Here is a 57,079-nt window from a genome sequence, read left to right as displayed (position 1 = left end):
CCGCGGGCAGGGAGAGGACGTGGCGGCGCAGGATCTCTTGGAGCACCGCCGCGCCCTCCATCAGCGCGAAACCCGCTCCGATGCACCGGCGCACCCCACCGCCGAACGGCAGCCAGGTATTCGGCGCCACGCTGCCGTCGAGGAAGCGATCGGGCCGGAACACCGCGTCAGGGAAGGCCTCTGGCCGCTTGTGCGCGAGCAGGATCGAGGTCGCGACGACGGTCTCGGCGGGCAGGTCGTGGCCGCCGATCATCATGTCGCGGGTGAGCTTTCGCACGACCCCTCCGATGACCCAGTGGTAGCGCAGTGCTTCCTTCATCACCGCCTCGAGGTAAACGGTGTCGCCGTCGAGCGCGGCACGGCGGGCGAGGTCCTGCTGGGCGGGGTTGGCGGCCAGTTCGCGTAGCGCCCATGACAGTGCGGCCGAGGTCGTCTCGTGCCCGGCGGCGAGCAGGGTGACCAACTGATCGCGGAGTTCGTCCGGTGTGAGCGGGGTGTCGTTGCCGCTGCCCGGTGCCATCAGTCGCGACAGCACATCAGCGCCCGTGGCGTCGCTGCCGGTGCGGCGCTGCTCGATCTCGGCGTAGAGGTGGACGTCCAGACTGGCCCGGTCGTGGTGGAACCGCTTCCAGGGTCCGCGGTTCTGTAGGGCCGGGTAGCGGGAACCGAGCAGGGTGAGCGGGGCGATGTCGGTGATGCGGCGCATGGGTGGACCGAGTAGGTCGCGGCGGCGCGGATCGGCGACACCGAGCACCACCTCGCCGATGACATCGAGAGTGATCCCGGTCATCGCGTCCAGGCTGCGGATCGTCGACCCAGCCCGCCAGGTCTCCACGTGGGCGGCGGCGATCTGCTCGATCATCTTGCGATAGCCGGTCAGCGCGGGCCCGGTGAAGGCGGGCATCAGCAGGCGGCGGGCACGAGCGTGCTCGGCCTCGTCGGTGATGAGCACCGAATGTTCGCCGAGCAGCGGACGCAGGATGCCGTTGCTCTCGCCGGCGTGTAGGTCGGTGGGGGAGGCCGCGAAGATCTCGCGGACGTGCTCGGGGCGGGTGAACACGACCAGATGTCGGGCGTACGGCGGCACCATGCGCAGGGTGAAGGTATCGCCGTAACGGCGAGCGGTGGCGGTCATGAACCGTTCCCGCGCTTGCACATACCGCATCGTCTGCGCGATCGCGGGTAGTCGGGGGCCGGGCGGGTACATGGCAACGGTCCTCTCCTCGACACCTCACTCCACAGTAACCTCGGTTGCTCGGGCCTGGCGTCGATCTGGAAGTCCACGTCTCCGCTACACAACAGCCGATTGCGAAGTAGGGGAATGCGATCCGCAGGGTGGCCCGCTTCGAGGAGCCGGGTGGGGTCGAGTTCGGGCTATCGGGCGAGCGGTTCTATTGCCGCCCAGGGGGAACCGACATCGATCGAAATGATCGTGGTGTCATATCTCGCCATCGCTTGAACGCCCGGATGAAGTTCGCCGAATCCGTGTACCCGAGACGATTCGCGATCTGGGCTGTGGTCAGCGTCGAGTTCCGCAGCATTTCCTCGGCCAACGCCTGGCGCAGCTCATCGACCAATGCGCGAAACGACGTATTTTCCTCGACAAGACGCCGCGCCAGCGTCCGTGGACTCACGTTCAGCGCACCGGCCACCTCGGCGAGAGGCGGAATCCGTCCGGGTTCGCTCGTCAGGGCATCGCGCACCGCGCCGGCGAAACCGGTCCGGGCACGGCGCTTGCCGAGCAGATCGCGACACGCGGCTTCATAGCCGCGCCGGACCAGGTCATTGGCCTGCGGCAGGGGAGTGTCGAGCCAGGCCGAGTCGCCGACCAACTCGTTGCGATCGGCATCGAAAGACGGTTCTGTTCCGAACGCGTCGACGTAGCGGCTGGTGTCCGATGGCGCGGAGTGCCGGAAGCGCACCGAGGATGCCGGCACGTCGGTGCTCGTCAGGTCGCGCAGGATCGAAGTGATCGCCGCCGAAATCCGTTCCACCAGAATCGAAGCGACGTCCGGTGGTAGGGCGCTGCTGTCGATGGCGATGCCGACCTCGTCGGTGTCCACATATTCGGTGATGGTGATCGTGGTGAACACCCAGGCGAGTTCGACGAACTCCGCCGCCAGCTCGATGACATCGCGCAACGACCGGCTGGTGAGCAGTGCCATGCCCCACGAGCCGTGCATCCCTGCGTGATAGTTCGTCCCCACCTCGACCCAGAATCCGGGCTCGCCGCACCGCAACCCGTCGAGATTGCGTATCACTTCGAATTCTTGACGGGCGGTGATCTCAGCGAACGGATCATCGAGCACACCTGAATCGATGCCGGAACCGGCGAGGCACTCGTCCGCGGACCACCCACGACGAGCGGCGAGTTGGACCATCAGCTGGACACTCGCCGCACTGATCGGCAGGTGCTGATCGAACTCGAAAACCGCCACGTGGCGAACCTACCCACGGGTGGCAGAAAATGACAACCACATGGCGACGATAGCGCTGTCGCCGGTCCCACCGCCTTCGTAACGTGGTGAACTCGCGTATATCACGGCAGGAGCCTTCCAGTACATGAGTCCCGACTACGACGTCCTTGTCATCGGCAGCGGATTCGGTGGCAGTGTCTCGGCACTGAGGTTGACCGAGAAGGGATACCGAGTCGCGGTACTCGAGGCAGGCCGCCGATTCGCCGACGAGGATTTTCCGCGGACGTCGTGGAATATCCGCAAATTTCTGTGGGCACCCAAGCTCGGGTGCAAAGGGATCCAACGTGTCCATGTGCTCCCCGATGTCGTCGTCCTGGCGGGATCCGGTGTCGGCGGTGGTTCGCTCGTCTACGCGAACACCCTCTATGAACCCAAGTCGAACAACTTCTACGACGACCCCCAGTGGGCGCACATCACCGACTGGCGCGCCGAGCTCGCGCCCTACTACGACCAGGCCGAGCGGATGCTCGGCGTCCGACCGAATCCCACGCTCACACCCGCCGACGAGCTGATGCGAGAGGTCGCCGACGACATGGGCGTCGCAGACACCTTCACCATGGCACCGCTCGGCGTGTTCTTCGGTCGCGGCGAGGCGAAAGAACCATCGGTGACGGTCGCGGATCCGTACTTCGGCGGCGCCGGGCCCGCTCGAACCGGCTGCATCGAATGCGGGGGCTGCCTCACCGGGTGCCGCTACGGCGCCAAGAACACCCTCGTCAAGAACTATCTCTACCTAGCCGAGCAGGCCGGGGCCGCGGTATACGCGGAACGGACGGTGACCCGGGTAAAGCCCATGCCCCATGGCGGCTACGAAGTGACCGCCGTGGAAACAGGCGCGTGGTTTTCCGATCGCACTGCCGTCACATTCACCGCGGATCAGGTGATCTTCGCCGCGGGTACCTGGGGCACACAACAATTGCTGCACCGACTCAAGGCCGATGGCACGCTGCCGGGCATCTCCGATCGCCTGGGTACACTGACCCGTACCAATTCCGAAGCGCTCGTCGGTGTGACGACCAAAATGCGCAATCGCAAGAAATACGACTTCACTCGAGGCGTCACGATCACCTCGTCCATCCACCCGGACGAGCACACGCACATCGAACCGAATCGCTACGCCAAAGGCTCCAACGCCATGGGATTGATGGCGACAGTGATGACCGACGGAGGTGGCAGGTTCCCCCGCTGGCTGACCTGGATCGGACAGGTAGTGCGGCACCCTGGCCAACTGGCCTCGCTCTATCTCGGGATCCGCCACATGTCGGAACGCTCGATCATCGCGCTGGTCATGCAGACCCACGACAATTCTCTGACGCTCTATACCAAGAAGCGTTTCGGCCGGATCCGGGTAACGTCGCGACAGGGCCACGGCGAACCGAACCCGACCTGGATTCCGGTCGCCAACGAGGTGATGCGACGCGCGGCCCAAAAGATCGACGGGTTTCCGATGGGCACAGTCGGTGAGATATTCGACGTTCCACTCACCGCCCATTTTCTCGGCGGCTGCGCCATCGGCGAATCCCCCGAAGCCGGCGTCATCGACCCCTATCACCGCCTCTACGGCCATCCCGGTCTGCATGTGGTGGACGGCGCGGCGGTATCGGCGAACATCGGCGTCAATCCTTCATTGACCATTACCGCCCAGGCCGAACGCGCGATGTCGTTGTGGCCCAACAAAGGCGACACCGACAGCCGCCCGCACCTCGGCTCGCCCTACCAGCGGCTAGCCGCGGTGGCCCCCGCCGCCGCGACCGTGCCGACGCATTCGCCCGCCGCGCTGCGATTGCCCATCACCGTGGTCGGCGACCGATCCTCTTGCCGCAAGGAGCAGAACTGATGTCCATGTCCCTCGATGTGAACGCCCGTGCCGCACTACACACTGTGTATGCCGCGTTCCGCGCCGCCACTGCGCCGCAGCTGTCCGACCTCGTAGGTGATCACGATGGACAATTCGCCGGACCGCTCTGGTTGCGTGGTTGTGGACCGTTGACCGTGGCGATCACAGGAATGCGAGGCTGGTGCGGAAAGTCCTTCGTAGAACCGGCCGACTCCGATACCGACCTCTACGGGGTGAACCTGGTGCGTCGCCGTGGCACCATCGAGCCATCGATCCCGATTACCGCGCGGGTCGGTGCCTCACGCGTCGACGGCGAGCCGGCGTTGATCGTCAGCTATCCGGCGAGCGCACGATTTCCCTGGAACCGCGTCACCGACGAGCTCCGCCCGCTCAGCTTCGGAGTGCTTCTGGGTCTGACCTTCGGAATCCCGGGAGCCCCGTCCAGCGGCGCGCCGTTCGTCCTCCACCGTCGCGGATCCGCTGATTCATGACAGTTTCCGGGAGCGAAAGACATGTTGGACAGGGTGACCATTCACTTCGAGACCGCGCTGCGATGAGCCAGCACCTGACTAATATTGCTGAGCAACGCCTCAAACGCTCGGTTCGGAACAGTGCTCCATTCGGATCTGTTCCCGCTCATCCACCTAGCGACCCGGTTGAGATGGCCCACATCTGCCGCGGGCTCGTCACAGGCATGATCGAGGGCGGGGATGCTGTGGAAATGACGCAGCTAATTCGCGGGGCGGCTTTGGAGTGGGCGCGAGAAGGCGTACCAATCGACAATGTCCTGGCCGCTGTGCGCGAAGAAATTGAATCCGGGGCCAGCGTAATCATCAGCGGCTCACCGATCGGCGACAGCTCGAACCTGACGAGCGGGGTCGAGTGGATGCTCGAGGTGCTTGCGATGACCACTTCGGCTATCGCCGTCGCATATCTCGATCAAGGGGCTACAGAAGGTATCGAAAACCATTCTGCTGAAAATGCTCTGGCGTCGGCGATGCTGAGTGCTCGCTATCGCGCTACCAATCCACCGCGAGGAAACTGGGCAAGGGATCGAGGTGGCACGTCGGCTGAGTCTGGTTCGAGCTGAACTCGCCCGTCAATGTGACGACACTACGATGCCGGTACTGAATGTTGGCGGTAGAACGATTCTTCTCCCAGTTGTCTGTCGAGATCTTCTGAGGGGCAGCCCCGAGCCTGCTCGGTATTTCTGTTGCGCGGCTACGGCAGTTTCGGCACGATAAGTCGCCTGCGCACTGGACAGACCGGTCCAGCGCGATCCTGTGTCGGCCGAGGTGGAATCTGATCATGCCGACTTCCGCGGCAAACGACGAGTACACCGCGGGGGCGGTGCGTTTGCTGCGGTTCAACCGCCCGCTCAGCGCACTGTTCACCGCGAGGATCGTGTCCTACACCGGCGACTCGCTGAGCCTGGTCGCGCTCATGTTGCACGTCGCGAACACCACCGGTCAGGCCATCGCCGTCGCGCTGTTGCTGCTGGTCGGTGACTTCGTGCCGTCACTGTTGAGCCCGATCGCCGGCGCCGTCAGCGACCGCTTCGACCGGCGCCGGGTGATGATCATCTGCGAACTGGTTCAGGGAGCACTCGTCCTGCTCATCGCTCTGTCGCTGCCACCACTGCCACTGCTGCTCGTACTGGTCGCCGCGCGAGCCATCGCGGCGAACATCTTCATGCCCGCCTCGCGCTCCGTGGTTCCAGCGCTGGTTGCCGACAAAGAACTCCCGGTAGCCAATTCGGTGATCGGCTTCGGCGCAAACGCCGCCGAAGCCTTCGGCCCGCTGCTCGCGGCCGCCATGCTGCCGTTCCTCGGCGTCCGCGGTGTGCTCTTCGTCGACGCCGCATCGTTTCTGCTGTCGGCGGCAGTATTGCTCGCGATCGGCCCGATGCCACCGGAGCGCACCGAAGGCGTCCAGGAATCGCTGCTCACCCAGGCGAAGACGGGGCTCGGATATATTGCGCGCACCCCTGCACTCCGAATCATCTGCCTCGGCTTCTGCGCGGTCGTCGCTTGTAACGGTGTCGACGACGTCGCCCTGGTCCTGCTGGCGAAAGACACACTGCACTCCGCTGATTCAGCGGTCGGTCTGCTGCTCGGCGCGGTAGGCATCGGCCTGCTGATCGGTTACGCGCTGGTCGGACGCGTCGGCACCCGGCCGTCACTGACCGTACTGCTGATCGGCGGCTTCTTCGTCAGCAGCGCGGGCAATCTGCTCACCGGTCTCGCCTGGTCGGTGGCCGCGGCCTTCTCCGTGCAAGCCGTGCGCGGAATCGGTATCGCGGCAATGGATATCGCGTCGAGCACGCTGCTGCAACGCATCGTGCCGCCGGGAATGCTCGGTCGAGTCTTCGGAAACCTCTACGGCGCCATCGGTATCGCCGCCGCAGCATCCTACGTCGGTGGCGGCCTGCTCCTGGACACCACCGATGCGCCCACCACACTCATCGCGGCGGGCAGCGGCGGTATCGCAGTGACAGTGGCAGTCGCACTCACCCTGCCCCGTGCGCTACGCCGAAGCCTGGCAGACACTCAGAAGTGACCTGAACATCTGAATCCACAGGCCAACTACGCTGTGCCGCAACCGGGTTCACCCCGCCGTACTCCGCTCGCCCGACGCACCGAGGAAACCGAACCATGCTCAGCACGACTTACGAGGACACCCCCGTCATCCGCACCGACTATTCCAACCCCGCCCGATGGGACGAGATGTGCCGGGTCGCCACCACACCGAACGAGGAAGACTGCGCCGCCTACGTCGAGTTCCTCGAAGACCGCGCCTACCGGGATCTCACACTCGACCAGGTCCTTGACCTCGTTCCGGACAGCTTCGGGCACCGAATGCTCATCGTGGCCGACGCGACCACGATGAGCCTTACCGAATTTCCCCTGCTGTGTGTCGATCTGGAAACCGAGACCTATGGACGCGCACTCCGGGTGATCGCCGCGGAGTTGCACTCGATCGAGAACAACATCTCGATAGTCAACATGGACTTCATCGAATTCATCGACGCCGCCCACAGCGACGGAATATTCCGAGGATTCTGAGTCCGCAACCCGGTGGCGGCAGCTGTCATCAGGCACAGCTCGGCAGATCGCGCAAAGCTGCCGTCGGCGGACCGTGCATCTGCCTACAGGGGCGAGATCGACTCGCGCTCTGTCTGATTCACGCTCGCTTCGATGACGCTGCCGGGTTGTAGCGTCGGGGGAAGGTTCGATGCTTCGGTGTAGGTGTAGGCCACACGCCGGGCTTGATGGACGAGTTCAGACAAACGCGGGTGCGTCGCGGTGGTGGGGTAGGCCAGTCCGAAGCCGATGGTCGGTGCGTCGGGCACTGTGACGGCGACGACGTGGTCGCCGATACGTGTCGTCACGTCGCGGCTGGCCAGTATCGACCGACCCTCGAGGCGGATCAGGTCGACGATCTCGTCGAGCGGTATCGGTGGGCAGTCGGCCATGTGGCCTGGCAGTTGTCCGACTTCTTCGACGCAAAGCGCGGAATGGCTTGCCAGCGGGTGGTTTTCCGGGAGCAGGATGACTGTTGGTTGCTCGACGAGTTCGTCGACGGCCATGCTCGCGGGAGCCTGAGACAGGCAGAGTAGCGCGACGTCGGCTGCCCCGGACAGGACTGCGCCGCCGGGATCTCGTTCGAGGATCACCCGGAGCGGAAGTGGGTCGGGCTGTCGGGCGGCACGTTCGAGGATGTCGTGTAGGAGTCCGGAGCCGGTGGCCGGGCGGACTGCGATCACCAACTCCCGCCGCCGTGCGGCGGCGCCGGTTCGATCGATCAGGGCCTGTAGTTCCGCCAGGATGGTCCTCGCGTCGGCGACGAACTCGGCACCTGCCGCGGTGAGCGCAACCGAGCGGCTGGTGCGTGCGAACAATGCGGCGCCCAGTCGACGTTCCAGGCGCGCGATCGCCCGGGACAGCGGGGGCTGCGCAATTCCCAGCCGGGCGGCGGCACGGGTGAAGTTGAGTTCCTCGGACAGGGTGACGGCGTACTCGAGGTCCCTGATCTCCAGATTCATACCTTCAGGGTATAGCTGGTAGGTGGAACGGGGCATAGCTCCCGGCCGGGACAGGCGATGAACTGTTCGGTATGAACCCCCTCGTGTCGAACTCCGCTGTTGTCACCCCGTCTCCCCATCGTCTTGTCTCGGAGGTCTTCGCGCGTTACGTGCGCGCCGCCGACAATCGGGACCCGGAGGCCATGAGGTCAGTCTTCTGGGAGAGCGCGACAGTGTCCGTCTTCTACCGGGGCGAGGGCGATCCGCAACTGCTCGCCGAACTTGCGGGCTCGGCGACGATCGCGACTGCCGTGACCACGGCCATGGCACCTCACCCACCACGGAATCGGAGCCACCACACCACAGTGAATCCGCTTGTCTCCGTCGCCGGTGACACGGCACGATTCGATGCCCAGTTCATCGTCTACAACGCCCGTGGTGCGGCACGCCCCGCTTCGGGCTGGCCTACAGACGCGGTCGGAGCGCAGGGGGTCATCACCCCGATCGAGTGCGGGTATCTGCAGGTGGATCTGCGATTCCACGATCGTGAATGGCGGATCTCGCACCTGCGGATCGAACACGATCTGCCCTACGCCTTTCCCGCCCAGTGAACCCGATACCCGCTGTGCTGTCGTGGGAATCGGCGGCGTGTCCGGGAACGCGTGGCTTACCGCCGCCGACCGTGCGTTGTTCACCCGCGCACAGATTCGGCCCGGGGAAACGGTTCTCGTCCATGGCGCGGGTGGCGGGGTAGCCACCGCCACCATCGTTGCGAGCGGGCGGCGGCTTGGTCAGCCTCGGTCCACGGTGAGCAGCAGCCGCGGGCACGGGACCGTCGTTGCCATTCGAGTACGCCTCATGCTAGCGTCCAGACAAGTGTCCAGGTAAGTGTCCAATACTTCCTTCTCGCCTGTGGTGTCGAAGATTCGGCGGGTCGGGTGCTCGGCATGGACACCCCGAAGACCTAGCTGAGGAGATCGACATGGCGATTGTGCAATCGCTGCCGCGGGCGTCCGATGGTCGACGTCGTCTCGGGTTGAGCAGTCCGGTGCACGGGGGAGCCGTCGGCGACATCGTGGTGAGCACGCCGGAGGAGGTCGAGCAAGCGGTTGCCCGTGCCCGGGTCGCCCAGGTGGCGTGGGCGGCACGTCCGGTGCGTGAACGCGCTGCCGTTATCCGTGCGGCGGTCAGTGTCTTGATCGCCCGGCAGGACGAAGTCGTCGATACCATTCGGGCCGAATCCGGCAAGCCGCGGGTCGAAGCCTTGGCGATCGAAATCCTGGCCTCGTGCGACTTTCTGAACTTTTGGAGCCGCCGAGCCAAGAGGGATCTTGCCGATCATCGTGAGCGCTTGCACGGCTATATCCGTCCGTTCAAGAAGCTCACCGTGCACTACCGCCCGCTGGGCGTCATCGGCGTGATCACGCCGTGGAACGCGCCGTTCGTGCTGTCGATGAATCCGGTGGCGCAGGCGCTGTTGGCAGGCAACGCCGTACTTCTCAAGCCCTCGGAAGTCACACCGCATTCGGGCGGCTGGGTGGTGAAGATCCTGCACGAAGCCGGTGTTCCGGCGGATGTGCTGCAGCTGATTCATGGCGACGGCGAGACGGGCGCTGCCCTCGTTGACGCCGAGGTGGACAAGATCTCGTTCACGGGCAGTGTCGCTACCGGCCGGAAGGTCGCCGAAGCCTGTGCGCGGCGGCTGGTTCCCTGCACATTGGAACTGGGCGGCAAGGACGCCATGATCGTCTGCGACGACGCCGATATCGAACGGGCCGCGGAGGGTGCGGTCTACCTGTCGATGTTCAACAGCGGCCAGGTGTGTCTGAGTGTGGAGCGCATCTATGTCGTGGAAAGCGTTGCCGACGAGTTCATTCGGCTGGTCACGCAGAAGGCGCAGTCGCTGACCTACGGCGCCGGTGACAGCACTGATATGGGTCCGATGTGCTGGGATCGCCAGGTGGCGATCGTCACCGGACACCTGGAAGACGCGAAACGCCGCGGCGCCGTGCTGCTGGTCGGGGGTGAAGCCGACACCGGCGAGGGATTGTTCGTCGCACCCACGGTCGCGGTCGACGTCACCCATGACATGGAATTGATGCGGGAGGAGACTTTCGGCCCCGTCGCGGCGATCATGCGGGTCGCGGACGAGGAGGAAGCGATCCGGCTGGCCAACGATTGTCAGTATGGGCTCAGCGGCAGTGTCTTCACCAAGGACACGGCGAAAGCGTTGCGTATCGCCAAGCGTCTCGACACCGGATCGGTTGTCCACAATGACGCCGCCGTGATCTACGGAGTGCCGGAGGCGCCCTTCGGCGGCCGGAAAAGCAGCGGCCTCGGGCAGACGAACGGCCGCCATGGCCTGCGCGGATTCACCCACGCTCAGCCGATTCTGCTCGACCGGTGGCAGTTGAAGCGGGAACGGATCTGGTATCCGTACACCGAGGAGTCGGTCGCGGCGATCGCAGGCACGCTGAAGTACGGGTTCGGCAGCGCGATCGCGCGACGCCTGATGTCTTGACGGCAATTCGGGATGGCAGCAGACATTCTGTTGGACCACACCGCGATTCGATGCGGTGTGCATGTGGTCGATTGAGCGGAGAACGGGATGAATGGCGAGCGATCGTTGCGGGGGGCGTGGGGCGGTCGTGGTCGGCGGAAGTCGGGGGATCGGCTTCGCTGTTGCCGCGCTACTGGCCAAGAACGGTGCGGGAGTAGTGATCAATGGGCGGGACGAGGCGGCCGTCGCCAGGGCGGTCGAGGCGATCACGCTGTCCGGAAATTCGGCTGTGGGGGTGGCGGGATCCGCGGCCGATGCGGCCGTCGCGACCCGAGCGATCGACGTCTGTGTCGAAAAGTATGGCGCCATAGACATTCTCGTCAACTGTGCGGGAGTCGCCGAACCCCCCGCGTCGTCGATTCTGGATGCGAAGCCCTGGGATTGGCGGGCCCAGCTGGATTCGCATCTCACCACGGTGTTCAACACCTGCCGCGCCGCCGCGCCTCGGATGGTCGAGAAGGGTCGGGGTGCGATCATCAATACCAGCTCGTTCGCCTACCTCGGCGACTACGGCGGAACGGGGTACCCAGCAGGCAAAGGGGCGGTAACCAGTCTGACGTTGGCGATCGCGGCGGAGTTGAAAGAGCACGGAGTTCGGGCGAACGTCGTGTGCCCCGGCGCGAAGACGCGCCTTTCCTCCGGATTTGCCTACGAGGCCCGGATTCTCGAACTCTATCGGCGGCAGATGCTCGACGAGACAATGATGCGCAGTTCGCTCGACGCTCCCCCCGCGGACTATGTGGCGCCGCTCTATCAGTTCCTCGCCAGCGATCTCGCGGCCGACATCACCGGTGAAATCTACATCGCGGCAGGCGGATTCGTCGGCCGCTTCGAACGCCCTACCCCGACCCTCGTGGGCTACCGGGACCATCGGGACGCGCCGCCGTGGACGATGGCGGAGTTGCGTCAGCTGATCCCCGACCGCGGCGCGGATCCCTCGAAAGCAGCGGGCTGAGCACGAGCGCGACCCTGTCCGATCTACTATCCATGGAAGGTGCGCTCATGGCCTTTGTCATCACCCAGCGATGCTGCAACGACGCGAGCTGCGTTTCGGAGTGTCCGGTCGACTGCATCCGGCCGCGACCCGGAGATCCCGATTTCGCGAACGCCGAGATGCTGCATATCGATCCCGATACCTGCATCGACTGCGGCGCCTGCATGGACGCCTGTCCCGTGGACTCGATCTACGATGCCGATGACCTGCCCGTGAACCTGCTGCGGTACGCCGAGATCAATGCCGCCTATTTCCAGCACTATCCGCTCGACACCGATATCACCGTCGACGCCGCGCCTGCCCGATTGCCGCGTGGGGCGGGCCGGTTGCGCGTGGCGATCGTCGGCACCGGGCCCGCGGCCTGTTACGCCGCCGAGCATCTGCTCAGCCGTGGCGATGTGGAGGTCGAGATGTTCGATCGCCTGCCGACGCCGTGGGGGCTGGCTCGGTACGGTGTCGCTCCCGACCACCCCGAGACGCGCGGCGTCACCACCATGTTCGCGTCGGCCTTCAAACGCGACTCGATCCGATTCCACCTCAATGTCGAAGTCGGGCGCGATATTTCGCATGCCGAACTGTTGCAGCACTGCCACGTGGTGATCTACGCGGTCGGCGCCTCCGCTGATGGCCGACTGCACATACCCGGCGAGGATCTGCCGGGCAGTCACTCGGCGACCGAATTCGTGGCCTGGTACAACGGGCACCCCGATTACGCCGACCACAGCTTCGACCTGTCCGGCGAGCGGGCGGTCATCGTCGGCAACGGCAATGTGGCGCTGGACATCGCGCGAGTACTGTCCACTGATCCCGATCAGCTCGCGGGCACCGACATCGCCGATCATGCGCTGGAAGCGTTGCGCCACAGCAATATTCGCCAAGTTCTGCTACTCGGCAGACGTGGCCTCCGCCAGGCCGCCTACACCGGCCCGGAATTCCTCGCGCTCGGGCAATCGTCCGCTACCGACATCGTCATCGATCCCGCCGATATCGATGACGACGTGGTCGCCGCCCTGTCGGATCCGGCCACCGATCCGACGACCCGCCTCAAGCTGAACCTGGCGCGCGAGTACAGCACGCGGGGTACCACCGACGCGCCTCGACTGGTCGACTTCCGGTTCCGTGTCACTCCTGTCGCACTGACGGGTGGAGGCCGAGTCGAATCACTTCTATTGGCACACAACGAGATTCATGACAGCACCCAGGGTCCGGTGGCTGTGGCGACCGAGCGCGTCGAAACCATCGATACCTCCCTGGTGCTGCGTGCTGTCGGCTACCGCGGCAGGCAGGTACCCGGTGTGCCGTTCGATCCCGCCAAGGGCATCATCCCCAACGACGGCGGCCGGGTGCTCGACAGCGCGGGCGCGGTGCTGCCCGGTGTCTATGTCGCCGGGTGGATCAAGCGCGGGGCGCGGGGCGTGATCGGCACCAACCGCGGCGACGCGGAGCAGACCGTCGCCGGAATCGTCGAGGACTACACTGCCGGGCGCCTGCGCGCACCAGGGGGCGACCGTGAAGATCTCCTGGCACTGTTGTCCCGCCGCTGCCCGAATCTCGTCGACCGGGACGGATGGGCGCTGATCGACGCCGCGGAACGCGCCAACGGCGCTGCGGCGGGCCGTCCTCGCGTCAAGTTCACCCGGGTCGAGGACATGGTCGAGACCGCACGCGCACGATAACAACGAGCGTGCCGATATTCTCGGCGGACCTCGGGAATCACCTTCTCGCCGAGGAGATCCTGCTACAGGCTCCCGGTCGCGCGGATTCAGGCCTGCGTGGTGAATTCGCTGTCGAGTGCTGCCAGTATGTGTTCGGCTTGCCGACGAAGCAGACGTAGTTGGTGCTCGGGGGTGAAGCGGTCGGGGTCGAACACGGCCTGAAGACCGATGCCGTCGATGACGATCATCAGTGACTCGGCGGCGTCTTCCAGCGCGGGGCCGGTGCGGTACCCGGCGGTGACGAGCACAATTTCCAGAGCTTCGCGCCACGCCTGATAGCGGGCGCGTTGTTCGGCAGCAAGGTCGGCGTCGTAGATGGCCCAGTCCCAGAACGCGATCCACACTCGCCATTCGACGCCACGGACCTCGTCCATCGGTAGGCACTGGCACAACAGCTCGTAGACGTCGGCGTTGCCGGTGGCCATGGCGGTGATCCGTTCGGCGACCGCAGTGGAAGCCGCGCTCAGCGCGCTGCGCAGTACCGAGTGTTTGTCGCTGAAGTAGTGGGTGACCATCCCGGTGGTACACCCGGCTTGGGCGGCGATGTCGCGCAGGCTGGTGTTGGCCAGTCCCTGGGCGGCCACCACCTGGCACGCCGCAGCACTGATCGCTCGGCGTCGTTGTTCGTGATCGACGATCTTCGGCATTGACAAGATACGTTACATCATGAATATTACGTAACAGTGGTTATGAAAACTCGGTCAAGTGATCTGCTGTCCCGGGCGGCAACGAGTCGCGACGACCTGAATACCCGGCAATGGAGACACCATGTCCGTCAACACTTTTGCCGAGCACCCGCACCAGCGCCATATCAAGACAATGATGCTGGTCACCGACCTCGGTTTCCTCGGCTACTGGATTGTCACCGCCTTGGGCGTGCTCAGCGTCGGCCCCGACCCCTTTCTGCGACAATGGAATTGGTCGTTCCTCGGCCTGGACCTCGCAGCGATCGGTCTGGGCCTGGCCGGGCTCGCGCTCGGCTCGCGATCGGCGGTCGGGCTGCAGGTCATTGTCGTGTCGTTGGCATTGACCGCTGCCGCCGGCCTGATGGCGCTGAATTTCTACGTCATCCGCGGCGACTACAGCCTGATGTGGTGGATTCCCAACATGTGGCTGTTCCTCTTCCCGGTCGCCGCGCTGGCCACTATCGTGCGGCCCGCGAAGGCCCCGACACCGGGCTAGGTGACCTCGGGATCGTTGGTATTTCTACTCTGACCAGCGAGCCCGAATCCTGGCACGATTTCGTTCATGACCGACCGAATACTGATGAAGGCCGTTCTGATGTTGCCCATGACCGGCGTTCTGGCTGGTGCCGGGGTGTATGCGGCAATGCTGGTGGCCGGACACGTCGAGGGCCGCAGTGGAGAGGTCGGTGCCGCACTCGCGGTGGTTGCGGTCATCGGTTGCGCAGCACTGTTGGCGAGGGCGTGGTGGCCACTTGCATCGGGTCCGATAGTGCTGGTTGCCGTGGCTTCGACAGTCGGAATGTCGGTTCTGACAACAGCGGCCACCATCACGGTGGCGGCAGAACCCTATGCTGCGCTCGCATGTGCGGACAGCACCGGTGACGACTTCTGCGGGCTGGGTGTTCTCGGTTTCGTACCGACTTATGCTGCGGTTGTGCCCTGGACGCTGGCCGGCATCCCTGGATTATTGATCGTCGTCAGCGCACACAGGCTTGCACGTGCTCGACGCTCGTCCGCGCAGTCGCCACTTGCGTAAGGTGATCCTCCGCTGGGCAGCCGCACCGTCGATATCGGTGAGCACTACCCGGTGGCCCGATTCGGCGAAGCGCCGGGCAATGGCGAAACCGATACCGCGGCCGGCGCCGGTGACAACTGCTGTGGTGATCATCTTCGGACCTCAGAGCGCACGCGACACGAAAAGCTCGTGCCCACATCACAAAATTGTGCTGCTCCGCTGTGCTGTTGATCGCGTAGCTCACCGCCGCAACTCCGAGGTTCAAGCCTTCGGCTTGCTGCTCCTCCGGTCAACAGGGTACTTTTCGGTGTACACATGTTCACTGAAAATGGGTGGGCCTGTTGCGAAACCTCGGCCTCCCGATCTGAGCGGAATACCAAATGACAACCGAGATCACCTTCCTCAGCCGCGGCACGCAGTGCGCGGCCTGGCATCTCCCCGCCCGCGTGAACACGCTTGCCGGCTCCGCCGGCCGACCAGCCGTTGTCATGGCCCACGGTTTCGCTTGCACGCGCGACAGCGGGCTGCTCGGCTACGCCGAAGCATTCGCCGATGCCGGCATCGACACCCTCCTGTTCGACTACCGCGGGTTCGGCGCCTCTGAAGGCACTCCCCGCCAAGACGTGTCGTTTCGACGACAGCGCCAGGACTACCACGCTGCTGTCGCTGCGGCCCGGCGATTACCGGGTGTGGATCCCGACCGCATCATCGTCTGGGGAACGTCGTATTCGGGCGGTCATGTTCTCGCCGTCGCGGCACAGGATCCACGGATCGCCGCGGTCATCTCGATGACGCCCGCGACTGATGGTCTGGTGACCTTGGCCCACGCCGCGCGGCGCGGTGGGATCGGTCATTTGGCACGAGCGATCTCCCACCTCGGGCTCGACGTCGTGCGGGCACTCGCCCGAAGGACACCGCATCATGTACCGGTCTTCGGGTTGCCGGGTTCGGCGGCGATGATCATCACGACCGCGGAATCGATCGACGCCATCACCTCGATCGCAGGACCCACCTGGCGCAACGAGGTCTGTGCCCGAACCGCTCTCGAAATCGGGCTGAACCGGCCGACCACCTTCGCCGGTCGCGTGTCCTGCCCGGTCCTTTTCCAGGTCGGGAGCATCGACAGTATCGCGCCACCGGCCGCGGCGCGACGGTCGGCGGAGAAGGTGGAATCGGGAGCTCAGTTGCTCGAGTACCCGATCGATCACTTCGACGTCTACGAAGGCCCGTGGCAAAAGCAGGCGGTCGGCGATCAGCTGCGGTTCCTGTCCGAGATCCTCACATCCCAGCCCATGCCCGATCACGAGCGGCACTCACCCGCAGTCGGTTGATGTCTGCGACCTGACGAGCGGTGTTGGCCAGGCCGGACGCGGCGCCCGCATGTCCCCCTGGTCCGGGTGTGGTCTGTCGGCGGACGGTCCAAGTCCACGTCGTGGTGTCGATGTCACCGCCCCGCCACCCCTGGCGATGATTTTTCCAGGCGGTGACCGTCAGTACTGGTATGCGATTGAAGGATAAGAGTGCGGTGGTCTACGGGGCGGCCGGCAGTATGGGTGGCGCGGTCGCGCGAGCGTTCGCACGACAGGGCGCCCACGTGTACCTCGCTGGACGAACACAGTCGACGCTCGACACTGTGGCCGCCGAGATCACCGACTCGGGAGGCCGTGCCACGGTGGCTCGACTCGATGTATTCGACCGATCGGCAGTCGAAGCCAACGCGGATCGAATCGTCGAGCAGACCGGCAGTCTCGACATCTCCTTCAATGCGATAGGGATGCAAGCACTGCAAGACGTGCCACTCGTTGATATGGAACTCGAGGACTTCATGGCACCGATCGTGGATGCGGCACGTTCGCATTTCATCACCACCACAGCGGCTGCCCGGCGGATGACTTCGCAGGGTTCCGGGGTCATCGTGCTGCTGTCCAGCTCAGCGGCGGGGGAGTCGCGCCATCGGATGGGCGGGTTCAACATAGCCTGTGCGGGAATCGAAGCCCTCAATCGCAGTCTGGCCGGCGAGCTGGGGCGCGACGGGGTGCGGGTCGTGTGTATCTGCCCGGTCTTCACCCCGGAGACGGTTCCTGGTCTGTCCGAGGAAGACCTCGGGCCACTGGTACGCGACACGCTTTCGGGGCGACTTCCCCGCTTGGCCGAGGTCGCCGAGGCGGCGGTTTTCGCCGCCTCCGATGGTGCAGGCGCGATGACTGGCGCGGTCCTCAACCTCACCTGCGGAGCACTGGTCGACTGAATCGGCACCCGCCCGAATCGTAGTGGTTCCGATGCGCGGTATCGCGAGAGCTACGGTCGCCGGAATAGTGGAAGGCGGGCGCCGGTCACCGACTCACATCAACTGGGTATGGCTCGATCGGCGGGAGCGCATCGTGTGGCGCGATGTGTGCAGCCGTGTGTGCTCGGGCGGCGATGCGTCGTGGGTCGTCGACAGGTAGTGAGTCGATGAGGATTCGGCGTGGGTGCGAGGACGTCCCGGTCACCAGATACTTCTGGCCGGGACGCACTCTACGGGCTTCTTCGATCATCTCCTCCGTCACAACAGTTTTCGGGGTGCGCACGGCCGCAGCGGTATCGGTGTCATGGAGTGCATCGCTGACGATGCGGCGCGGATCGTATTGCCGCAGGTTCAACGATTCCCATTCGGTGCGTTTCAATGGGATCCCCATGTCGCGTTCCGCTGCGTTGCGTGTGGTTTCGACGAATTGGCGCAACGTGCGGACGGACCGGGCGAGCTGGTGGGCGTATCCCGGCAGGCGCCCGGGGCCGAGTACGAGCCCGGCGATGATGGCGACAAAGAACAGTTTCTCGAAGGTCAAGCCGAACATAGTGTGGCTCCGGATTTCAGCAGATCGGGGACAGGGCAGCGCTATCGGAGGTGAGTGCGCGTCGGGCCGCCCGCTTGTCGTGCACGGTGGTGATCGCGACGGCGGCACCGAAGAGCGCCGACATCGGTAGCGCGACTATGAACATGGACAGCACGTCGGCGGCCGGGGTAACCAGGGCGCTGAAGAGTGCGATGACGACGACGATGATCCGCCAACTGCTGCGCAGCCTGTGCGCCGACAGCAGCCCGAGGCAGTTCAACATCACCAACAATGCGGGCAGGACGAAAGCGATCCCGGTCGCCAACACGATCTTCATGACGAAGTCCACGTAGTACGAGGCGTTGAGGATCGTGCTGTCCTGGTCGGAGGCGAAGCCGGCGAGCACACTGACCATGCGGGGGAAGATGAGGAATCCGAAGGCACATCCGGCGGCGAAGAGCGGGGCAGCGGCAGCGGAGAATCCGATCACGTATTTCTTCTCACGGCGGGTCAAACCAGGGGTGAGGTACGCGAAGAGCTCACGTAACCAGACCGGGCTCGACACGATCACGCCCGTGAACAGTGCGATTTTCAGTTCGAGGTCGAACGCGCCGGTGACGGTGTCGTAGTTGAGGCTGGCCTGGCGGGATCGGGCGAGTTCTTCGATGGGTGCGCGGAGAATGTCGAGGATCTGATCGGAAAGAAAGAAACCGACGATCACGCCGACGAGCAGCGCCACCGCCGCGCGTGTCGCGCGGCGGCGTGCCTCGCGCAGATGCCCGGCCAGCGGCATCGTCGATCGCGCAGCGGTGTTCGCGGTCATGCCGCGTGTCGGTACGCAGCCGCGGTCGCCACGTCCGCGGCGGTGACCGGCGCCTCCGGGTCGCGGGTGGCGGTGGAGATGTTGTCTCGCGGTGCTGGTGTTTCCTCACGCACCTCGTCTTTGAGAATTCGCATCGACTGGCCGATGCCCTTGGCCAGGGACGGCAGCTTGGTCGAGCCGAAGACGAGGAGCAGGATCGCGAGGACGATGAGAGCGTGCCAGCCAGTGAGGTTGTGCAACATGGTGTTTCCTTCGGTGGTGGGGGATGAAAGGTGGTCAGTTCGTGCTTGTCGAGCCGGCGGCGGGCGGTCCGCCCGCCGGGGGAGCGCCGTTGCCCATCGGGGGTTGTCCGCCGCCGGGTCCGCCGCCGCCAGGGGCCCCGCTGACTGTGGGTTCGGTGGTGGCGTCGATCGCTACCGCCAGCGACCCGACGTAGCCGGTGGTGGCGTCACCGGAGTACGTGCCCATCTGCAGGTCGTAACCGTCGCTGAAGATGCCGTCGTTTTCGATGCTGCCGATCTGGGCCAGGTTCTGCGCTGATCCCGGGTAGGTATCGAGCTGGTAGATCGCGTCGACCATCTCCTGGGGGAACGCGAGCTGCGAGGTCGCGATCGCGTTCTCGACGTTGGTCGCCGAATCGACGTCGGGGTAGATCTCGAAGTGGATGTGGGTCCAGCGGCCGGTGTAGCAGCCGGGGACGATGGTCTGGAAGGTTGCGTTGCCGTCTGCGTCGGTGGCCTTAATTCCACGGAGATAGGTTTCGTCTTCGGCGCCTTCGGAGTACATCGAGTACAGACCCGCCGCATCGCACTGCCAGACGTACACGGCGGCACCCTCGAAAGCGCTGTTGCCGTTCGCGATGTCGGTGACGGTGAAGGTGAGCGAGAGTGGGACACCGCTGACGGTGGTCCCACCGTCGAGGCTCGAGGTGATGTCGCCGCGGACGATTCCCGATTCTTCGAGAACGTTCACCCCGTTCGTTCCGTCGGCCGGGTAGGGGCCGTTGGTCTCCTCGGGGATCTCGCTGGTGGCGATCGCCGATGTGGTCGATGCGGTTGAATCGGTGGCGTTGGAGGTGTTCGAGCAGGCAGCGAGCGCAATTGCTCCGGCTCCAGCGCCGACGACACTCAGAACCCTGCGACGGGTGACCAGGGTCGCGACGTCGAAGCCTGCGCCTTGATCGACGACTTCTTCGGTGGGGCGATCGAGCAAGCGTCCTTCGTAGGTGGGTCCGGCGGGAGTGTTCTTCGGTTCGGGTACACGGGTCATCCCTGATTTCTCCTTCGATGCGGCAATTGGCGACTCGGTACTGCCAATACTCGGTGCCGATCCGGTGAGGACCCTGACCCTCAGCTGGAAGGTTGCTGGGAACCGTAGCCACGTTTCCGAGAACCATGAAGTAGCCGCCGTGCTTCGGTCCGCGCGAGGGCGGAATCTACCGCGGGGCGATGAGTGTGGTCATCGCGGTGCGGTAGGGGAAATCCGCGACTGCGCACTGATTCGGAGAGGGGTGTGTGGCGGTCATTCTGGAGTTCGTTCGATCGACCGACGAACAGCTTCGCTACCCGAGAAGGGTTGGACCGCAATGCTTCACGACGCCGCGTTCTTGCTCGCCGACCCCGACTACTTCCAGCCCGTCGAGCGCACCGATCCGGGTCGGCGATATGCCCCCACATCGCCACCGGCCGGGTGGGCGCGGGGGGAATCGGGGGTGTGGACCTATTGGATGCCGCCCGAGGTTGTCCTGCCTGATCAGGGCTGGAAGGTTCATGTCTCCAGTTCGCTGGACAACACCCATCTGGTGTTGGACGTCGTCGCCGGCGTGTGTGGCGAGCTCGGGGTGCCGTTCAAGCATCTGACCGGGCGGACCTTCTTCGGGTGGTTGCACAGCAAGCACGGCAGTCGGGTGCAGAGCGGGAAATTCTGTGCGCTCTATCCGCCGACACCGCAGTGTGCGCACGAGGTGCTGGTGCGGCTGGAACGCGAACTCGCCGGCATCGCGGGACCGTACGTGCTGACCGACCGCCGGTTCGGGAGCTCGCAGTGTGTGTCCTATCGGTTCGGTGCGTTCCGCCCGAGCTATCGCCTGCAGGCCGACGGTTCCAAGTTGCCCACGTTGCGGGGCGTCGACGGTACGGAGGTCCCCGACGAGCGAAGGCCCGAATTCTTCTTGCCCACCGGGGTGGTGGATCCGTTCGCGCCGTCGCCGGAACCGGTCGGCGACGAGTCCGAGGTCAGCTTTCACGGCTACACCTTCGAGGCGGTGCTGCGCCACAGCAATGCGGGCGGCGCCTATCGGGCCCGTGATCTGGCGGGGACAGCCTGTTTCGTCAAGGAGGCCCGCGGCCACAACGGTTACGTCGGCGTGCAGGATGCGCGGCGACGTCTCGAGCAGGAGTACCTGACGTTGCGCGCGCTGCACGCGGCGGCGCCCGGACTGGCGCCGCGACCAGTCGAGTTGTTCACCGAGTGGGAGCACACCTACCTCGTCACCGAGTTCGTGCCGGGTCGCACGCTCACCAGCTGGATGGTCGCCACGACACCGCTGATCCACGCGGGTGCGAACGCGGCGACGATCGCCGACTACTACCGGCGCTGCCGCCACATTCTCGACCAGGTCACCGCGCAGATCGCCACCTTGCACCGGCTCGGCTACGCCTTCGTCGACATCAGCCCGGGCAACGTGCTCATCGCCGACGACGACACCGTGCGGCTGATCGACGTGGAAGCTGTTCAGCGACTGGATCATCCACTCGGACTGCTGTCCACCCCGGGCTTCATGCCGCCGGAGTTGCGTACGACCGCGGGGCGTTCGAAGGCCGACCCGCGCTATGTCGACTCCTATGGGTTGGCCGCGCTCGCGCAGATGCTCATCTTCCCGATGCACGAAGTGGCCGAGCGGTCACCGCAGTGCTTGGACCATCTCCTCGCCGACCTCACTGAACTGGCGCCACCACCGCGGCCGCTGTGGGACGCGGTCGTGCGCTATCGGGGCAGCGAACATGGGCCGAGTCTGCCGGATCCGGGCGCTGTCCGGGCCGACCCGGTTGCCGCGCTGCACTGGCTGCGCGACCGCACCGCTGATGCGTTGGTCCAGACGTCCGATCCGTATCCCTTCGGGCCGGAAGGACATAGGACCAATACGCGCGGTATCGCCCACGGTACGGCAGGCGTGCTGCACGCATTGCGACTGGCGGGGCGCGCCATCGACCCGGCGGTGGTCACGCGATTGCGCGATGAATCCCTGACCGCGCGCGGCGACACCTGCCCCGGCCTGCTGTTCGGCAATGCCGGAATCGCCTGGGTCCTCGACGATCTCGGTGAACGCGAGGCAGGCTTGGCATTGCTCGCCGCCGCGAGCGAGCATCGCTTGAGTACCGAATCGGCCACCTGGGGCGGAGGTGCGGCCGGTGTTGCCATGGCGCACTTGGCATTTCACCATCGGACCGGCGACTTCGCCCACCTCGAACACGCCCACCGACTGCTCAGCGGGTTGCCCGAGGATCTGGTTCCCCTACTGGGCGCCGACAATGCTTCCGGGCTGGTGCACGGCAGACCCGGTGTCGCGTTGGCGCTGTACTATCTGGCCGCGTTCACCGGCGAGCAGCAGCACTTCGAGCGCGGCCTGCGGCTGCTGCGCGACGAACTCGTCCATGCGGAGCCGATCCCGGTGGACGCCCTGGGTTTTCGCGCCTCGGAGCGCGACCTGCGCGTCATGCCCTACCTCGCATCCGGGAGCGCAGGTTATGCGCAGGTGCTCGCTCGGTATCTGAACAACTACGACGAGCCGGAGCTGGCGGACAGTCTGCGCGGTTGCCTGCGAGCACTGAGTATCCGATTCACGGCCGCTCCCGGACTCTTTCACGGGCAAGCGGGAATGGCTCTGGTACAAGCGGATTCGGCACTTCGAGCCGACCTCCCGGTGTCGCGATTGACCGCACTGTTCAAATACGCGATCCCCGGCGAGACCGGCGTGCGCTGGCTCGGCGGACACGGTCAACGACTCAGCGCCGACCTGGCGACCGGATCCGCGGGTGTCCTACTGGCCCTGCACCACGCCCTGACCGGCTTCCCTGATCCGTTGTTCACCCTCGACGCGGCCTTGCCCGCGCTGGTAGCCCAGCCCGTCGAGCGGTAGACGACCACCAGACCACACACCCCACCACACCCCAGAGGAGGTGAACATCATGATCCAGATCCTGAAGCTGCAGGCCGAGACCGCCAAGAACGACGGCGAAGACGCCGGCTGGAGCACCCTCAGCATGGCCAACTGCACCAACGGCCACGAAATGCTCTGAGCCCCAATCGATCCGAATACACCTGAAGGGAGGTGATCACCATGGTCGAGATCTTGAAGCTGCAAGCCGCGACCGCCAAGAACGAGGGCGAGGACGGCGGCTGGAGCACCTGGAGCGTCCAGAACTGCACCAATGTTCACGAAATGTAGTGAGCACCAGTCATTCGAAGGGAGGTGAACACCATGACCCAGATCCTGAAACTGCAGGCCGAGACCGCCAAGAACGACGGCGAAGACGCCGGCTGGAGCACCCTCAGCATGCAGAACTGCACCAACGCCGTCGAGGCGTAGAGGCACGAAACATCCGCTGGGCGCGGGCCTGCCAGGGCCCGCGCCCAGCGATTCTTCTCCGTTATCCGGCAAGGAACCGATCATGGGCGATCTACTCTCGACACGACAGATTTCGGATCTGCGGCGCTACACCGTCGCCCAGGTCGCCTCCACCTTCGGAAGCGCGCTGACCAGCACCACCGTCTCCGTTACCGCTGTCGCTGTCCTCGGCGCGGGACCGCGCGAGGTGTCACTGGTGGTCGCCGCGTCGGCGGTGCCGCCACTGGTACTCGGACCTTTCGCCGGCGTTCTGCTCGACCGAGTGAGCCGACCACGAAGGTTGCTGATCGTCGCCGATCTGATCGCGGCTTCGGCGATCGCGGTCTGTGCGGTGGCTGCGTTCGCGCGCGTACTGACCGTGACCACTCTGATCGGTCTGTCCCTGACCCTCGGGGTGACCGGGGTTGCGCGAGCGGGACTGTACTTTTCACACTTGAGCACCCTCGGCGTGCGCGATCTGAGCACCACACGAGCACGGCTGCAATCGAATTCGCTGCTCGCGCGCTCGGCCGGGGCGTCGGTGGCGGGGCCGTTGCTCACCGCCGTCGGCGCGGCGGTGATGTTCAGCTGCGATGTGCTGACCTATCTGTTCAGCGCCTTTTGCCTCGCGGGCCTGTCGACACCCGATCACCGGGAGACCGCTCAACGCGGCGGCATCGCCCGCGAATTCGCCGATGGGGTACGTGTGCTGCGCGACTCGAAGGTACTGGCCGCTTTGGCGCTGTATCTGCTGATCGGCGGCGCGGCGTCCGGCGGTGTGGCTGCCATGCGCGCGGTGTTCCTGCTCAACGACATACGAATCCCGGTATCCGCGTACGGTATTCCCGCTGTTGCCGCCACCTTGTCCGCGGCGCTCGGCGCGCTTGCGGCACCACGCATCCTCGCTGCCGGGATCTCGGCCGACCGAGTGCTGCGAGTGACCGTTCTCGCCGCGGCGTCCTGCGCGCTCGCGCTACCCCTGACCACCGGATCGTTGCCCCTCGCCCTGCTGATCGTGTGCGCGAGTACCGCGCTGCCGACGTTCTTCGGCGCGATCATGAACATCGCTCTGATCACGGTGATGGGCACCGACGTGGGTGACCGCTACTTCGCGCGCGTGGGGGCACTGCTCGGCACCGGCACCACCGCGGCCAACCTGGTGGGCGCGCTACTCGGCGGCGTGCTGGGCGAACACTTCGGCGTCCGCACCGGGATCTGGGTGTTCGTGCTCGCTGACCTGTTGGCCGCCGTCGCCTTCGCCGCGGTGTTCGCCCGGCGTCGTTGTGCGGCCTCTGCGAGTTCCCACAGGCAGACCGCGAAGGCATAGCTCCGAATACCCTGTCGTGGGACACTTCTGCCCATGACAGCACGCACTTTCGTAGTCGTGTACGCAGTGGACGACGGTGGCGCCACGGGCCTGCCGGTCGGCCGGGCGACGCTGCTCGAGCGGGAGTTCGCCCTCGCGCACCCGCCGTTGGCTGCGAGGCTCGCTGAGCGAGAAACGCCACTGCGGCTCGGAGTGTTCAGCGCGGCGCACGACTATGGCGAAGTGGTCGATGTCTCGGCGACGATTGTCGTGCCGGAAGCACCGGATATCGTGCTGCTCCAACTGGCCGAGATCTCGGCGGCACCGCCACGCGGGGTTCCGGTCACCCTCGATGAGATCGACGGCGGGCTGGCCGAACCGAGTCGCGACGACGTCATCGCGGCCGTGCGCAAGGTACTCGACGAGGTCGCCGCCGCGACCCCACCGCCGGCGATGTCGATCGGCAACCCACTGACCTGGGTATGGAAGCTCCTTGGCGGTGGCTGAACCCAGCCCCGAGGCCACACCGCTACGCCGCCTCGCCGACGTCGCACTGGTCGTCGCCGTCGGTGGTATCGATCTGGCGGCATGGGGTGGAGATCGTCAGCTCATCGGCGGCGGTTCGCTGCCGTTGTGGATGGTGCCCACCGCGGCTGTCCTGCTGTGTACGACGCTGCTGGCGCGCGGACGTTTTCCGATCGCGGTGTGGGCGGTGGCCTGGGGATTCACCGCGGTGAATTTCGTGGTGCCGACGTATTTCCCGGTCGGCTATCTGCTCGTCGCCACTTTCGCGGCCGCCTGCCGGGTGTCCGCCTCCGCGGCTCGACTGATCCTCGTCGGGTCCGCGCTCTCGCTCGGACTGTTCACCTATCACAACGGGCTGGCCGGGGCCGCTGGGCCGGAGCTGAGTCACTACCTCGTCGCCGGGACGATGTGGGCATTGGCACTCGGTGTCGTGTGGGGTGTGGGTCGGCTGCTCTATCTGCGCGAGCACCGCGCGCTGGCGACGCAGGCGCGCCTGGCCGCCGATGCCGATGCCGCGTTGGCGGCGCAGCGGCTGCGGCTGGCGCACGAGCTGCACGACAGCGTGTCCGGTGCGGTGGCCGCGATGATCCTGCACGCCGCGGCCGCCCGTGCGTTCACCCCCGACGGTCATCCGAAGGTATCCGAAGCCTTGGCGGTTATCGAAAGCGCAGGGACACAGGCGATGGGCGAACTACACGACCTGCTCGGACTGTTGCGCGCACCCACCGAAGGGTCGCGCGCGGCGCACTCCCGTCGCAGCGCACCGGCCACGCTCGAGAGCCTGATCGAGTTGAATCGTGCGGGTGGGCTGTGTATTCGCCTCGACACCGCTGGCACCCGTCCATCGAAGGTCGACCCCGACATCGACTTGGCGGCCTACCGGCTCGTGCAGGAATCGCTGACCAACGTCGCCAAACACGCCGGTGCCGGTGCGACCGTCGATATCAGCATCGGCTGGCATCGCACCAGTGTGACTGTCGCGGTGCGCAGTACGGGCGGGGACGGCCCCGTCCCACAGGTCGATCGACTCTCCACTCACCAGGGCCTGTCCGGGCTCGCTCAGAGATTGCAAACACTCAGTGGCACAGTCGAATACGGACCGGACGGCACCGGCTGGTCCGTGGTCTCGGAGATACCGTTGAGCCCCACCGGAGTTCAGGAGAACGCCTCGTGACGATCAGGGTGATCATCGCCGAAGACGAGGCCCTGGTGCGTGCCGGTGTCGTACTGCTACTCGGAGGCATCCCCGACATCGAGGTGGTGGGTGAGGCAAGCGACGGCACCGCGGCGATCGAACTCGCCGCGGCCGTCCGGCCCGATGTGGTCCTGATGGACCTGCGCATGCCAGGGACCGACGGAATCAGCGCCACCCGCAAGATCTGCGAATCCATCGATGCGCCAGCGGTTCTCGTGCTCACTACCTTCAACGAACAGCAGCCTGTGCAACAGGCCCTGGCCGCTGGTGCCAGCGGATTTCTCCTCAAGCACGCGGCGCCCGCAGACCTCGCCGAGGCGATTCGCGCCTGCGCCGCGGGGGAGGGCTGGCTCGATCCCGCGGTGGTCAGCGGCGTCCTGACCGCACTGAGATCGGCTACCCCGCCCACCTCCACTACACCGGGAACCGTGGCCGGGCTGACCAACCGGGAGCGCGAGGTGCTGATGTTGATGGCGATGGGCTACGCGAACACGGAGATCAGCGCTCGCTTGTTCATCAGCGAAGCCACCACCCGCACCCACGTCTCCCACGTCATCGCCAAAACCGGTTCTCGCGACCGCACCCAGGCGGTGGTGCTCGCCTACCGCAGCGGCCTGATGCGCTGAGGAACCTCTGTTGCGGCGGTCGACGGCGCCGAAGGTCCGGTGTCCAGACTCGCCGAGGTATCAATCGTCGAGAACCGTGCGCGCTGTGGTCGCGCCGGTGACCAGTTGACGAGCGATTTCGGACAGCCGCGTGCTGCGTCGACGCCCGTAGGTACGCAAAGCTTGGAATGCCTGGTCCATATCGAGGTTTCCCGCTTGTGCGAGAACACCTTTGGCTTGTTCGATGGTGATCCGATTGGTCAGCGCGACCTGCAGTTGCTCGGTCAGCACCTCCCCGCGGTGGATCGCGCGCTCTTGCAGGATCCCGATCGTCGCGGTGTCAGCAAGGGCTTGAGCTGTCCGAAGATCTTGTTCGGGCATGGGTCCCGGTTCGCGGCCGAAGAGATTCAGCGCACCGATGGTCTCGCGACGCAGTCGCATCGGTAGCGCGTGCACGGCGACGAAACCTTCATCGAGCGCGCGGGGGACGAACTGCGGCCAGCGATCTACCTCGTTGTTGAGGTCAGCGACCGAGACCGGATTGCCGCCGTGCACGCAATCCCAACAGGGGCCTTCGCTGGTCTGGAGTTGGTACAGCTCGAGCATTCGGGTCTGTTCGGTCGAAGAGGCGAGCACCTGCAGACTTCCTCGTTGGTCGACCAACACGATTCCGGCGGCAGCGGCATCGAGGAGCCGAACACAGTGGGAAACGAGTTCGTAGAGCACATCCACGATGTCGTAGTCGTCGACCAGTGTGTCCGCCATCTGGACAAACGCGTCCAAGAGGCTGGCTTCTCGTTCTCCGGTCGACAGCGGCGCCTCGGGCATAGCGTTGTCTCCTTCCTCCAGTATCAAAGGTAATCCTCGGCTCGCGGTTGGGCGCCTTCGGTCATCGAATCGCTTCGGCTGATCTGTGCTCACGGCTGTTCCAGGTCAGCGGGGGTCAAGCGGCGGGCGACCAGATCATCAGCGACTTCATCGACCAAGCGTCCGGTTGTGAAGGAGTAACCACGCAATCGCGCGAGTGCGTGTGCCGCGGAGATACCGAATGCCGCGATGAGCATCCCCGTCGCTTGATGTACCTGGCCGCGACCGGTTGGCAGGTCGGTCCACCATGGTTGGTTCACCACGTTCATCTGCATCTCCAGCACCGCCAGTGTCACCAGATCCACGGTCTGCAGCGCGATCGCGACATCGGCTGTGGACAACCAGCCGGGTTGCTCGCGGTAGAGATCCATCGCGCCGAGGCTGATCGCGCCACTGATCAGGGGAAACGCGAAGATCGCGCCAACCGGTTCGCCGATCATTTCCGTGGCGAAGACCGGCCAGGTCGTGGTCGCAGCGCGCAGGTCCGCCACCAGTACCGGGCGGTGGGTCTGGAAGGCCTCGAAGCACGGACCTTCCCCGAGACTGAACTGCACCGCTTCGATCCGGGCGACCACTTCGTCACTGGCATACAGGGTTTCGCGGATATTGGTATCGGCCATCAGCGAGATCGAGGCACCATCGACGGGCAACAAGTTCACACACGTTCTGCCCAGTCGTGCCACCGCGTCCATGCCATCGTGACTACTGTCCAACGCGGACAGTAGCGCAGCACGAGCTCCGACGATCGAGTCGCGTTCACTCACCGACCGCCGCCGCCCGAGGCGGCAGGTCAACGGCACCCACTGCCATGCCCGCTACGTACATCGGTTGCCGCGATTCTCTGAGTAACGCATGGAACGGGGCGCGTTCGAGGCGCACGTCTTCGGAAGGGGCGGAAGGTGATCTGCGTCGACTCGGGTGAACATCGAGCTCAGCCGCAGCATAGCGCCTGGTGTCGGCATACCCCCAGACGGGGACTTCAATCTACCGTCGCCCACGCCGAGCCTGTAGGCTTGTGTCAAGTACACGAAAATCGTGTAACTCGAATATTTGCTGTCCTTGACCCCGGCAGTCGAACGCGATCATGCGACCGACCCGAAGGTGTCACCATGAGCAACAGATCGCTCGTTATCGAGCAACTGGGCAGCGATCTTTCGGCCGAGCTCGTGTCGATAACCGAGCGGTTGCCGTCGCGGCGACGAGTTGTTCGTTCGGCCTTCGGCGGAGGTCGAACTCAATCGAGCACATCGAAACCCCCTGTCGCACAAGCTTCGCGCCAACGCCGTGGCGGCGACAGCTACGACAACATCGAACCGTTGTTCGAACAGTTGGCCCAGCTCGCAGCGCAAGATCCACGCCGACCGATACTGCGCGAGAACATCATCGGCCGGTGCCTGCCGTTGGCCCACCACATCGCCAAGAAGTACGCCGGTCGTGGGGAGAACTTCGACGACCTCCTGCAGATCGCTCGCTTGGGACTGCTCCAGGCAGTCGACCGCTTCGACCCCGCCTGCGGTGCGAAATTTCTGGCCTTCGCGGTGCCGACAATCATGGGTGAGGTTCGCCATCACTTCCGCGACCACACCTGGGCTGTGCGGGTACCGAGGCGGATCAAGGAAATTCAGCAGCTACTCGGCCCCGCGACCGACGCCTTGACCCACGAGCTGGGCCGCCCACCCAAAGCGCGGGAAATCGCCGAGAAACTCGGCATCGATCTGGTCGAGGTCACGCACGCGTTGATCGCGCGCAACGCCTACCAGACGGCGCCGATCGACGCTCCTGCCAACAATGAAAACGACTCCACATCACCTTCGTTGCTCGACTTCCTCGGCGCCGAGGACCCCGAATACCGCCACGTCGAGGACTTCTTGGCGGTCCGGCCGTTGATCGCCGCACTGCCCGCACAGGAACGCCAGGTGTTGCACATGCGGTTCTTCCAATTCCGATCCCAACAGCAGATCGCCCAGCAGATCGGCGTCTCTCAGATGCAGGTCTCGCGCATCCTGTCCAGAACTCTGAACACATTGCGAGAGAGCGCATTACGCGACTGAAGCTGCCGATGTGGTGTGGGCGCGCCCTTCTCACGGGGTGAGCGGCCCACCGGCGGCGCGCCAGTCGATCAGGCCACGGCTCATGTTGACCGCTTCGAAGCCGTTCTCGACCAGGAGGTTCGCCGCGCCCGCGGAGCGAAGGCCGCCGGTGCAGAAGGTGATGAGCAGACGGTCCTCGGGCAGTTCCGTGCAGCGCGCGGGGAGCACCTCGAGCGGCATGTGTACGGCACCGGGGATGTGTACTCGATTCCACTCGAAGGCACGGCGGACGTCCACGATGACCGCACCCTCCGCGACCAAGCGCACCGCCTCCGCGGCGCTGATAGCTGGGGGTCGGCGTAGGTAATGACGGAAGCTCACGCGCAGCACTCCTCTGCTCGTACGAGAGGGAAGGCGCCCGGCGCGATCCTGAGGCGACACGGTGGCAGAGTCTCCATAACCTTCAGTTTAGCTGAAGGTTGGTCAGGCCTCTCGACGCATCCGCTCCGCGGCGTCGACCCCGATACCGACGAGCAGCGCGACCAGCTCCTCGCGCCCGACCCCGGACTTTCCGCCCAGCCACAGCGCCACCACATGGTAGGTACCGGCCACGAGCAGGTGCCCGAGCAGTCGGGCGGTCGCCCGCGGCGGGCTGGCGCCGATGAGTCGGATCAGGAGTTGTTCGGTCAGGATGCCGACCGCGGCCTCGCGGACGGCCATGCCCGCGGGGCTACCGGCCGACTCCAGATAGAACCGGGCTACCCGGGGGTCGTCCATGACCGCGAGCGCGCTGCGGGCGGCTACCTCGAGCAACCGTTCGGCAGGGTCGTCGGGTTGCAGCCCGGAGTCCTCGACGGCCTGACCGACCTGCTCGAAGATCAGCTGCAGGGCGCCTGCGACCAGGTCGTCGAGGGAGGCGAAGCTCTCGTAGAAGTAGCGCTTACCGACGCCGGCGGAGGCGCACACCGACGCCACCGTCAACACGTCGAGACCGCCCTCGCCGACGACGTCGAGCACTGCCTCGAGTAGCCGCGCCCGACGCTGCTCGCGCCGCGCGCCGCTGGGCATGCCGCCGTAGGGGCGTGCGACGGAGGTCATGGAAAGCATCTTGACACGCCATCCCGGAACCTGTCACGTTATTAGGAACCAAAACGATCCGGTTCCTGAAATCGGATTTCCGTCCGACAGTCCAAGGAGGCTCGTCATGGTTTGTTGTGTGGCCGCGCTCGCGGTGATGGCCGCGCTCGACCGGCTCCTACGCGCGCTGCGAGGGGGCGACGGGTCCGGTCGGAACGCGTTCGCCCGGGGGACGATGTTCGCTCCACCCGCTCGCTACGTGGTGACCCGATGAGCGCGACCACCGGGGCCGAGCCGTTGCGCACGATGACCGTGGCGCTCACCCCGCTCGATGAGGGTGCGCCGCTGCTTCCACCGGTCACCCTGCGGACCATGCTCCGCGCCGGAGGTGGTCTCGGTGTCGTCTGGCTGCTCGGCGCGGTTCTGGCCCTCACCGGCGACGACCGGCTCCGCCTCCTCGGCGCGGGTTTGATGCTGCCAGGCGGCCAGCACTTCGCGAGCGGGCATCCGCTGCACGCGCTCGGCGCGGTGCTGGCCCTCGTCGCGGCCATGTTGATCTGGTGGATGATCGGTGCGGTCGTCGCGCCTGTCACGGTGTGGGCGCTCGACCTCGCTCTCGGTTTCGCGACGGGCCACCACCCCACCGACACCGGTCTGGGAGCAGTCGCCGTCGCCGGCCCTGCACTGGCCGCACTCTGCCTCACCGCGCACGCCGTGCGCCACACCCGGCGCCGACGGCGGGCTGCGCGCCTCAACGCGGGCGTTCTGGCCAGGCCTGCCACCATCACCCAGGTGCCCTCGCGCGTCGAGCCGCCGGTGCGTGAGGCGACCCCCGACGATCTCGAGCGGCTCCGGTTCGCGCTCGACCTCGCCCTGCAGCCGGTGGCCTCCTTCGACGGGTTCGACCGGCGCGACCAGTTCCGCGAGGCAGCGCTGCGCTATCAACTCTGCCTGCTCGGCTACGCGCTGGCGGCCTACCGCCATACCTGCGCCCCTGCCTTCGGCGGCTATCTCACCGAGGCGCACGCCCGCTCGATCGAGAAGATGGGCGACCGGCGCGTCTGGGGCTACTGGGCGCTGGAGAACGCGTGGGGCAGGCTGTCATTGCGCCGCGATCCGGTCGACAACGGCGACAACGTCATGCTCACCGGCTGGCAGGGCGTATCGGTCGGCCTCTTCGAGACCTTCGACGACGCCCGCTTCTCCGCGCCGGGCGGGCTCACCTACCGCTGGTCCGACGACGAGGCCTACCGCTACGACCTACCCGCGCTGGCCACCTCGATCGCGACCAACATGGAGCGCTCGGCGTTCACACTGTTCTCCTGCGAACCACGGTGGATATACCCCGTCTGCAACACCTTCGCGGTCAATACCCTGCTGATGGACCGTCGACTGCGCGGCGGCACCGCCTACGACCGACTGCACGAGCGCGTCCGCACCGCCTACCTCGCGGAGTTCCATCGCCCCGACGGCCGTGTCGTCGGTGTCCGCTCCGAAACCCTCGGCCTGTCGTGGAGTCCGTGGGCAGGCGACGCCGTGTGGCTGCCAACGACCTACTGGCTGCACCCCGCGTACCCCGAGCTCGCGCACCGATCCTGGCGGCTGCTGCGCGAGACCGTCCTGCAGGAGCGCGACGGCCGCTTCGTTCTCCCTGCGACGTTGGCCAACCGCTGTGACTCCGGCTCCTACGCCTTCGGCGGTGAGGCGTTCGGGCAGATCCTGCTGGCGATGGCTGCCCGTGAGATCGGCGACGAAGAGATCGCCGCCCGCGTGCTCGCCCACCTGGCCGACACCGAGACCACCCACCGCGCGGGCGGGGCGGCGCGCTACGCCGGCGTCTCCACCCAGGGCAACCTCTACGAGCTCATGGCCCGCTTCGGGCGCGCGTCCGGGTTACGTGATCTCATCGGGCACGGTCTGCCGGACTCCTGGCGCACCGGCCCCCGGCTCGCCGACGCCGACTACCCCGACGTCCTGGTGGCCCGAGCGGTCTCCGACGGCGCCGCGCTGCGGTGCGTCCTGCGGCCCGGCTCGGGTCCGGTACGCACCGTCGTTGTCGTCGACCGGTTGGTGCCGGGACGCCCCTACCTCGTGACGGGAGCGATCGAGCGCGAGATCGTCGCCGACCGAGCGGGACGGACGACGCTCACCCTCGACCTCGGCGGCCGCCTCCAGCTCGACGTGGAGCCCCGACCGTGACCCGCGCGAACAACCGCATCTCCGGGGCGCAGGTGCGCCGCCGCATCGCCGCGCTCGACCCCAGCCGCGACGCCGACGAGATCGCCCGCCTCTCGCTGACCGTCCTGCACGGCCACAGTGCGCTGGTGTACGCGCTGTTCACCGTCGCCTTCCTCAAGCAGGTGGCGGTGCCGACGATGGCGCGCACGCTGTACCGCCGCGGCACAGGCGACATCGTCCGCGACACCCTGCGCCGCAACGACGACACGATCGTCTTCTTCGGCAACCTGCTCGAACACGGACCCGACTCCGCCGTCGGCATGGCCTGGATCGAACGGCTCAACGAGATCCACGCGCACTTCCCCTTGCGCGACCAGGACTCCGTCTACACCCTCGCCACGCTGGCTCTGGACCCGCACGCCATCACCTCCGACCTCGGCGTCCGGCTGTTCTCCGAGGCCGAGCGGGAAGCGCACTGGCGATTCTGGCGGGCGGTGGCGGTACGCCAACACCTCGTCGACCTACCCGACGAGCGCGCCGAACTCGCCCGCTGGGCGCTCACCTACGAGCAGCGCGAATACGCGGCCTCGGACGACGGACGCGCGATCGCCCGCGCCCTGATCGACGCCTTCGGTAGGCGTTGCCTGCCCCGGCCCCTGCGGTCCGCCGCGCCTCGGGTTATCGCCACGTTCTGCCCCGAGTCGCTTCGTCGCGTGCACGGCCTGCCCGAACCCGACCTCGCGACCCGTTCACTGGTGGCCGCCGGGCTGCGCGCCTACGCGGCGAGCGTCGACCACCAACGCGTCGACCCGCACCGGTCCCTCGCCGTCGACTTCGGCGAACGGCGCTACGGACCGCGCACACCCGACGAAGTCGGCTACCGACGTGGCGGCACCCCCAACCGCGCCCACCCCCCATCGGACGGCGAATCCTGAACGCTGAGCAGTTGTTTCAGCGCGAACACGGCCTCACCAGACGTCGGCTCGGCTGTCGTAGTCGACGGCGACCGTCGGGGTGGTGGGATGAGATTGACAGGTCAGTATGTAGCCGGCGTCGACCTCGGCCGTGGTGAGTGCGAGATTTTGCTCCATCGATACCGCTCCGGTGGTGATTCTGGCTTTGCACGTGCCACACGCACCGCCGAGACAGGCATACGGCGCATCGATGCTGCTTCTCAGCGCGGATTCGAGGACGGTCTCACCGGCGGCGAGTTCCACGGTGTGAACAGCGCCGGACAGCGTAATAGTCACTTCGGACTCGGGGAAGGCAGCGACGTCGGTGGATCGGGTTGTGCCGCGGAACAGTTCGAGGTGTATCCGCTCGATCGACACTTCTTCAGCTGCGAGGTCATCGCGCATTGTTGTGACGAGATCGCTCGGGCCGCACAGGTACCACCGGTCGATCGAGGTGAGGTCGCAGGCGAGCAGCTGTTGAACCATCGCCAGGTCGATACGGCCACGAAGAGCGGCGGGGTGGTGCGCCTGGTCTGAGCGGATGTGGAATATGCGTAACCGGTCTGCGTATCGAGATTCGAGCTCATCGAGTTCGGTGGCGAACATGGTCGACTCCGCGGTTCTGTTGCCGTAGAAGAGAATGAAGCGGCTCTCGGTCTCGATCTCCATCGTGGTGCGGATGATCGACAGGATGGGTGTGATGCCGCTTCCTGCCGCTACCGCGACATAGTCGCGCCGAGCGAGTGGATCAAGGGGTGCGCCGAAGCTACCCGTGGGCGTCATCAGCTCCAGTACGTCACCTGCTCGCAGTGTTTCGAGCGCGAAGGTCGAGAACATCCCGCCGGCGATGTGCCGTACTCCGATCGCCAGTTCTCCTGATGTGGCCGAGGTGCAGATCGAATAGTTTCGCCGCACTTCCTGCCCACCGATCCGGTGTCGAATGGTGAGGTGTTGTCCCGCCTGGAATCGGAACTGGTCGCCGAGATGATCGGGAACGTCAAAAGTCACTTTGACGCTGCTCGGGGTCAGCGGCTCGACGCATTTGACGGGGATCGGGTAGGTGTTGGCATGGCGTGCCGCGGAGGAGCGCGGCATTCGGACCGGCAGTAGCGCAGCAAGTTTGCCGTTGAGGCGCTTCCACTCGCGGTACTGCGTGGCATCGAGCTGCTGCCCGAAAACGGTGCTGATCGCCGAGTCGCGTTCCAGATACGCTTCCTCGTTGCGTTGCCAGGCCGCGACATAGCGGTAGAAGGGGATGGAGGGGTGCAAGTGGTGGACCAGGTGGTAGTTCTGTGACAAGAGCAGGGGAGTCAGGATCCACTCCGAGCCGACGCGGTTGCGGGTCGCGCGATAGCGGTTCTCGCGTTGGGTGTCTGCCAGGTCGTGGTGGGGTAGCCAGTCGAACCACCAAGCGAGTACGAACATCGCCACCCGCGCGGGAATCAGGTAGATCACCGCGAGCGTCCACAGATTTCCGGTGAAGGCGGCGAACACGATCACGGTCAGAGAGAAGGTCATCAACGCCGCCGTTTCCAGCACCTCGGCGCGTGGGCGCCGACGCACGTTACGGATCAAGAAACCGATATACGGCAGGTCCATCGCGGGGAAGCGGATGGGCAGCTGCCACGAGGGTGCGGAGCTGACCCAGTGATCGGGATCGTGCTCACCGTCATTGGTATTGCGGTGGTGCTCGATATGGATGAACGCGAACGACTTGAACGAGATCAGCGGCGAGACGAAGAACATCGCCACGCGTCCGAAAGCGACGTTGACCCAGCGATGGGAGCTGATCGAGTAATGCGACGCGTCGTGCAGCACGGTGAACAGGACGAAGATCGTTGCCGAGCTCGCGACGATGGTGGCGATCGCAGGCAGAGCCCCGGTGAGCGCGGCCCAGGTCGAGGCGCTGAAGACCGCAAGCGCACCTGTGAAGATGCCGAGTACCGGCCAGGACAGCGTGGGAACCTGTTCGCCGGGATCAGGCACGGGGTGTTGCGAGGCGGCGGCTGGGGGTTGAGGGTGTCGAGTCGTAGTCGCCATCGGACTCCTTCTTCGCACTTCGGGATGAGATCCTCAGAGCGTAGAAACGGCCGGTATCGGTCAACAAGGACCTCACAGCCCTCTCCAGTGTGCTGACAGCACATCCTGGCAAGCTCGGACTTCCGTCAGTGCGGCTATTGCTCGCGCAAAACCGAGGCCCCCAGCACGTCGCAGACACGGAGGGCGGCGTGCAGTTCGGCGATCTCGACAGTTGCGGGCCTGCCCCTGCGCTGTTCGGCGCGACGCACCCGTTGCAGGACCGTGTTCCGGTGGATGCCCAAGGTGCGTGCCGCGGTCGCCAAGCTCCCTTGCGCGTCGAGCACAGCCAGGAGCGCGCCGCGCTCGCCGCGCTCTTTCGCGTCGTCCCGTGCGAGCGCGCCGAGCTGGGCGGCGACGAAGGCTCGCGCCGCATCCAGGTCGCGGGAGATGGCATCCACCAGCGCGACATCGCTGAACTGAGTAATCGATGGCGCCACGCGACCGGACAGTTCGATGACCCGGCGAGTGCGCAGAGCCTCCAAGTGCGAGGTACGGAATCCGGCAGCTCCTGGATGGGGCGAGCCCACTGCGATGTGAACGCTTCTATTTTCGCCGGGAAACTCCGTCGCCAGGCCCGTGAGCGAAGTTCGTACCTCTCCGGTGATCGATGCCCATCCCCACACGGCGAGTGGACCGTCCGCCACGACGAGGGAGTGACCCGCCCCAAGGAACCTGCCGACCTGCCTGGCGCATCCCTCGAGGTCGACGCCGCGGTCATCGACCCAGCACACGAAGCCGATCTGCCGACCGGTGAGCCGGTGGGCGAGCACTCGTTCGGCCCGAGTGGTGTCGACACGTTCCCCGGCGAGCAGAGCCCGCACGACATCGGCGCGCTCGGCCCGGGCCTGGTTCTGGCGTCGGTCCAGCTCAGCGATGTACTCGGCAGCCACAAGGCTCGAGATGCGGTCGATGTATCGAAATCCGAAGCGCTCGAGATCAATAAACGTCCGCAACGCGACAGCGGGGTCGTCGACCGAGTCGGTGAGCGATTCGGCGAGCTTTTCGGTGAAGTACTCATGTCCCAACCGATAGAACCGCAGCATGACATCCACGCTGTGCCCCCGTGATGCCATTGCTCGCGCGTGTTCGAGCGCCGTTACCGGCGCCTGGGCAGCCGCTACGTCGATACCGTGGCGAACCATCGACAGTGCGGCTTCGAGATTCGACGAGCACGATCCCAATGTCAGGCCGCGAAGCTCGGCATCCGCACCGGCCTCGGGTATCCGCTCGACCAGGTATCCCAGCATGTCGTCTGCCAGGCCGGACACATTCGCCAGCAGATACGCGGCCAAACCCTTTCCCGCCTCCGCACCTCGGGCCGGCTCCAGCGCCTCCATATCCGCCACACTAGCGTCGCCCGAATTGCTTCGGCCGACCGTTCACGATCGGTCGCGCCGAAAGTAGATGAGTACGCGTCCACCTCATCGTTCGAGGGCGGCGAGGTCGAGTCCGTAGGTGTGGGCGTGGCTGGTCAGTTCGGCGAATCGGCGCAAAGCATCAGCGTTGCCGCTGACAAGGGCCTTCGGTTTGCCGGTCTGCTCTCCGGAGAGGGTTCGGAACACCTCTTCGGATGTTCCCTCGATTGTCACCTCGGCCGGTGCGGTCGCGCCTGACAGTGCTGTCCGCACACCGTGCTCGTCGGCGGTGAGCAACAGGTTGTCGCCGTCGGCGATGATCGATGCTGTCAGCGTGGGGAATTCGGCACCGTCGGCCATCTCCGTGCGATCCGGGTAGAGGGCCATGACAGCGAACACCAGCCAGCGGCCTCGACTATGGTCGCCGCCGACGCCGGGCGTCAGCAGCGGCACGCCCCATCGCGCCAGCCCCACCAGCACGGTCTGAAGCCCGCGTCCCCAGTCGGTGAGCGCGTACACCCGCGCCGACACCGGCGCAGGCTGCACCGCCGAGGTGACCACACCGGCTTCCTCGAGGGTTCGCAGGCGTTGCGCCAACAGATTCGTCGCGATCCCGGGCAGCGATTTCTGCAGGTCCGAATACCTGCTCGGGGCGATCAAGAGCTCGCGAATCACCAGCATGGTCCATCGATCTCCGACCACGTCCAACGCTCGCGCAAGGGCGCAGAACTCGCCGTACGATTTCATTTCCCCAGCCTACACTTGACAAACAAGTGTCACTGCTTGAAATACTAAAGCTCGTGACTCTTCTCGATACCCGCCCCCGAACATCGCGCACGATGGTCCTCGCTGTCCTGTGCCTGGCGACGTTGACCATCAGCCTCGCCACCACGGCGATCAACGTGACGTTGCCGTCCCTCGCTGTGGAACTGAACGCCGACAACCGTGACCTGCAATGGATCGTCGATGCCTACAACCTGCTGTTCGCGACGTTCGTCCTGGCTTTCGGCAGCCTCAGCGACCGCTACGGCCGCAAAGGCGCCCTGCTCACCGGTCTGGCAATCTTCGGCGGCGGCGCGATCGGCGCCTCGCTGGCGGAGAGTTCCGCGCAACTGATCGGCTGGCAGGCGGTGATGGGTCTCGGCGCCGCGTTCGTCTACCCCACCACGCTGTCGATCCTGTCCAACGTCTTCACCGACCGCGCCGACCGCGCGAAAGCCATCGGCATCTGGGGCGCCACCACCGGAGTGGGCGTGGCGTGCGGCCCGATCCTCGGCGGATGGTTGCTCGAATCCTTCTGGTGGGGCAGCGTCTTTCTCGCGCTCGCGCTCGCAGCGGTGATCTCGATCATCGCGGCGAGCGCTGTCGTCACCACATCACGCGACCCGCAGACACCAAACATCGACTACGGCGGGTTGGCGCTGTCCGTACTCGCGGTCGGCAGCCTGGTTTACACCGTCATCGAGGCACCCGAACATGGGTGGATCAGCGCCATGACCCTCGGCGGTTTCGCGATCTCGCTCGCACTGTTCGTCACGCTGGTGTTCTGGGAGCGCGGCCGCGCCGAACCCATGATCGACGTCACCCTGTTCAAGAACATGCGTTTCACCGCCGCCAGCGCCTCGGTGACGTTCGCCTACTTCGCCCTGTTCGGCTTCATCTTCCTCATCACGCAGTATTTCCAATTGGTGCGCGGCTATGGCCCGCTCGAGACCGGCCTCAAGTTCATCCCCGTAGCGACGTCGATCGCGGTGGGATCACTACTCGGCACCATGCTGGCGGTGCGCTTGGGCAACAAGCTGGTCGTCGCGACCGGACTGCTCCTGTTCACCACCGCGTTCCTCTGGATCTCGACACTGAGCGAGTCGACCAGCTACCTCGAAATCGCCGCACAGATGATCCCGCTCGGACTCGGATTGGGCTTGACCGCCGCCCCCGCGACCGAAGCCATCATGGGCGCAGTCCCCTTGAACAAAGCGGGCATCGGCTCGGCGATGAACGACGCGACCCGCGAAGTCGGTGGCACATTGGGCGTCGCGGTGATCGGCAGTGTCTACGCCTCGCTCTACGCATCGACACTGACCGATTCCCCTGCGGCACAACAGTTGCCCGCAGAGCTGAGGTCGGTGGTCGAGCAGTCGGTCGGCGCGGCGGCAACCGCTGCCCATCAGTTCGCCACGGCCGGTGATGTGCAGACCGCGCAGGCGGTCTCGCAGGCGGCCAACAACGCATTCCTCGATGGTCTCGCGGCCGGCTCCTACGTCGCGGCGGGTGTCACCGCGGTCGGCGCGATCATCGTCTTCCTTTTCCTTCCCGCGAAGCCGAAGGGTAGTGAGAAGGTTCGTCCTGCTGGTCATACCAGTTCGCAACCAGGTGCGGCATCTTCGGTGGCGCCAGCAACCGGCAACGGGCTGGGCCGCTCGGCGCTGTGAAGCGTTGGGACAGAACATGATCAGTCAACTAGCGCAGAGCGGCAATATCCGGATATCAACTGTCGCAACAGGACACAGATGATTGATGTCGATGTAGCATAACTGGTGAGCGGGGGTGGCTCGGATCTGATCCCGCAGTGGCTCCCTTGCTTGTCGCGAAACTGTTCTGCTGCCGTGAAATACATCCATTCGACAGGAGATCGCCATGCCAGAAGCTCGCCCGGACCGCTTGCGTCTGCTCGCCCCCGATCAGGAAGCCGCCGCGTCGGCCGTCGTTTCCGATCTGCTCACCGGGAACGCGGCCGGTGTCCCCGATTACTTGGTCGATGACATCGCCGCCGTTCGCGGGCGGTGTCGGTTCGCGCAGGTTCAGATTCCCGGCTACGACGGCGATCTGCTCGACGCGTTGGCCGCCTGGCCGACCAGCGGTGGCCCACATGCGCTTGTCGTGCTTCCCGCCGGCTTGGACCCGGCGGGCTGGAAAATGTACTCCGGGGCACTGATCAGGCTGCTCATGCGCGGCTACGCCGTCGTCGCCTATACCGAGCGCGGCTTGCCCGGTTCCGGTGGTGCGCTGACCGTGGCCGGTCCCGAAGACGTCGCAGACGGCTCGCTGGTGATCGATTGGGCGCTCGATCACCCGGAAATGGAGGCAGATCCGGAGCGTATCGGTATGGCGGGCATCTCCTACGGCTCAGGTATCGGCCAGCTGGTCGCCCAGGCCGATCCGCGCGTGAAAGCGGTTGTCGCGCTGAGTACATGGGCTGATCTCGGCGAAGCGTTGTACGACAACCGAACCCGCCACATCCTCGCCGCTGAAGCGCTGGGGGCGATCAGCACGAACCCCAGCGCCGAACTGGTGAAGGTACTCGAGGACTTCCGGACGAACACCGACATCGAAGGTGTGCTGGAGTACGCGCGACGGCGCTCACCCGCCCACATCCCGGATGAGCGCCGACCCGTGCCGACCTTCTTCACCAGCTACTGGCACGAGACCATATTTCCCCAGAACCAGCTGCTGAGCTATTTCGCCGAGTTCCCCGGCCCCAAGCGCCTGGATCTGGCAATCGGAGATCATGGGGCAGTGGAGATCCCGGGCTTGCTGCTCGGTGTGTACACCCGCACCACCGAGGCCGCATACGACTGGCTCGACCACTATCTCAACGGTGTCGACAACGGCATCGATGCCGACGGTGTCGTGCACACCGAGACCATGCACAGCTTCACTGTCTCCTCCTTCGTCGGGGTGGAAAGCTGGTCGTCCAACCCGATCCGCACCTACTATCTCGCCGCACCTGCGAGCGGATCCGGCGATGGTGCGCTGGTTCTCGACCCGCCATCGGAGTTCAGTCGGAGTATCCGTTCCGGTGACCCGAAGGTCCGTGCCGTGAATCAACTGGTGATGGATGGCTTCCGTGAGCGGCTGCTCATGCCCGTGCGTCACAAGCTCGCCGAGGTCGACCGATCCGTCGGAGCGGTGTGGACGAGCGCCCCGCTCCCGTCGCCGCACCACATCGCGGGCATCCCGCGAATTCGTTTGACGGTGACTCCCACCACCAAGGTCGCCACCGTCGTCGCCTACCTCTTCGACCTGGACGTGGTCACCGGCAACCTGAAGATCATCACCCATGCCGCGACCACTGTGAGCAACGCCGTACCGGAACATCCCACCGCGGTCGACCTGCGCTTGCAGGCCACGGACTATCGGGTCCCGGTCGACCACCGGCTTGCCGTCATCCTCGCCACCGAGGACCCCTTGTACGCCGGCGAAACCGAACCTGGCACCGTGGTGACACTTTCCGCCTTCCACGGTGCCGCGGGTATCGATATCCCGATAGTTGACTGATACCACCGGCGACTGATTGCCCCCGGGACAGCGCGGTCTCCGGCAATCAGTCGCCCCGAAGCATTATGGCCATGACTACACCACATCCACGCCGATCCACAGAGCACCCCCGGGTGGGCGATCGGCCAGGTACCACAGGTTGGGTTGCTTCAGCCCTGGGGTGGGTTCCGGGCATTCGGCTGCTGCGGGATCGTTGATGGCACACCGGAAACGGTGTCGGAGAGGATCGATCGAGGATCGGTTCCTCTGCTCGAGATCAGGGACAACACGATGTTCGTAGAGCGAATTCAGTTGCGTGCCAACGTGGTAGCGGTCAGTCTGGCTCTTGCGGTTGTCGGTGCCGCAGTCGCGGGCTGCGACCCGACAACCCAGCCGCGCAGCACCGCCGTCACCAAGACCGGCGCCGCCGAAGCAGCCGAGATCAGCACCGACGAGGCGTCGTTCCTCGAGGAGATCAAGATCAACGACGCGACCCTGCCGGGGAAGTCGGCGAAGGAGATGGTCGCCGCGGGCCATGCGACGTGTGAACACCTGCGTGGCGGCGAATCCGTTCTGGATGAGACTTCCGCGCTCGAGCAGAGATACCAGTTCGATCAGGGCCCGCTGTTCCTCAGCGCCGCGACCACGAATCTGTGCCCGGACTTCGTCTCGTGACCGCCACATCTATGCCGTGAAACGCCCACCATCAGCCTGCATCAAGCTGAGACGGCCCAAAGTGGTCCGCAACCCGTGACGTTCAGCCGCGCGAGACTGCTCGGGTCGAGCGATTCTGTTCGACACCATCGTGCACGGCAAGGACATCGCACTGACCCTCGGCCGAACCATCGCCGTCGACCAGCAAGCGGCAGCAGCCGTAACCGTCCGCGAGCCTCAACGCCATGACCGCCCCGCCTCGCGCGAATCACCTGGTTCCGGCGGCTGAGTCTGTTCTGGCACAGGCGATGTCGGTCGAATGGCATACAGCGCACAGCGAATACGGGCCGTAGGCTTCCCTACTGTATGGGCGGTGTGCGGCGATAAGTGACTGTGCGAGAAGGTAGATGGTGACAGCGGCGGTGAATCTGGCGGCAACGGCTATCGCGACGGATTCCCTCGGTCCAGGTCGCCGCGCCGTGGTCTGGGTACAAGGATGTCCGCTCAACTGTCGTGGTTGCGTCGCACCCGACTGGATTCCGCTCGAAACCAATCGGATTGTTACGCCGGAGGCGCTCGCTGTCCAGGTCCTGGCCATGCCGGAGATCGGTGGGCTGACCCTCAGCGGCGGGGAACCCATGCTCCAAGCCGCGGTTCTGGCCGAACTCGTGCGACGCGTGCGTGCGGTGCGTGACCTCGACGTCATCTGCTTCACCGGATTCACTCTCGCGCGCCTGCGTGACAACCCGCCAACGGCCGAGGTTGCGGACCTACTGGCGGTGATCGACGTCCTGATCGACGGACCGTACGTGGCCGCTCGCGATAACGGACGTGGTCTGCGGGGCAGCGACAACCAGACGATCAACCACCTTACCGACCGGCTGCGCGGCAGCGAGTACGACTTCGCGGACCGTCCGAGAACGGCTGAACTGCACGTCGACGCGCGCTCGGTGACCCTGGTCGGGGTACCGCCACCAGGGCTGCTCACCGCCCTCGACGCCGCCCGCGCTCGACACACGCGCGAATCGTCGCGCACACCGTCGGCCCTCGAATCAGATGGGCCCAAGATCGTCAGTGAGGTACTGGGATGAGTGGCCGCAAGCAGATCTATGTCGATGAGGCCGAATGGAACCGGCTGCGTGCCCAAGCGGGCGATCTCGCCCAGGTCAATCGGGACCTGCCCGGGCTGCTCAACCGAATTCGAGAGCAGACGGAGCAGAGCGCGCAGCGCGCGGTGGACGAGATGTCGCGGCGGCAAGCCGGTTTCGAGAGCGCCGTCGCGGATCTGAGCCAGGACGTGCGCGAAAGCGAACAACGGTCGGATCAGCGGTTGCGTGCGAGTACGCACGAGATCATGACGCGACTGCGCGACCAGGGCGCGACAGTGCGCGCCGAGAACGCCGCGGGGTTGCGTGCGCAGCGCGAGGTATTCGAGCGCGCGCTCGCCGACGAACGCACCGAACGGCAGGCGCGGTTCGCCGCGGTCGATGCCGAAGTCGCTGATTTGCAGACCGATAGTGCCCGCGCGGCGGAACTGACCGCGACCTACCTCGCAGACGCTCGAATACTGCGCGCCCAGGCCGCGGCCTACCCGCACGAGCGCCTTTGTCCCGGTCGATTGGCTGGCCTCGACGCCGAGCGAGCCGATCTGATCGGCACGCTCAACGGCGGCATCGCGGCTGGTTTTCTGCTCGGCCCGGCGCGCGCGCTCACCCGGCAATTGAGCGAATTGCGTTCGGAGCTAGCGATTCTGGACGCGCAGTGGCGAGCGTGTCGATTGGCCGCTGAAGGTGGTCTTGTGCAATTGCGCGAGCTGATCTGCGGGAACGCGACCATCGATTCGGCCGCCACGTTCGGCGTGGACACAACCAAGGCGCTCGATGTCGACCACTGGTCGAACGGCATGCTTGCCCAACTCGACACCGAGGTCGCCCAGTTGCTCGCCAAGGTCCGCGACGACGCCGAGCCGATGTCGACCGAGGCGTTGGAAGCGCTGGTGGAAAGCGTGATTCCGGCCCTTGATCGTCGACTCGACGACACCGTCGAAGCGGCGGTCGTCGCGGTGCGCGCTTCGCAGTTGCGTGCGAATCTGGCTGAGTTGATCGCCGAGGCCCTCGACGACGAACATCAATACCAGGTGCTCGGGGCCGAGGACACCGGGTACGTCGAGGCGGATCAGCGCCGTGCCTTCCTCGCCCGCACCGTCAACCAGGTCACCGGGGGCGAGGTGATCATCGAGATCATCCCCAATGTCGAGATCGCGCGCGCACCAGTAATCGAGATCCACAGCTTCGACGGCGAGGCCGCCGAGGAGGAACGACAAGCACGCATCACCTCGATCCATGACAGCGTGCACGACCGCACTGGCATCGACTTGCGTTCGACGACTGTGGCAGCCGTTCCAGACCGAACGCGACGCGATGTCGCCAAGCTTGTCAAGACGCCGGGGACCAAGTCGCTTGGCTGAGAAGACGACAGCTCCGGGGGCCTCCGAGCTCGCCTTCCCCGAACGATTCCGTGGCGCGCGGGTACCTCGGGTCGGCGAGGTGTTCTGGATCGTGCATGGACCAGGGGCCACCGATGTGTTTGTCGGTGCCGACCTGTGTTTACGCGAATCCGCCCAAGCGATCTGGGAGGTGCTGCGCGACAATGGATTTCAACGCGTGGTATTCACCGACTATCGTCGGGCCGTCTACTTCCATGACGCGCGGTCGCGCGCGCTCACCAGGGGCGAGCCACCTCCTGAACGGGTGTCGAAATCGAGAGCACGCACCGGTTTCGCCGGTCCGATGGGCACGATGCTGCTGGACCGGCCACGGACGGAGCACAATCCGTTGTCGCGGTCGGCGCCGCGGGCCAATGACGCGCATCAGCTCACAATGCTCGACGGGTTGATGACCAAGCGGGACGTACGTACCGCGCTTGTCATTCCGGGTGCCGAAACCTGGCTGGCTGAGATTCCAGGGTCGTCACGACGGTCCGCGTCGCAGATGCTGTTGCGTTGGGTTTCGGGCCAGGTCGCGCCCCGCAACCTGTGTGTATTGCTCTTCGCCCGTGCTGAATTCGCGGATGCGGTCGAGGCGATCGCGAGCTACGGCTATCCCGAGTTCGCCACCGGGCTCGCAGACCTGGCCCCGACCCGGACAGCGGTGGTCGGCTACGCCGACGAACGTGAGATCGGTCGGCTCGTGCACCACCTGCGGTTGACCAGCGGCCTGCGCGTCGCCGACTGGACCACCCTTGACCACACGATCAGGACCATGGCCCAGCAGCGATTCGCGCTGCGCTCCTGGCGCGAACAGTTGCTCGTGCTCGCCGAACAACGCATCGCACTGAGCATCGAGGCGCTCGGCCTCACCGCGTCCGCGCCGCCCGACAGCCGCGATATCTGGCAGCGTCTCGATGACATGGTCGGCATGTCCACGATCAAGGACTTCCTGCGCGGGCACAGCAAAGCGGTGCGCGCTGATCGAGTTCTGTGGGGCGAGGACCGCACCGAGGGCGAGCCGATGTCGCTGCACCTGGCGCTGAGCGGTTCACCGGGCACCGGTAAAACAGTGGTCGCCAATATGATTGGCGAGCTGTATCGGGATATGGGCTTGCTGAGTTCAGGTCACCTCATCGCGGCGACCGTGGAAGACCTTGTCTCGCAATATGTCAGCGAGACCGCAGCACGCACCGGTGCACTCGTACAGCGCGCACTCGGTGGCGTCTTGTTCATCGACGAGGCCTACCAGTTGATGAACGGGCACGGCCAGGAAGCCATCAACCGGCTAGTCGCGGAGATGGAGAATCACCGCGACGACCTCGCTGTCATCATCGCCGGCTACGAGGCGCCGATCAACGAACTCATCGACACCAACCCCGGGCTCGCCAGCCGGTTCCCGCACGACAATCGCATCGTCTTCCCCGATTTCGCACCGGCGGAACTACTTTCGATCCTGCTCGGGTGCCTCGCCAAGGAACGACTACCCATCACCGACGAGCTGCGGCAGAACTTGGGCGTGCTCGTCGGGAATATGCATCGCACCCGCGGCGTGGACTTCGGCAACGGCCGTGACATGCGCAATCTCGCGCAGGCGATCAAGCGGCGCTGGGCCGAACGCGTCGAACTCACCGACGCGACTGCCATTCCCCCGGCAACCACCGACGACATTCCAGCGAACCTACGCAGCTTCCTCGGCACGACAGCGCCGGTGGAAGAGGTGCTCGCCGAACTTACGCCGATGATCGGCCTCGCTGACCTCAAAGCCACCATCACGGGCCTGGTCGAGGTGCTCAAGCTGCGGCAACGTGGCGGCCGCAAACCGCCGGTCGCACCGCACATGCTGTTCACCGGCGCGCCCGGGACCGGCAAGACCACGGTCGCGCGGCTGATGGGCCGAGTGTTCGTCGCCCTTGGCTTGCTGGTGAAAGGCCACGTCGTCAGCACAACCTCGGCCGACCTGATCGCCGGCTATGTCGGCCAAACCGCGCAGGCGACCAGGGCCAAGATCGAACAAGCGCTTGATGGTGTCCTTTTCATCGATGAGGCATACGGGCTCAAGGCTACCGGCGAGAACAGTTTTGCCAGGGACGCGGTCAACGAGTTGGTGGCGATGATGGACACCCATCGCGGTCGCCTGGTGGTGATCGCCGCGGGCTATCCGGACGAGATGGCCGAGTGGGTCAGGGAGAACGCGGGACTGACCTCCCGATTCTCCAGAACACTTGTCTTCGACGACTACGAAAGAGCCGAGCTGGAGCAGATTTTCGCGGGTGTTGCCGAGGCCGAAGGCTACGACCTCGCCGAAGGCGTCCTCGCCGCCGCCGGACACACTCTGGACGGGCTGCGTTCGCGGCAGGGCAGGCACTTCGGCAACGCGCGCACGGTCCGCAACCTGTTCGAACAGGTCGAACTGCGCTGCGCCACCCGCCTCGCCGCGAACAGCGATGGCGCGGTGCGGATCATCGCTGAGGACGTGCCGGCCATGCGGGACCTGCGATGACACCATGCGCGTGCCCGGTCTGCCTGACCGCGTCAATCGCCCCGGAATGCCCGGCCTGCGGCTGGGTCCTCACGGCCGGGCCGTGGCTTGGCGCGATCACCCCGGATCGCGAGCAGGCCTTTGCCGCCGAACTCACGCAAGCGTGCCGTCGCGTGGATCTCGTCGCCGCCGCTCGTGCGGCCGCGGTGATCCAGCCACAGCGACGCGGAATGCTTCTCGGTCTCGTCCGCGGTGCGCCCGCGACCGAGGACGAGCTCACTCCCATACATCGGCGCCCGAACAAATCCGACGTCGCGGCATTGACGTCCACGCTCGGGTGGCTTGTCGGGGCAGGCGAGCGAACCCTCACCGTCATCGATATCGACAGCTCGGGCATTGAGGTGCTCGAGCTCGCCGCCGATGCGGTCGGTGTGGTGCGGCGGGTCAGCACACCGCGCGCTGTCGCGTGGACAGACCTGGTGTCTGGGTTGTCGTCGGTCTCGGAAGAGGCGCTGTTCCAGCTCGCCGGGGGCGTCGGGTTGCTCGCGCGCACCTGCCAGATCAATCTGGCGCAAGCCGATCGAGAGCTGTCAACCACTGCATTGTCGGGAAGAACGGTTGTTCTGCAACGACTTTCGGGCTGGCACCTACCGGACCGGCTCGCCGCTCGCTGGCCCGAGGTTCACCACGTCAGCGGCTCGCGCGACAGCGGGCAGCTCATTCGCGCCATCGCGGCCCACACGCCGTTGCTCAACGGCTATCACCTGCTTGCGGTCACGATCGATAGCGAGGGATGGACACGACCGCACTGCGTGCCGCTATTTCCCGCTGGTGCCCAGGCCATCGAAACGCCGCCGACCACGGTGACAATCGAGCTCCCCGCCGGGGCCGCTGACGTGTTGGTCGCGATCACCGCCCCCCAGGCTGCTGCCGCGCACCTGGGTTTCGACGCGGTGCGCGTCTTGCGTTGGTCGGTGCCCGAAACACAGACCGCGACACTGGAGTTCATTCTCAACGGGCCCGGCGACGTAGTGGTGCGCGGGCCGGGCTCGCTGATCCTCGACACCGAGGCCGCCGCGAACCTGGCGACGTCGATCCGAACGATTCCCGAACGCTACCGCCCGCCATCGGGCGCGGTCGACGTTGCTTTTGCCGTCGAATTGTGTGGCAACGACGACGAGGTCGCACAGCGTAGGCAGTTGCTCGCGGACTGGCTCGCCGAAATTGCCGACCGGCACTCCCATCAACGCGGGCTTCGGGTGGCGGTCATCGGCTACCACGATCATCACGGACCGCAACCGCGCGGCATCGTTCGCGTCCACGAATTCGACTCGACGACAACGCGAATGGAGACAATCGCAGACCTGGCGGCAAGCCAGGTGCGCGGCGCGGATTACCTCGCCCCGCTCGAAGACGCCCTCGAATTGGCGACGACCCTGTCGTGGCGAACACCTGCGGTGCCACGGCGTCTGTTGATCGTGGGCCGCCGCGCACCCTATGGCGACGACAGCGCATGTCCGAACCGGCTGCGCTGGCAAGACTCGCTCGGTCGATTGCGCGACAACGGGATCGAGGTACTCGCTGTGTGGGACACCCCACCGGGGCTGAACCCGATCTCGCGGCGCGGTCGACAGATGGCGACAGTGTGGCGGGCGCTGAGTTTGCCTGGCGAGAGTCGCGAACTCGGCAAGGTGACGCCGACCTGGCTCACCGATCACCTTCGGCTTCCAAAGCCGGCGAAAGACACTGCGGTCCTACAGTTTCCGATCTTCGACTCGATCAAGCAGGAGTTCAGCGAATGACAGGTCCAGGGCAGGCAACGCCGCAACCGCCGGCTCAGGTCCGGATCGGGCTCTGGGGCCCGCCCGGCAGCGGCAAGACCACGTACCTCGCTGCGCTGAAACTTGCTGCGCTGCAGACGAACTTAGCCGGGAACTGGAAGATGTCCGGCACTGATGAAGCGTCGAGTGAGTTTCTGCGTGACTCGACCGAAATGCTGACCAAGAAGGGTGAATTCCCGCCCTCGACCATTCTCGGACAAAACTTTCTCTTTCAGTTCATCGGGGAACGCACCGTGATTCCGGAAAAGATGAATCGGCGGTTTTTGGGCAGACAGGCCCCGCCCGAGGAACCGATTATCGCACGCGATGCCTTCGATCTGGACGTCCTCGACGTTCCGGGGGTCAGCTACGGGACGGAGGCGACGGCCCGAACGCGCGAGGACAGCCGCCCTATAACGGCTGAGCTGAGCATGGACGACGATGAGCCGCGGCCAAGCGGCGGTGACGATGCTTTCCGCGGTGCGCAATCAGCGTCGACCAGTGAAGACCAATTGCTCGATCACTTGCAAGACTGCCAGGGCATCGTCTTCCTCTTCGATCCGGTCCGTGATGCCACCGACGGTGACGCGTTTGACTACTTCCATCCGATCATGGAGAAGCTGACTGCTCGAATGATGCAGTACGACAACGCGGGGCCGCGGCTGCCACACCGGGTTGCCGTGTGCGTCACCAAATTTGACGACGAGGAGGTATTTCGGGTCGCGCGTAATCGCGGATACACGGTGAGTGGTGTTGAGCGGCCGTATTTCCCGACCGTCGACAATGGGCGCGCCAAGGACTTCTTCATGCGGCTGTGCCAAGACAACTTCACCTACTCGGACCTGGTCTATCGAGGCCTCACACAATACTTCTACGAGAGCCGCATCGAGTTCTTCGTCACCTCGTCCATTGGTTTCTACGCGCCTACGGGAAGGTTCGTGCTCGGCGACTTCGCCAACACAGTTCGCGCTGACACCGGTGAGATGCGGATCAGAGGCAGGGTCCAGCCGATCAATGTGCTCGAGCCGCTTGTGTGGATGCATCAGAACCTGCGCGGAACCGCATGAGTATCTCCGTCCAGGTCGGGTGGGCGATCGTCAGCAAGCCCGCTGGCACCAAGAGCGACTATTCGGTGCGCGCCATGAGCCGCGAACTGTGCTCGGACGCGGTCATTCGCGAACTCGTGCTCGCGCGCAGTCCGGGCAACCCGCCGGTGGTGCATGAGCGCGGGCCGTCGGCGTTGCCGTGGGTCTGGTTCGTCCAGCCACTGATTCGAGACAAGCGCTATCTGTCCATTGTGATTCGTGAATGGACCGATCGGATCGACGGCACCAACCGTCCGATCGCCAGCAATCGGTTCGTCTGCGTCGACCTCGATGAGTTCATCGATAGCGGCTGCGGCTTCGCTGACCTGTACGCCGCCGTGCAACGGCTCGAGCTCCCGATCGATCCGGTCGATCCCAGCGCGAGTGAGCCAGCCGCCCTCGAGCTCACCGGCACGGCACCGGTCATCGGCAACTGGGGGACCGCGCGGGCAATGTCGGATGCGGCTGCCGCGCTGATAGAGACACCGGTAACGCTGATCAACGGCCCCACCGAGCTGATCGACCGACTCGCAGTCTTCGACGCGATCGCGCAACTGCTCCCCAGCGGCGCGCGCCGCTGGATTTCGGTGAGTTCTTGGGCCGACGTAGCGGTTAACCGCCTGCCACTGCTCATTTTCGCGCAACGCGGGCGTGGCGGCGACACCGTGATCGATCTGGAGAATCATCGGCCGACGCCACTTTCGCACGCGGCGCAGTCATATCGGGACCTGTCCGACACGTTGCGTGCCAAGCACTCGGAACCAACCGTGCGAGACCACCTGCGACGACAGTCCGCGATGCGCGAGCGTGATCCGGCCAAGGTGACGATGGCCCTTGCCGACCTCGACCTGGCGAGCATCGTCGCCGCGAAAGCCGAGCGCGGGCACGTCGATGTCACGGAAGTTCGCAGGCTCGGCCGGCAGGACCGCTTCGGTGATCTCTCCGACGACGAGCTGACCAGCGTCGTGACGGGCTACCTCGAGGTCGCGCATACCGAGGATCTCGCACTGGATCGCGAACTCATCGGTGCGTACCTCTACCGCGACCAGGACGGGTTCGCTGACGCGCTCTTGCGGTTGCTCGAGGAGAAGCCAACCGCCCAATCGATAAGCGAACTCGCCGTGGTCACTCGCTCGGTCGACCTGGCGCACATGTTCGGTGACGCGCTGCACCGCGCGCACAACATCAACCAGCGACTCTTCGATCCGGCTGAGCTCGGCCAGGCGGTGGTGGCGCTGATCGAGCAGCAGTATTGGACGACCGCGCTGGCCCCGCTCGTTGCCACGATCCCCGGTTTCGCGCGCGTCGCCGCCCGACCGGCATTTCTCACACGCGGTCAGGGTGGTCAGTGGGTGGCACATGTCAACGCCGTAGCCGGTATCGAATCGCCGTGGTCGAAGTTGAGAGCGTCGCTGGATGCCGGTGCCGGCGTGACACCACCTGGTCCTGCTATTGAGGACCTGTGGCAGATCGATCCCGATCTGGTCCGAGAACTGCTTGCTCGCAGCATTATTCAAGACCCAGCGATTGTCGAGGAGTTGCTCGACCGCGTTTTGTCGACGTTGCTGTATCACGACATGGAAGAGGTTCCGTCGGCACTGCTCGGGCAACTCAGTGACATCGTGGTCGCCGATCCGGACCGACAGGCGAGGATCGACTTCATCCTCTACCGCAAGCAAGCCAGGCCGAAACAGGGTTTCAGCGAGCCCGGCGACGCCTACCGGGCGCGGTTGATCGACCTGGTGGTGACGACTCCGATGACGTCGCTGGAGCGGGCGCGGGTGATCGTCGCTATCACGGCACGACTGTGCCCGCGCTGGTCAGCCCGCAACGCGCAATCGACCCTTGCCGGGCTGTGGGAGCTGAGCCATCTGAGCCAGACCGACGCGAGCGCGAAATCGGCGGTGGCTCGGGCCATCGAGGTCGAGAATCTAGCGACCAACGGCCAGTTGTTCAGTTTGCTCCCGCTAGGTGGATGGCAGCGCGAGCTGAGTGCTGCCGGCAACGTGTTACCGGGGATCGCCATTCAACGAATTCGCTCGCTCGGGCCGAAGGCGTCAGTATCCGACGTCGCCGTTGCCATTGCGCAGGCCAGCAACGCCGGCGTTCCTCCGAAAGACCTTGTCGCGGTGTTGCGTAGCATCTCGTGGCAGGGACCCAATGTGCTCGGCTGGTTCGAGTTGGCCAACCTCGTCACCGCCGAACTCGTCGATCGGCAGTCCGCGCGGCCGAGCGAACCGGGAGCTTTCCTGATCGCGGCCTGGGTTGATGGCGAATTCGGTCAGCCGAGCGAGCACAACCTTCGCACGCTCGCTCACTATGTGAAAGCGCAGACCGAGCTGTCGAAACGGATGACGGAAGCGCTGAACAGCAACGATTCCCGGTGGGGAAAGCTCAGCGGGAACGTCAACGGCATTCTTGGTCGGAGTAAGGCCGACAAGAAGCACCGGGGGGAGCGCGATGACTTCACCGAACAGTGAGCGCGAACTCCTAGCTGCGGTAGCGGCGACGACTGTCGAGAACGGGCACACGCTCGTGTGCCAGGTCGGCCAACGTGTGGTCGTTGCGGCGGTCGTGCTCAGGTCGCACGGTGCCCTCCGCGTACTCGATACCCAATCCGCTCAGATCGGCGATGCCGAACCGAGCGCACGCATGCTCAGCGCGAACGGGTCCACGCCGACTCCCGATCGCGTCGCCGCGCTCAACACCGAGCGCGCACACCGCGCCGGGCGCGCCGATCTGCTTCTCGCACGAGCGCTGACGCACCGTCAGTATCTGGCGACTCCGGTGTATCTATCGGGTGCGCACGGCGGGCCCATCGACGCGGCGACTGTCCTGGCCGCATTGCGTCCCTTGGCCGAGGTCGTCGCCGATGTCATTGCCGCGCTTGTTGCCCGCGCGAGCCCCTCGATGCGCCTCGACCTCGCCCTCACCGGCATCAGCGCACTCGGTCCCGTTGTGGATTCGGCCCATATCGCTGTCGGCGGACGGCTTGAACAGGCGCGAGTGATCGAAGCGACTGACGTCGAAACCGGGAGAACCCGGATTGCCACCGGCGTCGTGCGCGTGGTCACCAAGTATCCGCATACAGTCGGCGTGCTCACCCATCGCATCCGCGATGGTTTCCTCACCCAAGCCATCGAATCAGTCCCGGTCGTGCCAGCTACGCAACTGGTCATCGAGTGTCAGGTGCCGCAACGGATTGCACAGATAATGCGGATTCGAGTGGATGGTGACGGCGGCTGGCTGGCCGTGGACGCGTCGGCTGCTCGGCAGTTCCCCGCAGGCCGCTACTGGCTCTCGGTTGACCCGAGTCGTACCGAGTGGGGTCGCCTGCAGGTCACGGCGGACTCTGGCGACATCACCGATATACCCATCGAGCCGGAACGGGGGATCGCCGCATGAACGATGAGCAAGCGCGCACTGCCATCGGGGATACGCTGGCCGACAACACAATTCCGTTCCCAGGGGTTCGCGCACTAGGGCAGGCGATCGACTGGTCGGTGGCAACCGTCGCCGACGCGCTGGCGCATCGAACAGACCACCGCGACAGCGCCGACCAGTCAACCCTTGACCTACTGATAGCCCTTGATGACGCCCTCGACCGGGTATGTGACCTGACCGATCGCCTACCAGCCCTCGCCTCCGCTGCCACGAGTGGCGCCGAGGTGGCCGAGGTACTAGCCCGACGCACCGATGCGCTCAGGGCCCGCACCGCCGAACTCGCCACGGCTCGTGCTGATTTCGCACGCGTAGCCGAAACCGAGGCCGAATTGATGGCTGCCGGCGTTGAGTACGAACAGATCAAAGACCGGATCGCCGAGTTCAACCGCTTGCGCGCGCTTGCCGGTGAACTACCGGCGCTGCGCGAGCAGCAGCAAGCCCTGCTCGGTAAGGAAGCTGACCTGATCGTCGCGACCGACGAGCTCGAGCGGGATATGGCGAGTACGAGCACGCGTGTGCTCACCCTCGCTCAGGACCAGCAGGCACGATTGTCCTCGCACCTGACTGAGCTGTTGGCCCAGATCCAGGCAGTCGAGATCGGTAACGCCGCAACGGCGAACCGATGCGCACAGGCGCGTGCCGAAGCCCAGACCCTGCGCGATGACCACGCCGAACGGGTCGCCGAACTGTCCATCCACGCCGAAATCAGCAAGCAACTGCTCGACCAGCTCGGCGGTGTCGCCGATACGTCGGCCCTTGGGCGAGTCGAAGCACTCGTCACCGAAGCCGGCGACCTGCTGCGCCGCGTCGACAGTGGCCTCGGCACGGCGCTGCGTCGCTACGACGAACTCCGCACTCGCGACCACCAGGTGTTGACCTGGGGCGGCCAGGATTGACATGGCGAAAGCCGAAAGGACTCACAATGTTTAGCCGTTTTCTTCTGTCGCTGGTCGGCATTCGAGAAGCTGTCCTCGAGCAGGCACCGTCAGATCGGGCGCGTTACCTGTCCCTGGGCGCGATCTTGCTCGGCACCGCCGCGATCGCCGCAGTCTCGATGACCTTCGCCATACAAATGGCAGTGCGGGCACCGCTACCCCTGGCTGTGTTTCTCGGAATCGGCTGGGGTGCTTTTATTCTCGTCCTGGACCGCGCGATGGTCATCGGGATGAGCAAGCAAAAGGGTTGGGTCCGTACTGCGGTGCTGGTGGTGCCGCGCGTTGGGCTCGCATTCCTGCTCGGCGTCGTCGTTTCGACCCCCATCGTGCTGCAGATCTTCGACCGCGAGATCCAGACCCAGATCAAGGTGGAGCAGGCCGAGAACGAATCCGACTATCAGCGCGACTTGGCCGCGGACCCTGCCTACTTGACGATCCCCGATCTGGAGAAGAAGGTCGCCGAGTTGAGCGCGACCGCATCGCGTGACCCCGCGGTGATCGACCGGAATCCGGCCGTGCAACAGGCGCAGGCCGCCTATGACCAGGCGAGCGCGGAGTTGAGCGAGGCGGTCAAGGACGAAACTTGTGAGCGTGCCGGTTGGAACTGTCCGAACAGCACCGGCGTCGAGGGCATTGGCGAGGCAGCGCGCGCTGCGATGGACGCACGACAGGAGAAGCAGCGGGTCGTCGACCAAAAGTTGGTGATTCTGAACAAGGCGAAAGCCGACGCGAAAGCCGCCGAGGACATCAACGCGGTAGCCGCACAGGCCGAATTGCAACGGGTGCAACCAGAACTCAACCGCCTACGTGAAGCCCGCGACGGCAAAACCACCGCGTATCGGGTCAAGTCAGCCGACAGCGACGGCCTCGCGGCACGCCTGGACGCTCTAGACACTTTGAGTGAGACAAGCCCGTCAGTCAACCGCATGCGCTGGGTGCTGTGGGCGACGTTCCTCGCCATAGAACTTTTGCCGGTGCTGTTGAAGCTGCTGCAAATGGGTGGCGGGGAAACCTCCTATGAACGGTTGAGCAGACTGTCGGATGAGTCCGACGAGCGCGCCGCGCAGGCCCGCATCGCGCAGGAGGAGAACCGCGTCGCGCTCGAGCGCGAAATGGACGCCGACCGCGAATACCTCGACGCCCGCGACCAACTCAACCGTCGCCGTACCGAAGAGCGGCCGAACCGGCAGCCCGAGGACTATGACGACCGCGCGGCGAGTGCGCGCGTCGATTCCGACCTGCACACTGGTTCGTGACCGTGCGCTCCGAAACCGGATGTTGGACAGGAGAACTCGATGGGCATGCTCGCTAGGCAGATGATCGGCGCGGTGGGGTCGGTCGCGGTCGCCGGCACCGTGAATGTGGCGACGTCGATCATCACCGAGAGTCGAACCGTCGGGTGGATCGCATTCGTTGTTGCGTTGTTCGTGGCCTGCGTCGCGGTCCAGTTCGGGCTCGGACTGCTCGGGCGGTCGGCGTCGAGCACGATGGTGGTCGAGGATGTGATCGTCGACGGTTCGATCAACGCGCGAATGACGAACCCCGGAGTCCAGCGGGTGCGTGGTGCCGTTGTCGGTCGAGATCTCAACCTCGAGCAGAGCGGCAATTGAGGCGTGTGCGCGTTCCGTGAACGGCCTGGCATGCGAGCCGAGATCAGCGGTACCACCGTCGGCGGCGACGTCAGTATCAACCAGTACCGCAACGACGTTCACATATACGGCGACTCAGCCGCGTCCCAGCCTGCAACCCTCAATGTGTCGTCGCGCTGGCGCGTTCTCGCGTGGACAGTCCTCGGCTGCTGTGTCGGCGCGGTCCCGTTGCAGGCCTGGCTGCTAGCGACATCCTCGCCGGGGACCCTGGGCTACGCGTTGACCCATGTGGTCAACGGTCCTGTCCAGCTGGGGTTCCTCGTCCTGTGCGCGACCGCCCTGATTGCTGATGCGGTGCTCACCCGTCGGTTTCGCCAGTTCCCCGGCTGGACCCGTGCCGCGCACATCGCGGCGATCATCGCTGGCCTTGTCGCGCTCGCACCCTTCCTCGGGGTCGTCCTCGTCATCGCGGTGGTCGTCGCGACGGTGCAGGTGATGCGCTTGCTGATGCGTGCCGGCGATCGCACCACCGAATCGCTGACTCGGTTCTCGAGCTGAGACGACGCCTACCGGGTGTGGACCAGCGGACCACAGCGAGGACCTCG

Annotated in this window: 51 protein-coding genes (1 of these 51 running past the window's edge); 35 read left to right on the top strand and 16 right to left on the bottom strand. The window is 65.4% G+C overall.

The window, feature by feature from the left end; all coding sequences use genetic code 11:
- Positions 1 to 1,207, bottom strand: the 5' portion of a protein-coding gene (locus ACLJPD_RS27905; protein WP_410876125.1) for a cytochrome P450. It extends 74 nt beyond the left edge of the window; only the first 1,207 of its 1,281 coding nucleotides appear in the window; the start codon lies at positions 1,205 to 1,207; the stop codon falls past the left edge of the window.
- Positions 1,208 to 1,391: 184 nt separating this feature from the next.
- On the bottom strand, positions 1,392 to 2,438 hold the full coding sequence (locus ACLJPD_RS27900) for an AraC family transcriptional regulator (protein WP_410876124.1): 1,047 nt from the start codon (positions 2,436 to 2,438) through the stop codon (positions 1,392 to 1,394).
- A 124-nt stretch (positions 2,439 to 2,562) separates the two neighbouring features.
- Here ACLJPD_RS27900 and ACLJPD_RS27895 point away from each other — a divergent pair, with 124 nt between their 5' ends.
- The 5 genes from ACLJPD_RS27895 (at position 2,563) to ACLJPD_RS27875 (ending at position 7,379) form a co-directional block, all read left to right on the top strand.
- Positions 2,563 to 4,314, top strand: a complete 1,752-nt coding sequence (locus ACLJPD_RS27895) for an FAD-dependent oxidoreductase (protein ID WP_410876123.1) — start codon at positions 2,563 to 2,565, stop codon at positions 4,312 to 4,314.
- A complete protein-coding gene (locus ACLJPD_RS27890; protein ID WP_410876122.1) occupies positions 4,314 to 4,805 on the top strand; it encodes a hypothetical protein in 492 nt (163 codons plus the stop codon). Before ACLJPD_RS27895 ends, ACLJPD_RS27890 begins: the two co-directional genes overlap by 1 nt.
- A 62-nt stretch (positions 4,806 to 4,867) precedes the next feature.
- Positions 4,868 to 5,404, top strand: coding sequence for a hypothetical protein (locus ACLJPD_RS27885; protein ID WP_410876121.1), 537 nt, complete (start codon positions 4,868 to 4,870; stop codon positions 5,402 to 5,404).
- 218 nt (positions 5,405 to 5,622) lie between these two features.
- Positions 5,623 to 6,873, top strand: a complete 1,251-nt coding sequence (locus ACLJPD_RS27880) for an MFS transporter (protein WP_410876120.1) — start codon at positions 5,623 to 5,625, stop codon at positions 6,871 to 6,873.
- Between the two features lie 95 nt (positions 6,874 to 6,968).
- Positions 6,969 to 7,379 (top strand): DUF6924 domain-containing protein, encoded by a 411-nt coding sequence (locus ACLJPD_RS27875; RefSeq protein ID WP_410876119.1) that lies wholly within the window; start codon positions 6,969 to 6,971, stop codon positions 7,377 to 7,379.
- Between the two features lie 83 nt (positions 7,380 to 7,462).
- On the opposite strand, the gene ACLJPD_RS27870 is transcribed toward ACLJPD_RS27875, so the two are convergent.
- On the bottom strand, positions 7,463 to 8,359 hold the full coding sequence (locus tag ACLJPD_RS27870; protein ID WP_410876118.1) for a LysR family transcriptional regulator: 897 nt from the start codon (positions 8,357 to 8,359) through the stop codon (positions 7,463 to 7,465).
- Positions 8,360 to 8,430: 71 nt separating this feature from the next.
- Here ACLJPD_RS27870 and ACLJPD_RS27865 point away from each other — a divergent pair, with 71 nt between their 5' ends.
- From ACLJPD_RS27865 to ACLJPD_RS27850, 4 genes are all read left to right on the top strand, one after another.
- A complete protein-coding gene (locus ACLJPD_RS27865) occupies positions 8,431 to 8,949 on the top strand; it encodes a nuclear transport factor 2 family protein (protein ID WP_410876117.1) in 519 nt (172 codons plus the stop codon).
- Between the two features lie 371 nt (positions 8,950 to 9,320).
- Positions 9,321 to 10,859: an aldehyde dehydrogenase family protein gene (locus tag ACLJPD_RS27860; RefSeq protein WP_410876116.1), complete on the top strand. Its 1,539-nt coding sequence runs from the start codon at positions 9,321 to 9,323 to the stop codon at positions 10,857 to 10,859.
- 91 nt (positions 10,860 to 10,950) lie between these two features.
- Positions 10,951 to 11,853 (top strand): SDR family NAD(P)-dependent oxidoreductase, encoded by a 903-nt coding sequence (locus tag ACLJPD_RS27855; protein WP_410876115.1) that lies wholly within the window; start codon positions 10,951 to 10,953, stop codon positions 11,851 to 11,853.
- Positions 11,854 to 11,900: 47 nt separating this feature from the next.
- A complete protein-coding gene (locus ACLJPD_RS27850) occupies positions 11,901 to 13,568 on the top strand; it encodes a 4Fe-4S binding protein (RefSeq protein WP_410876327.1) in 1,668 nt (555 codons plus the stop codon).
- A gap of 86 nt (positions 13,569 to 13,654) precedes the next feature.
- Here the strand turns inward: ACLJPD_RS27850 and ACLJPD_RS27845 are convergent, their stop codons facing one another.
- On the bottom strand, positions 13,655 to 14,254 hold the full coding sequence (locus ACLJPD_RS27845) for a TetR/AcrR family transcriptional regulator (protein WP_410876114.1): 600 nt from the start codon (positions 14,252 to 14,254) through the stop codon (positions 13,655 to 13,657).
- 121 nt (positions 14,255 to 14,375) lie between these two features.
- Between ACLJPD_RS27845 and ACLJPD_RS27840 the strand changes: the two genes are divergently transcribed.
- Together ACLJPD_RS27840 and ACLJPD_RS27835 are read left to right on the top strand one after the other, a co-directional pair.
- Entirely contained in the window at positions 14,376 to 14,789 is a 414-nt protein-coding gene (locus ACLJPD_RS27840) for a DUF5360 family protein (protein WP_410876113.1), read from the top strand.
- Positions 14,790 to 14,855: 66 nt separating this feature from the next.
- Positions 14,856 to 15,329, top strand: a complete 474-nt coding sequence (locus ACLJPD_RS27835) for a hypothetical protein (RefSeq protein WP_410876334.1) — start codon at positions 14,856 to 14,858, stop codon at positions 15,327 to 15,329.
- Here ACLJPD_RS27835 and ACLJPD_RS27830 read toward each other — a convergent pair.
- Complete coding sequence (locus ACLJPD_RS27830) at positions 15,258 to 15,461, bottom strand: SDR family NAD(P)-dependent oxidoreductase (protein WP_410876112.1); 204 nt, start codon at positions 15,459 to 15,461, stop codon at positions 15,258 to 15,260. The genes ACLJPD_RS27835 and ACLJPD_RS27830 overlap by 72 nt on opposite strands.
- Positions 15,462 to 15,688: 227 nt before the next feature.
- Here ACLJPD_RS27830 and ACLJPD_RS27825 point away from each other — a divergent pair, with 227 nt between their 5' ends.
- Both ACLJPD_RS27825 and ACLJPD_RS27820 read left to right on the top strand, forming a co-directional pair.
- The gene (locus ACLJPD_RS27825) at positions 15,689 to 16,639 is read left to right on the top strand and encodes an alpha/beta hydrolase (protein ID WP_410876111.1); all 951 of its coding nucleotides are present in this window, start codon (positions 15,689 to 15,691) and stop codon (positions 16,637 to 16,639) included.
- Between the two features lie 170 nt (positions 16,640 to 16,809).
- Entirely contained in the window at positions 16,810 to 17,556 is a 747-nt protein-coding gene (locus ACLJPD_RS27820) for an SDR family NAD(P)-dependent oxidoreductase (RefSeq protein ID WP_410876110.1), read from the top strand.
- Between the two features lie 85 nt (positions 17,557 to 17,641).
- Here ACLJPD_RS27820 and ACLJPD_RS27815 read toward each other — a convergent pair whose 3' ends face one another.
- Genes ACLJPD_RS27815 through ACLJPD_RS27800 form a run of 4 tightly spaced genes read right to left on the bottom strand, consistent with a single transcriptional unit; the run spans position 17,642 to position 20,216 of the window.
- Positions 17,642 to 18,145, bottom strand: coding sequence for a twin-arginine translocase TatA/TatE family subunit (locus ACLJPD_RS27815; protein WP_410876109.1), 504 nt, complete (start codon positions 18,143 to 18,145; stop codon positions 17,642 to 17,644).
- A gap of 16 nt (positions 18,146 to 18,161) precedes the next feature.
- Positions 18,162 to 18,947: a twin-arginine translocase subunit TatC gene (gene tatC, locus ACLJPD_RS27810; protein WP_410876108.1), complete on the bottom strand. Its 786-nt coding sequence runs from the start codon at positions 18,945 to 18,947 to the stop codon at positions 18,162 to 18,164.
- Positions 18,944 to 19,189, bottom strand: a complete 246-nt coding sequence (locus ACLJPD_RS27805) for a twin-arginine translocase TatA/TatE family subunit (protein ID WP_410876107.1) — start codon at positions 19,187 to 19,189, stop codon at positions 18,944 to 18,946. Before ACLJPD_RS27805 ends, tatC begins: the two co-directional genes overlap by 4 nt.
- A 34-nt stretch (positions 19,190 to 19,223) precedes the next feature.
- Entirely contained in the window at positions 19,224 to 20,216 is a 993-nt protein-coding gene (locus ACLJPD_RS27800; protein WP_410876106.1) for a 3,4-dioxygenase subunit beta, read from the bottom strand.
- Between the two features lie 316 nt (positions 20,217 to 20,532).
- Here ACLJPD_RS27800 and lanKC point away from each other — a divergent pair, with 316 nt between their 5' ends.
- From lanKC to ACLJPD_RS27775, 5 genes are all read left to right on the top strand, one after another.
- A complete protein-coding gene (gene lanKC, locus ACLJPD_RS27795; RefSeq protein ID WP_410876105.1) occupies positions 20,533 to 23,085 on the top strand; it encodes a class III lanthionine synthetase LanKC in 2,553 nt (850 codons plus the stop codon).
- A 532-nt stretch (positions 23,086 to 23,617) separates the two neighbouring features.
- Positions 23,618 to 24,880 carry an MFS transporter gene (locus tag ACLJPD_RS27790; RefSeq protein ID WP_410876104.1) on the top strand — a complete coding sequence of 421 codons (1,263 nt, stop codon included), beginning with the start codon at positions 23,618 to 23,620 and terminating at the stop codon, positions 24,878 to 24,880.
- A gap of 33 nt (positions 24,881 to 24,913) precedes the next feature.
- On the top strand, positions 24,914 to 25,366 hold the full coding sequence (locus ACLJPD_RS27785) for a hypothetical protein (RefSeq protein WP_410876103.1): 453 nt from the start codon (positions 24,914 to 24,916) through the stop codon (positions 25,364 to 25,366).
- The gene (locus ACLJPD_RS27780) at positions 25,359 to 26,558 is read left to right on the top strand and encodes a sensor histidine kinase (protein WP_410876102.1); all 1,200 of its coding nucleotides are present in this window, start codon (positions 25,359 to 25,361) and stop codon (positions 26,556 to 26,558) included. The genes ACLJPD_RS27785 and ACLJPD_RS27780 overlap by 8 nt, the downstream gene beginning before the upstream one ends.
- On the top strand, positions 26,555 to 27,205 hold the full coding sequence (locus ACLJPD_RS27775; protein WP_410876101.1) for a response regulator: 651 nt from the start codon (positions 26,555 to 26,557) through the stop codon (positions 27,203 to 27,205). Before ACLJPD_RS27780 ends, ACLJPD_RS27775 begins: the two co-directional genes overlap by 4 nt.
- A 60-nt stretch (positions 27,206 to 27,265) precedes the next feature.
- Here the strand turns inward: ACLJPD_RS27775 and ACLJPD_RS27770 are convergent, their stop codons facing one another.
- Positions 27,266 to 28,012 (bottom strand): GAF domain-containing protein, encoded by a 747-nt coding sequence (locus ACLJPD_RS27770; RefSeq protein WP_410876100.1) that lies wholly within the window; start codon positions 28,010 to 28,012, stop codon positions 27,266 to 27,268.
- Between the two features lie 89 nt (positions 28,013 to 28,101).
- Entirely contained in the window at positions 28,102 to 28,710 is a 609-nt protein-coding gene (locus ACLJPD_RS27765; RefSeq protein ID WP_410876099.1) for a GAF and ANTAR domain-containing protein, read from the bottom strand.
- 450 nt (positions 28,711 to 29,160) lie between these two features.
- Here ACLJPD_RS27765 and ACLJPD_RS27760 point away from each other — a divergent pair, with 450 nt between their 5' ends.
- On the top strand, positions 29,161 to 30,102 hold the full coding sequence (locus ACLJPD_RS27760) for an RNA polymerase sigma factor SigF (protein WP_410876098.1): 942 nt from the start codon (positions 29,161 to 29,163) through the stop codon (positions 30,100 to 30,102).
- Between the two features lie 30 nt (positions 30,103 to 30,132).
- On the opposite strand, the gene ACLJPD_RS27755 is transcribed toward ACLJPD_RS27760, so the two are convergent.
- Together ACLJPD_RS27755 and ACLJPD_RS27750 are read right to left on the bottom strand one after the other, a co-directional pair.
- On the bottom strand, positions 30,133 to 30,462 hold the full coding sequence (locus ACLJPD_RS27755) for a rhodanese-like domain-containing protein (protein WP_410876097.1): 330 nt from the start codon (positions 30,460 to 30,462) through the stop codon (positions 30,133 to 30,135).
- Between the two features lie 102 nt (positions 30,463 to 30,564).
- On the bottom strand, positions 30,565 to 31,179 hold the full coding sequence (locus tag ACLJPD_RS27750; RefSeq protein ID WP_410876096.1) for a TetR/AcrR family transcriptional regulator: 615 nt from the start codon (positions 31,177 to 31,179) through the stop codon (positions 30,565 to 30,567).
- Positions 31,180 to 31,428: 249 nt separating this feature from the next.
- Here ACLJPD_RS27750 and ACLJPD_RS27745 point away from each other — a divergent pair, with 249 nt between their 5' ends.
- Entirely contained in the window at positions 31,429 to 33,357 is a 1,929-nt protein-coding gene (locus ACLJPD_RS27745; RefSeq protein ID WP_410876095.1) for a hypothetical protein, read from the top strand.
- A complete protein-coding gene (locus ACLJPD_RS27740) occupies positions 33,354 to 34,271 on the top strand; it encodes an oxygenase MpaB family protein (protein WP_410876094.1) in 918 nt (305 codons plus the stop codon). The genes ACLJPD_RS27745 and ACLJPD_RS27740 overlap by 4 nt, the downstream gene beginning before the upstream one ends.
- Before the next feature lie 33 nt (positions 34,272 to 34,304).
- Here ACLJPD_RS27740 and ACLJPD_RS27735 read toward each other — a convergent pair whose 3' ends face one another.
- The 3 genes from ACLJPD_RS27735 to ACLJPD_RS27725 form a co-directional block, all read right to left on the bottom strand.
- Complete coding sequence (locus ACLJPD_RS27735; protein WP_410876093.1) at positions 34,305 to 36,329, bottom strand: fatty acid desaturase; 2,025 nt, start codon at positions 36,327 to 36,329, stop codon at positions 34,305 to 34,307.
- A gap of 134 nt (positions 36,330 to 36,463) precedes the next feature.
- A complete protein-coding gene (locus ACLJPD_RS27730; protein ID WP_410876092.1) occupies positions 36,464 to 37,705 on the bottom strand; it encodes a PucR family transcriptional regulator in 1,242 nt (413 codons plus the stop codon).
- Positions 37,706 to 37,789: 84 nt separating this feature from the next.
- Positions 37,790 to 38,470 carry a winged helix-turn-helix transcriptional regulator gene (locus ACLJPD_RS27725; protein ID WP_410876091.1) on the bottom strand — a complete coding sequence of 227 codons (681 nt, stop codon included), beginning with the start codon at positions 38,468 to 38,470 and terminating at the stop codon, positions 37,790 to 37,792.
- A gap of 26 nt (positions 38,471 to 38,496) precedes the next feature.
- Here ACLJPD_RS27725 and ACLJPD_RS27720 point away from each other — a divergent pair, with 26 nt between their 5' ends.
- The 14 genes from ACLJPD_RS27720 to ACLJPD_RS27655 all read left to right on the top strand — a co-directional run bounded on the left by ACLJPD_RS27720 (position 38,497) and on the right by ACLJPD_RS27655 (position 57,032).
- Positions 38,497 to 40,155, top strand: a complete 1,659-nt coding sequence (locus ACLJPD_RS27720) for an MFS transporter (protein WP_410876090.1) — start codon at positions 38,497 to 38,499, stop codon at positions 40,153 to 40,155.
- Between the two features lie 205 nt (positions 40,156 to 40,360).
- Entirely contained in the window at positions 40,361 to 42,001 is a 1,641-nt protein-coding gene (locus ACLJPD_RS27715; protein WP_410876089.1) for a CocE/NonD family hydrolase, read from the top strand.
- Between the two features lie 270 nt (positions 42,002 to 42,271).
- Positions 42,272 to 42,655 carry a DUF732 domain-containing protein gene (locus tag ACLJPD_RS27710; RefSeq protein ID WP_410876088.1) on the top strand — a complete coding sequence of 128 codons (384 nt, stop codon included), beginning with the start codon at positions 42,272 to 42,274 and terminating at the stop codon, positions 42,653 to 42,655.
- Between the two features lie 386 nt (positions 42,656 to 43,041).
- Positions 43,042 to 43,725: a 4Fe-4S single cluster domain-containing protein gene (locus ACLJPD_RS27705; RefSeq protein WP_410876087.1), complete on the top strand. Its 684-nt coding sequence runs from the start codon at positions 43,042 to 43,044 to the stop codon at positions 43,723 to 43,725.
- Positions 43,722 to 45,101 (top strand): hypothetical protein, encoded by a 1,380-nt coding sequence (locus ACLJPD_RS27700; protein ID WP_410876086.1) that lies wholly within the window; start codon positions 43,722 to 43,724, stop codon positions 45,099 to 45,101. Before ACLJPD_RS27705 ends, ACLJPD_RS27700 begins: the two co-directional genes overlap by 4 nt.
- Positions 45,094 to 47,622, top strand: a complete 2,529-nt coding sequence (locus tag ACLJPD_RS27695) for an AAA family ATPase (protein ID WP_410876085.1) — start codon at positions 45,094 to 45,096, stop codon at positions 47,620 to 47,622. The genes ACLJPD_RS27700 and ACLJPD_RS27695 overlap by 8 nt, the downstream gene beginning before the upstream one ends.
- Entirely contained in the window at positions 47,619 to 49,403 is a 1,785-nt protein-coding gene (locus tag ACLJPD_RS27690) for a hypothetical protein (protein ID WP_410876084.1), read from the top strand. The genes ACLJPD_RS27695 and ACLJPD_RS27690 overlap by 4 nt, the downstream gene beginning before the upstream one ends.
- Entirely contained in the window at positions 49,400 to 50,488 is a 1,089-nt protein-coding gene (locus tag ACLJPD_RS27685) for a hypothetical protein (RefSeq protein WP_410876083.1), read from the top strand. The genes ACLJPD_RS27690 and ACLJPD_RS27685 overlap by 4 nt, the downstream gene beginning before the upstream one ends.
- Positions 50,485 to 52,986, top strand: a complete 2,502-nt coding sequence (locus ACLJPD_RS27680) for a hypothetical protein (protein WP_410876082.1) — start codon at positions 50,485 to 50,487, stop codon at positions 52,984 to 52,986. The genes ACLJPD_RS27685 and ACLJPD_RS27680 overlap by 4 nt, the downstream gene beginning before the upstream one ends.
- Positions 52,967 to 53,911, top strand: a complete 945-nt coding sequence (locus ACLJPD_RS27675; protein WP_410876081.1) for a hypothetical protein — start codon at positions 52,967 to 52,969, stop codon at positions 53,909 to 53,911. Before ACLJPD_RS27680 ends, ACLJPD_RS27675 begins: the two co-directional genes overlap by 20 nt.
- Positions 53,908 to 54,846 (top strand): hypothetical protein, encoded by a 939-nt coding sequence (locus ACLJPD_RS27670; RefSeq protein ID WP_410876080.1) that lies wholly within the window; start codon positions 53,908 to 53,910, stop codon positions 54,844 to 54,846. The genes ACLJPD_RS27675 and ACLJPD_RS27670 overlap by 4 nt, the downstream gene beginning before the upstream one ends.
- A gap of 26 nt (positions 54,847 to 54,872) precedes the next feature.
- Positions 54,873 to 56,141, top strand: a complete 1,269-nt coding sequence (locus tag ACLJPD_RS27665) for a DUF4407 domain-containing protein (protein WP_410876079.1) — start codon at positions 54,873 to 54,875, stop codon at positions 56,139 to 56,141.
- A 39-nt stretch (positions 56,142 to 56,180) separates the two neighbouring features.
- Complete coding sequence (locus ACLJPD_RS27660) at positions 56,181 to 56,495, top strand: hypothetical protein (protein ID WP_410876078.1); 315 nt, start codon at positions 56,181 to 56,183, stop codon at positions 56,493 to 56,495.
- A gap of 30 nt (positions 56,496 to 56,525) precedes the next feature.
- The gene (locus ACLJPD_RS27655) at positions 56,526 to 57,032 is read left to right on the top strand and encodes a hypothetical protein (protein ID WP_410876077.1); all 507 of its coding nucleotides are present in this window, start codon (positions 56,526 to 56,528) and stop codon (positions 57,030 to 57,032) included.
- The last annotated feature ends 47 nt before the right edge of the window (positions 57,033 to 57,079 follow it).

Source organism: Nocardia sp. A7 (assembly GCF_046549215.1).
Lineage (GTDB): Bacteria > Actinomycetota > Actinomycetes > Mycobacteriales > Mycobacteriaceae > Nocardia.
Note: the sequence above shows the minus strand (reverse complement) of the source record. Positions and strands in the feature narration are given on the sequence as shown.

Bases quoted from the DNA above. Each gene is read 5' to 3' on its own strand.
- ACLJPD_RS27750 (WP_410876096.1), bottom strand. From the start codon at position 31,179: ATGACCTCCGTCGCACGCCCCTACGGCGGCATGCCCAGCGGCGCGCGG.
- ACLJPD_RS27890 (WP_410876122.1), top strand. From the start codon at position 4,314: ATGTCCATGTCCCTCGATGTGAACGCCCGTGCCGCACTACACACTGTG.
- ACLJPD_RS27735 (WP_410876093.1), bottom strand. From the start codon at position 36,329: ATGGCGACTACGACTCGACACCCTCAACCCCCAGCCGCCGCCTCGCAA.
- ACLJPD_RS27865 (WP_410876117.1), top strand. From the start codon at position 8,431: ATGAACCCCCTCGTGTCGAACTCCGCTGTTGTCACCCCGTCTCCCCAT.
- ACLJPD_RS27790 (WP_410876104.1), top strand. From the start codon at position 23,618: ATGGGCGATCTACTCTCGACACGACAGATTTCGGATCTGCGGCGCTAC.
- ACLJPD_RS27815 (WP_410876109.1), bottom strand. From the start codon at position 18,145: ATGTTCGGCTTGACCTTCGAGAAACTGTTCTTTGTCGCCATCATCGCC.
- ACLJPD_RS27845 (WP_410876114.1), bottom strand. From the start codon at position 14,254: ATGCCGAAGATCGTCGATCACGAACAACGACGCCGAGCGATCAGTGCT.
- ACLJPD_RS27830 (WP_410876112.1), bottom strand. From the start codon at position 15,461: ATGATCACCACAGCAGTTGTCACCGGCGCCGGCCGCGGTATCGGTTTC.
- ACLJPD_RS27880 (WP_410876120.1), top strand. From the start codon at position 5,623: ATGCCGACTTCCGCGGCAAACGACGAGTACACCGCGGGGGCGGTGCGT.
- ACLJPD_RS27690 (WP_410876084.1), top strand. From the start codon at position 47,619: ATGACACCATGCGCGTGCCCGGTCTGCCTGACCGCGTCAATCGCCCCG.
- ACLJPD_RS27825 (WP_410876111.1), top strand. From the start codon at position 15,689: ATGACAACCGAGATCACCTTCCTCAGCCGCGGCACGCAGTGCGCGGCC.
- ACLJPD_RS27835 (WP_410876334.1), top strand. From the start codon at position 14,856: ATGACCGACCGAATACTGATGAAGGCCGTTCTGATGTTGCCCATGACC.
- ACLJPD_RS27670 (WP_410876080.1), top strand. From the start codon at position 53,908: ATGAACGATGAGCAAGCGCGCACTGCCATCGGGGATACGCTGGCCGAC.
- ACLJPD_RS27860 (WP_410876116.1), top strand. From the start codon at position 9,321: ATGGCGATTGTGCAATCGCTGCCGCGGGCGTCCGATGGTCGACGTCGT.
- ACLJPD_RS27715 (WP_410876089.1), top strand. From the start codon at position 40,361: ATGCCAGAAGCTCGCCCGGACCGCTTGCGTCTGCTCGCCCCCGATCAG.
- ACLJPD_RS27785 (WP_410876103.1), top strand. From the start codon at position 24,914: ATGACAGCACGCACTTTCGTAGTCGTGTACGCAGTGGACGACGGTGGC.
- ACLJPD_RS27820 (WP_410876110.1), top strand. From the start codon at position 16,810: ATGCGATTGAAGGATAAGAGTGCGGTGGTCTACGGGGCGGCCGGCAGT.
- ACLJPD_RS27805 (WP_410876107.1), bottom strand. From the start codon at position 19,189: ATGTTGCACAACCTCACTGGCTGGCACGCTCTCATCGTCCTCGCGATC.
- ACLJPD_RS27745 (WP_410876095.1), top strand. From the start codon at position 31,429: ATGAGCGCGACCACCGGGGCCGAGCCGTTGCGCACGATGACCGTGGCG.
- ACLJPD_RS27855 (WP_410876115.1), top strand. From the start codon at position 10,951: ATGGCGAGCGATCGTTGCGGGGGGCGTGGGGCGGTCGTGGTCGGCGGA.
- ACLJPD_RS27895 (WP_410876123.1), top strand. From the start codon at position 2,563: ATGAGTCCCGACTACGACGTCCTTGTCATCGGCAGCGGATTCGGTGGC.
- ACLJPD_RS27870 (WP_410876118.1), bottom strand. From the start codon at position 8,359: ATGAATCTGGAGATCAGGGACCTCGAGTACGCCGTCACCCTGTCCGAG.
- ACLJPD_RS27700 (WP_410876086.1), top strand. From the start codon at position 43,722: ATGAGTGGCCGCAAGCAGATCTATGTCGATGAGGCCGAATGGAACCGG.
- ACLJPD_RS27725 (WP_410876091.1), bottom strand. From the start codon at position 38,470: ATGAAATCGTACGGCGAGTTCTGCGCCCTTGCGCGAGCGTTGGACGTG.
- ACLJPD_RS27665 (WP_410876079.1), top strand. From the start codon at position 54,873: ATGTTTAGCCGTTTTCTTCTGTCGCTGGTCGGCATTCGAGAAGCTGTC.
- ACLJPD_RS27675 (WP_410876081.1), top strand. From the start codon at position 52,967: ATGACTTCACCGAACAGTGAGCGCGAACTCCTAGCTGCGGTAGCGGCG.
- ACLJPD_RS27730 (WP_410876092.1), bottom strand. From the start codon at position 37,705: ATGGAGGCGCTGGAGCCGGCCCGAGGTGCGGAGGCGGGAAAGGGTTTG.
- ACLJPD_RS27800 (WP_410876106.1), bottom strand. From the start codon at position 20,216: ATGACCCGTGTACCCGAACCGAAGAACACTCCCGCCGGACCCACCTAC.
- ACLJPD_RS27685 (WP_410876083.1), top strand. From the start codon at position 49,400: ATGACAGGTCCAGGGCAGGCAACGCCGCAACCGCCGGCTCAGGTCCGG.
- ACLJPD_RS27705 (WP_410876087.1), top strand. From the start codon at position 43,042: ATGGTGACAGCGGCGGTGAATCTGGCGGCAACGGCTATCGCGACGGAT.
- ACLJPD_RS27660 (WP_410876078.1), top strand. From the start codon at position 56,181: ATGGGCATGCTCGCTAGGCAGATGATCGGCGCGGTGGGGTCGGTCGCG.
- lanKC (WP_410876105.1), top strand. From the start codon at position 20,533: ATGCTTCACGACGCCGCGTTCTTGCTCGCCGACCCCGACTACTTCCAG.
- ACLJPD_RS27680 (WP_410876082.1), top strand. From the start codon at position 50,485: ATGAGTATCTCCGTCCAGGTCGGGTGGGCGATCGTCAGCAAGCCCGCT.
- ACLJPD_RS27885 (WP_410876121.1), top strand. From the start codon at position 4,868: ATGAGCCAGCACCTGACTAATATTGCTGAGCAACGCCTCAAACGCTCG.
- tatC (WP_410876108.1), bottom strand. From the start codon at position 18,947: ATGACCGCGAACACCGCTGCGCGATCGACGATGCCGCTGGCCGGGCAT.
- ACLJPD_RS27840 (WP_410876113.1), top strand. From the start codon at position 14,376: ATGTCCGTCAACACTTTTGCCGAGCACCCGCACCAGCGCCATATCAAG.
- ACLJPD_RS27850 (WP_410876327.1), top strand. From the start codon at position 11,901: ATGGCCTTTGTCATCACCCAGCGATGCTGCAACGACGCGAGCTGCGTT.
- ACLJPD_RS27760 (WP_410876098.1), top strand. From the start codon at position 29,161: ATGAGCAACAGATCGCTCGTTATCGAGCAACTGGGCAGCGATCTTTCG.
- ACLJPD_RS27770 (WP_410876100.1), bottom strand. From the start codon at position 28,012: ATGCCCGAGGCGCCGCTGTCGACCGGAGAACGAGAAGCCAGCCTCTTG.
- ACLJPD_RS27710 (WP_410876088.1), top strand. From the start codon at position 42,272: ATGTTCGTAGAGCGAATTCAGTTGCGTGCCAACGTGGTAGCGGTCAGT.
- ACLJPD_RS27875 (WP_410876119.1), top strand. From the start codon at position 6,969: ATGCTCAGCACGACTTACGAGGACACCCCCGTCATCCGCACCGACTAT.
- ACLJPD_RS27655 (WP_410876077.1), top strand. From the start codon at position 56,526: ATGCGAGCCGAGATCAGCGGTACCACCGTCGGCGGCGACGTCAGTATC.